Annotated in this window: 51 protein-coding genes (2 of these 51 running past the window's edge); 24 read left to right on the top strand and 27 right to left on the bottom strand. The window is 60.1% G+C overall.

The features are described 5' to 3' along the window. The 5 genes from bioD to bioB all read right to left on the bottom strand — a co-directional run. Nucleotides 1–291 carry the beginning of a dethiobiotin synthase gene (gene bioD, locus AC1D1M_RS22545; RefSeq protein ID WP_477777313.1) on the bottom strand. The gene continues 390 nt to the left of window position 1, outside the view, so the window shows 291 of its 681 coding nt (coding positions 1–291); it begins with the start codon at nt 289–291; the stop codon falls past the left edge of the window. Then, complete coding sequence (bioC, locus tag AC1D1M_RS22540; protein WP_477777312.1) at nt 288–1,100, bottom strand: malonyl-ACP O-methyltransferase BioC; 813 nt, start codon at nt 1,098–1,100, stop codon at nt 288–290. The genes bioD and bioC overlap by 4 nt, the downstream gene beginning before the upstream one ends. Further along, a complete protein-coding gene (locus tag AC1D1M_RS22535; protein ID WP_477777311.1) occupies nt 1,093–1,824 on the bottom strand; it encodes an alpha/beta fold hydrolase in 732 nt (243 codons plus the stop codon). Before AC1D1M_RS22535 ends, bioC begins: the two co-directional genes overlap by 8 nt. After that, nucleotides 1,817–2,995 (bottom strand): 8-amino-7-oxononanoate synthase, encoded by a 1,179-nt coding sequence (gene bioF, locus AC1D1M_RS22530; RefSeq protein WP_477777310.1) that lies wholly within the window; start codon nt 2,993–2,995, stop codon nt 1,817–1,819. The genes AC1D1M_RS22535 and bioF overlap by 8 nt, the downstream gene beginning before the upstream one ends. Before the next feature lie 174 nt (nt 2,996–3,169). Beyond that, on the bottom strand, nt 3,170–4,225 hold the full coding sequence (gene bioB / locus AC1D1M_RS22525) for a biotin synthase BioB (RefSeq protein WP_108231655.1): 1,056 nt from the start codon (nt 4,223–4,225) through the stop codon (nt 3,170–3,172). Nucleotides 4,226–4,318: 93 nt separating this feature from the next. On the opposite strand from bioB, the gene AC1D1M_RS22520 reads away from it, so the two are divergent. From AC1D1M_RS22520 to rarD, 5 genes are all read left to right on the top strand, one after another. Next, nucleotides 4,319–5,059: a phosphoribosyltransferase family protein gene (locus AC1D1M_RS22520; protein ID WP_477777309.1), complete on the top strand. Its 741-nt coding sequence runs from the start codon at nt 4,319–4,321 to the stop codon at nt 5,057–5,059. A gap of 63 nt (nt 5,060–5,122) precedes the next feature. Continuing rightward, on the top strand, nt 5,123–5,887 hold the full coding sequence (locus AC1D1M_RS22515; RefSeq protein WP_477777308.1) for a TOBE domain-containing protein: 765 nt from the start codon (nt 5,123–5,125) through the stop codon (nt 5,885–5,887). Between the two features lie 67 nt (nt 5,888–5,954). Further along, nucleotides 5,955–7,856 (top strand): PhoX family protein, encoded by a 1,902-nt coding sequence (locus AC1D1M_RS22510; RefSeq protein ID WP_477777307.1) that lies wholly within the window; start codon nt 5,955–5,957, stop codon nt 7,854–7,856. A gap of 208 nt (nt 7,857–8,064) precedes the next feature. Further along, the gene (locus tag AC1D1M_RS22505) at nt 8,065–9,039 is read left to right on the top strand and encodes a serine/threonine protein kinase (protein WP_008048240.1); all 975 of its coding nucleotides are present in this window, start codon (nt 8,065–8,067) and stop codon (nt 9,037–9,039) included. Nucleotides 9,040–9,158: 119 nt separating this feature from the next. Then, nucleotides 9,159–10,046, top strand: a complete 888-nt coding sequence (gene rarD, locus AC1D1M_RS22500; RefSeq protein ID WP_477753024.1) for an EamA family transporter RarD — start codon at nt 9,159–9,161, stop codon at nt 10,044–10,046. 215 nt (nt 10,047–10,261) lie between these two features. On the opposite strand, the gene AC1D1M_RS22495 is transcribed toward rarD, so the two are convergent. Further along, entirely contained in the window at nt 10,262–10,780 is a 519-nt protein-coding gene (locus AC1D1M_RS22495) for a glycine cleavage system transcriptional repressor (protein WP_150756155.1), read from the bottom strand. Between the two features lie 489 nt (nt 10,781–11,269). Here AC1D1M_RS22495 and AC1D1M_RS22490 point away from each other — a divergent pair, with 489 nt between their 5' ends. After that, nucleotides 11,270–13,447, top strand: a complete 2,178-nt coding sequence (locus tag AC1D1M_RS22490) for a malate synthase G (RefSeq protein WP_477777306.1) — start codon at nt 11,270–11,272, stop codon at nt 13,445–13,447. A 74-nt stretch (nt 13,448–13,521) separates the two neighbouring features. Here AC1D1M_RS22490 and AC1D1M_RS22485 read toward each other — a convergent pair whose 3' ends face one another. Together AC1D1M_RS22485 and AC1D1M_RS22480 are read right to left on the bottom strand one after the other, a co-directional pair. After that, nucleotides 13,522–14,421, bottom strand: a complete 900-nt coding sequence (locus AC1D1M_RS22485; RefSeq protein WP_477777305.1) for an EamA family transporter — start codon at nt 14,419–14,421, stop codon at nt 13,522–13,524. Nucleotides 14,422–14,797: 376 nt separating this feature from the next. Further along, on the bottom strand, nt 14,798–15,256 hold the full coding sequence (locus tag AC1D1M_RS22480) for a response regulator (protein ID WP_477777304.1): 459 nt from the start codon (nt 15,254–15,256) through the stop codon (nt 14,798–14,800). Between the two features lie 254 nt (nt 15,257–15,510). Here AC1D1M_RS22480 and AC1D1M_RS22475 point away from each other — a divergent pair, with 254 nt between their 5' ends. The 9 genes from AC1D1M_RS22475 (at nt 15,511) to AC1D1M_RS22435 (ending at nt 25,793) form a co-directional block, all read left to right on the top strand. Beyond that, nucleotides 15,511–17,451, top strand: coding sequence for a putative nucleotidyltransferase substrate binding domain-containing protein (locus AC1D1M_RS22475; protein ID WP_477777303.1), 1,941 nt, complete (start codon nt 15,511–15,513; stop codon nt 17,449–17,451). Continuing rightward, the gene (locus AC1D1M_RS22470; protein WP_477777302.1) at nt 17,448–18,155 is read left to right on the top strand and encodes a 3'-5' exonuclease; all 708 of its coding nucleotides are present in this window, start codon (nt 17,448–17,450) and stop codon (nt 18,153–18,155) included. Before AC1D1M_RS22475 ends, AC1D1M_RS22470 begins: the two co-directional genes overlap by 4 nt. Nucleotides 18,156–18,381: 226 nt before the next feature. Continuing rightward, complete coding sequence (locus tag AC1D1M_RS22465; protein ID WP_477777301.1) at nt 18,382–18,900, top strand: RNA polymerase sigma factor; 519 nt, start codon at nt 18,382–18,384, stop codon at nt 18,898–18,900. Continuing rightward, entirely contained in the window at nt 18,897–19,871 is a 975-nt protein-coding gene (locus AC1D1M_RS22460; RefSeq protein ID WP_477777300.1) for a FecR domain-containing protein, read from the top strand. The genes AC1D1M_RS22465 and AC1D1M_RS22460 overlap by 4 nt, the downstream gene beginning before the upstream one ends. A gap of 175 nt (nt 19,872–20,046) precedes the next feature. Beyond that, nucleotides 20,047–22,449, top strand: coding sequence for a TonB-dependent siderophore receptor (locus AC1D1M_RS22455; protein WP_477777299.1), 2,403 nt, complete (start codon nt 20,047–20,049; stop codon nt 22,447–22,449). Between the two features lie 72 nt (nt 22,450–22,521). Beyond that, nucleotides 22,522–23,652, top strand: coding sequence for a PepSY-associated TM helix domain-containing protein (locus tag AC1D1M_RS22450; RefSeq protein WP_477777298.1), 1,131 nt, complete (start codon nt 22,522–22,524; stop codon nt 23,650–23,652). Further along, nucleotides 23,649–23,828: a hypothetical protein gene (locus AC1D1M_RS22445; RefSeq protein WP_477777297.1), complete on the top strand. Its 180-nt coding sequence runs from the start codon at nt 23,649–23,651 to the stop codon at nt 23,826–23,828. The genes AC1D1M_RS22450 and AC1D1M_RS22445 overlap by 4 nt, the downstream gene beginning before the upstream one ends. A gap of 166 nt (nt 23,829–23,994) precedes the next feature. Further along, nucleotides 23,995–24,624 (top strand): glutathione S-transferase family protein, encoded by a 630-nt coding sequence (locus tag AC1D1M_RS22440; protein WP_477777296.1) that lies wholly within the window; start codon nt 23,995–23,997, stop codon nt 24,622–24,624. A gap of 92 nt (nt 24,625–24,716) precedes the next feature. Beyond that, entirely contained in the window at nt 24,717–25,793 is a 1,077-nt protein-coding gene (locus AC1D1M_RS22435) for an RHS repeat-associated core domain-containing protein (protein WP_477777295.1), read from the top strand. Nucleotides 25,794–25,852: 59 nt separating this feature from the next. Here AC1D1M_RS22435 and rloA2 read toward each other — a convergent pair whose 3' ends face one another. Beyond that, entirely contained in the window at nt 25,853–26,359 is a 507-nt protein-coding gene (gene rloA2, locus AC1D1M_RS22430; protein ID WP_477777294.1) for a retropepsin-like aspartic peptidase RloA2, read from the bottom strand. A gap of 164 nt (nt 26,360–26,523) precedes the next feature. Here rloA2 and AC1D1M_RS22425 point away from each other — a divergent pair, with 164 nt between their 5' ends. After that, nucleotides 26,524–27,411 (top strand): acyltransferase, encoded by an 888-nt coding sequence (locus AC1D1M_RS22425; protein WP_477777293.1) that lies wholly within the window; start codon nt 26,524–26,526, stop codon nt 27,409–27,411. 1 nt (nt 27,412) lies between these two features. Here AC1D1M_RS22425 and AC1D1M_RS22420 read toward each other — a convergent pair whose 3' ends face one another. Next, the gene (locus AC1D1M_RS22420; RefSeq protein WP_477777292.1) at nt 27,413–27,973 is read right to left on the bottom strand and encodes a DUF2780 domain-containing protein; all 561 of its coding nucleotides are present in this window, start codon (nt 27,971–27,973) and stop codon (nt 27,413–27,415) included. A gap of 225 nt (nt 27,974–28,198) precedes the next feature. Between AC1D1M_RS22420 and AC1D1M_RS22415 the strand changes: the two genes are divergently transcribed. Beyond that, nucleotides 28,199–29,218 (top strand): RHS repeat-associated core domain-containing protein, encoded by a 1,020-nt coding sequence (locus tag AC1D1M_RS22415; RefSeq protein WP_477777291.1) that lies wholly within the window; start codon nt 28,199–28,201, stop codon nt 29,216–29,218. Between the two features lie 28 nt (nt 29,219–29,246). Here the strand turns inward: AC1D1M_RS22415 and fdhA are convergent, their stop codons facing one another. From fdhA to AC1D1M_RS22375, 8 genes are all read right to left on the bottom strand, one after another. Then, nucleotides 29,247–30,446 carry a formaldehyde dehydrogenase, glutathione-independent gene (gene fdhA, locus AC1D1M_RS22410; protein ID WP_057713002.1) on the bottom strand — a complete coding sequence of 400 codons (1,200 nt, stop codon included), beginning with the start codon at nt 30,444–30,446 and terminating at the stop codon, nt 29,247–29,249. 201 nt (nt 30,447–30,647) lie between these two features. Next, the gene (purU, locus tag AC1D1M_RS22405) at nt 30,648–31,505 is read right to left on the bottom strand and encodes a formyltetrahydrofolate deformylase (protein WP_477777290.1); all 858 of its coding nucleotides are present in this window, start codon (nt 31,503–31,505) and stop codon (nt 30,648–30,650) included. Nucleotides 31,506–31,646: 141 nt separating this feature from the next. After that, a complete protein-coding gene (locus AC1D1M_RS22400) occupies nt 31,647–32,279 on the bottom strand; it encodes a sarcosine oxidase subunit gamma (RefSeq protein ID WP_477777289.1) in 633 nt (210 codons plus the stop codon). A 55-nt stretch (nt 32,280–32,334) separates the two neighbouring features. Then, nucleotides 32,335–35,352 (bottom strand): sarcosine oxidase subunit alpha, encoded by a 3,018-nt coding sequence (locus AC1D1M_RS22395; RefSeq protein ID WP_477777288.1) that lies wholly within the window; start codon nt 35,350–35,352, stop codon nt 32,335–32,337. After that, nucleotides 35,349–35,678, bottom strand: coding sequence for a sarcosine oxidase subunit delta (locus AC1D1M_RS22390; protein WP_046039383.1), 330 nt, complete (start codon nt 35,676–35,678; stop codon nt 35,349–35,351). The genes AC1D1M_RS22395 and AC1D1M_RS22390 overlap by 4 nt, the downstream gene beginning before the upstream one ends. Nucleotides 35,679–35,692: 14 nt before the next feature. Continuing rightward, a complete protein-coding gene (locus tag AC1D1M_RS22385; RefSeq protein WP_038981138.1) occupies nt 35,693–36,943 on the bottom strand; it encodes a sarcosine oxidase subunit beta in 1,251 nt (416 codons plus the stop codon). 23 nt (nt 36,944–36,966) lie between these two features. Beyond that, on the bottom strand, nt 36,967–38,220 hold the full coding sequence (glyA, locus tag AC1D1M_RS22380) for a serine hydroxymethyltransferase (RefSeq protein ID WP_477777287.1): 1,254 nt from the start codon (nt 38,218–38,220) through the stop codon (nt 36,967–36,969). Nucleotides 38,221–38,486: 266 nt separating this feature from the next. Then, nucleotides 38,487–39,203, bottom strand: coding sequence for a TraX family protein (locus AC1D1M_RS22375; RefSeq protein ID WP_477777286.1), 717 nt, complete (start codon nt 39,201–39,203; stop codon nt 38,487–38,489). 156 nt (nt 39,204–39,359) lie between these two features. Between AC1D1M_RS22375 and AC1D1M_RS22370 the strand changes: the two genes are divergently transcribed. Together AC1D1M_RS22370 and AC1D1M_RS22365 are read left to right on the top strand one after the other, a co-directional pair. Beyond that, nucleotides 39,360–40,400, top strand: coding sequence for a threonine aldolase family protein (locus AC1D1M_RS22370; protein WP_477777285.1), 1,041 nt, complete (start codon nt 39,360–39,362; stop codon nt 40,398–40,400). Nucleotides 40,401–40,634: 234 nt separating this feature from the next. After that, nucleotides 40,635–41,459 carry an SDR family oxidoreductase gene (locus AC1D1M_RS22365; RefSeq protein WP_477777284.1) on the top strand — a complete coding sequence of 275 codons (825 nt, stop codon included), beginning with the start codon at nt 40,635–40,637 and terminating at the stop codon, nt 41,457–41,459. 120 nt (nt 41,460–41,579) lie between these two features. Here the strand turns inward: AC1D1M_RS22365 and gbcB are convergent, their stop codons facing one another. Continuing rightward, nucleotides 41,580–42,680, bottom strand: a complete 1,101-nt coding sequence (gbcB, locus tag AC1D1M_RS22360; RefSeq protein WP_477777283.1) for a glycine-betaine demethylase subunit GbcB — start codon at nt 42,678–42,680, stop codon at nt 41,580–41,582. Between the two features lie 283 nt (nt 42,681–42,963). Between gbcB and gbcA the strand changes: the two genes are divergently transcribed. Then, nucleotides 42,964–44,259, top strand: a complete 1,296-nt coding sequence (gene gbcA / locus AC1D1M_RS22355) for a glycine-betaine demethylase subunit GbcA (RefSeq protein WP_477777282.1) — start codon at nt 42,964–42,966, stop codon at nt 44,257–44,259. A gap of 779 nt (nt 44,260–45,038) precedes the next feature. Here the strand turns inward: gbcA and AC1D1M_RS22350 are convergent. The 7 genes from AC1D1M_RS22350 to AC1D1M_RS22320 form a co-directional block, all read right to left on the bottom strand. After that, nucleotides 45,039–46,220, bottom strand: a complete 1,182-nt coding sequence (locus AC1D1M_RS22350; RefSeq protein WP_477777281.1) for a retropepsin-like aspartic protease — start codon at nt 46,218–46,220, stop codon at nt 45,039–45,041. A 277-nt stretch (nt 46,221–46,497) separates the two neighbouring features. Further along, entirely contained in the window at nt 46,498–47,268 is a 771-nt protein-coding gene (gene etfB / locus AC1D1M_RS22345; protein ID WP_477777280.1) for an electron transfer flavoprotein subunit beta, read from the bottom strand. Nucleotides 47,269–47,283: 15 nt separating this feature from the next. Continuing rightward, entirely contained in the window at nt 47,284–48,504 is a 1,221-nt protein-coding gene (etfA, locus tag AC1D1M_RS22340; RefSeq protein ID WP_477777279.1) for an electron transfer flavoprotein subunit alpha, read from the bottom strand. Then, on the bottom strand, nt 48,504–50,453 hold the full coding sequence (dgcB, locus tag AC1D1M_RS22335) for a dimethylglycine demethylation protein DgcB (protein ID WP_477777278.1): 1,950 nt from the start codon (nt 50,451–50,453) through the stop codon (nt 48,504–48,506). The genes etfA and dgcB overlap by 1 nt, the downstream gene beginning before the upstream one ends. Before the next feature lie 184 nt (nt 50,454–50,637). After that, on the bottom strand, nt 50,638–52,698 hold the full coding sequence (gene dgcA / locus AC1D1M_RS22330) for a dimethylglycine demethylation protein DgcA (RefSeq protein WP_477777277.1): 2,061 nt from the start codon (nt 52,696–52,698) through the stop codon (nt 50,638–50,640). Nucleotides 52,699–52,713: 15 nt separating this feature from the next. Further along, nucleotides 52,714–53,244: a DUF5943 domain-containing protein gene (locus AC1D1M_RS22325; protein WP_008048169.1), complete on the bottom strand. Its 531-nt coding sequence runs from the start codon at nt 53,242–53,244 to the stop codon at nt 52,714–52,716. Between the two features lie 78 nt (nt 53,245–53,322). Then, nucleotides 53,323–54,300, bottom strand: coding sequence for a dipeptidase (locus AC1D1M_RS22320; RefSeq protein WP_032829497.1), 978 nt, complete (start codon nt 54,298–54,300; stop codon nt 53,323–53,325). Nucleotides 54,301–54,535: 235 nt separating this feature from the next. On the opposite strand from AC1D1M_RS22320, the gene AC1D1M_RS22315 reads away from it, so the two are divergent. The 3 genes from AC1D1M_RS22315 to AC1D1M_RS22305 all read left to right on the top strand — a co-directional run bounded on the left by AC1D1M_RS22315 (nt 54,536) and on the right by AC1D1M_RS22305 (nt 55,927). Continuing rightward, nucleotides 54,536–54,937, top strand: coding sequence for a lysozyme inhibitor LprI family protein (locus AC1D1M_RS22315; RefSeq protein WP_477777276.1), 402 nt, complete (start codon nt 54,536–54,538; stop codon nt 54,935–54,937). A gap of 216 nt (nt 54,938–55,153) precedes the next feature. After that, nucleotides 55,154–55,477, top strand: coding sequence for a helix-turn-helix domain-containing protein (locus tag AC1D1M_RS22310; protein ID WP_056726566.1), 324 nt, complete (start codon nt 55,154–55,156; stop codon nt 55,475–55,477). 33 nt (nt 55,478–55,510) lie between these two features. After that, nucleotides 55,511–55,927: a DUF3010 family protein gene (locus tag AC1D1M_RS22305; RefSeq protein WP_477777275.1), complete on the top strand. Its 417-nt coding sequence runs from the start codon at nt 55,511–55,513 to the stop codon at nt 55,925–55,927. Nucleotides 55,928–56,056: 129 nt separating this feature from the next. Here the strand turns inward: AC1D1M_RS22305 and AC1D1M_RS22300 are convergent, their stop codons facing one another. Beyond that, a complete protein-coding gene (locus AC1D1M_RS22300) occupies nt 56,057–57,001 on the bottom strand; it encodes a GlxA family transcriptional regulator (RefSeq protein WP_223546977.1) in 945 nt (314 codons plus the stop codon). Nucleotides 57,002–57,225: 224 nt separating this feature from the next. Here AC1D1M_RS22300 and AC1D1M_RS22295 point away from each other — a divergent pair, with 224 nt between their 5' ends. Continuing rightward, nucleotides 57,226–57,393, top strand: the 5' end (the start) of a protein-coding gene (locus AC1D1M_RS22295) for a choline ABC transporter substrate-binding protein (RefSeq protein ID WP_477777274.1). The gene runs 777 nt beyond the window's last position; 168 of the gene's 945 nt are visible here — the first part of the coding sequence; it begins with the start codon at nt 57,226–57,228; its stop codon lies beyond the right edge, outside the window.

Below are 57,393 nucleotides of genomic sequence, written 5' to 3'. Positions count from 1 at the left end.
CTGCACCGTTAGCGCCACGCCCGCCTCTCGCGCCGCCAGATGCGGGGCAATGGCCGGCTCGAAGGCCACCGGATTGACCTGTGCATACGTCAGCGGCAGCGAACACTCCGCCAGCAAGGCCAGCGCATCGGCGTTGCGCAGGCCTTTGGGCGTCACATCGCAACCGGAAGCGACCGGTTTGCCCGCCGCTGTGCTCAATCCCGCTGAACGCGCCGCATGCAGCAGCCCGGCAGCGACCGTGGTTTTACCGACATCGGTATCCGTACCGGCGATGAAATAGGCTGCGCTCATAAGGGTTTCTCCAAAACGGCGTACACCACTTGATAAGTCGCCGGCAGGCCCTGGGCCTGACGAAACTGCTCGTAAGCCTCAATCAGACCCAAAATCCGCGCCCGGCCGGTCAAGCCACCGGGCCGCCCGGGATTAAGATTGTGCGCGCCCAGCGCCTTGAGTTCATGGGTCAGGCTGCGCACATCCAGGTAATGCAGCACGTGCGGTTCGTTTTGCAGACTGACGACACGTAACCCACTGGCTGCACACAACTGTTGATACAGACCAAACTCCCGAAAGCGGTTGACGTGCACCATGCCATCGACCTGCCGCCAGCTGTCGCGCAGTTCAAACAACGTCCCTGCACAAAGACTAGCAAACGCGAAAATGCCACCCGGTTTCAGCACCCGAAAGGCTTCACTGAGCACCGAGTCGAAGTCCGCGCACCACTGCACCGCCAGGCTGGAGAAGATCAGATCGCAGGTCGAATCCTGCAGTGGCAAACGCTCGGCATCGCCGGCCACGAAGTGCGCGGCACCGCCCAATGGCCGGGCGTGGTTGAGCATGCCTTCGGCGATGTCCAGCGCCACACCGTGACTGCCCGCAAATTGCTCCCCCAAGGCACGACTGAAATGCCCGGTGCCACAGCCCAGATCCAGCCAACGCTGCGGTACGAAGCTCTGCGGCAGGCGCCTGAGCAATTGGCTGCCGACATCACGCTGCAACTCGGCCACGCTGTCATAGCTTTCCGCCGCGCGGGAGAATGAGGCTGCTACCTGGCGCTTGTCGGGCAAGCCGCCGGGCAGGTTGGGAAGGGATAAATCAGTCATCGCCGGACTCATGCAAAAAGGCCTGGATCGCCCCCGCCACACCGTGGGGATCTTCCAGGAGAAACGCGTGGCCGGCCTGTTCAATCAGACCGATTTCGACATCCGGCAGCAATGCCAACAACTCGCCCGCCGCTTCCACCGGCACCAGCCCGTCGAGGCCGGCAAACAAATGCAGTTGCGGACCGCGGAACGATTGCAGTGCCTGCCGGGTATCCAGTTGCGCGAGCACTTGCAGACCACTGAGCAGCACCGGCGCGGCGGTATTCGGTGCGCCCCCGAGCAACAACCGCGACAAGCCACGCGGGTCTTCGGCGCCTTGGGCGCAGAGCAGTGAAAAGCGTTTCAACGTCGCGCGCGGATCGGTTTCACATCCCGCCAGAAACGCATCGAAGGTTTCCCCTGGCATGGCGCTAGACCATTGTTCATGGGCGACAAAAGAAGCGTTGCTGGCCAGGGTGAACAAACCACAACAGCGATCGCCACGCCGAGCCGCCAACTCGCAGGCGAGCATGCCGCCCAATGACCAGCCGCCCAGCCAGGTATCTTGCGGCAATGTCGAATCAAGCTCATCGAGCCACTCTTCAAGATCGCTCGACTCCAGCTCCGGCAACGGCTCGATCTCGACGTGCAGGTGCTCATCCAGCCCGCGCAAGGCCGCCGCCAAAGGCTCCAGCGGTGAAACGCCAAGGCCCCAGCCGGGCAGCAGAATCAGACGATCACGCATGGTTTGGCTCCGGCTTCAGTTGTTGAAAACAATCGGCCAGTCCGTTTAACAATAGCTGTACCTGGGCTTCGCTGTGGGCAGCCGTCAGCGTGACCCGCAGTCGAGCGCTGCCGGCGGGTACGGTCGGCGGGCGAATCGCGGTCACCATCAACCCGCGCTCGCGCAGCATTTGCGAAAAGCGCACCGCACGCCCGGCGTCGCCGACCATGATCGGCTGGATCGGCGTGAAGCTGTCCATGAGTTCCAGGCCAATCTGTTCGGCACCGAGGCGGAACTGGCGGATCAGCGTCTGCAAATGCTCGCGGCGCCAGTGTTCGCTGCGCAGCAGTTCCAGGCTTTTCAGGGTGGCGCAGGCCAGCGCCGGTGGCTGGCTGGTGGTGTAGATGTAGGGACGGGCGAACTGGATCAGACTTTCGATCAGTTCTTCGCTGCCGGCCACAAAGGCACCGGCCGTACCGAACGCTTTGCCGAGGGTACCGACCAGCACTGGAACGTCTTCCTGGCTCAAACCGAAATGTTCGACGATGCCACCACCGTTGGCACCCAGCGGACCAAAACCATGAGCGTCATCGACCATCAACCAGGCGCCTTTGGCCTTGGCCTCTCGGGCCAACGCTGGCAAGTCGGCAATATCGCCGTCCATGCTGAACACGCCGTCGGTGACCACCAGCGTATTGCCGGTGGCTTTTTCCAGGCGTTTGGCCAGGCTCACCGGGTCGTTGTGCAGATAACGGTTGAACCGCGCGCCGGACAACAGCCCCGCGTCGAGCAGCGACGCATGATTGAGCCGGTCTTCGAGCACCGTATCACCCTGCCCCACCAGCGCCGTGACCGCGCCGAGGTTGGCCATGTAACCGGTGGTGAACAGCAACGCGCGAGGGCGACCGGTCAGGTCGGCCAACGCTTCTTCCAGGGCATGGTGCGGGGCGCTATGGCCGATGACCAAATGTGACGCCCCTCCACCCACACCCCACTTCGAAGCGCCGGCACGCCAGGCTTCGATCACTTGCGGATGATTGGCCAGGCCCAGGTAGTCGTTGTTACAGAACGCCAGCAACGGCTGGCCATCGACCACCACTTGCGGCCCCTGCGGGCTTTCGAGCAGCGGGCGCTGGCGGTAGAGGTTTTCGGCACGACGGGCAGCAAGGCGTGCGGCGAGATCGAAAGACATGCAGGCCTCGACGTTCAGATCACAGAAATCAAAATGAATGCGATTCCTGTGGGAGCGAGCTTGCTCGCGATGACGGCGTCACATTCAACATTGATGTCGACGGACCTGACGCAATCGCGAGCAAGCTCGCTCCCACAGTGTTCTGCATTCCAACCCGAGAAGTCGGTGGAAGACTCAGACGGCTGCGTTATAGAACTGCTCGCTGCTCTTCTGCTCCACCAGCGCCTGCTCGATAGCGGCCTGATGCACTTCATCGGCGTGCTCTTCGCGGGCTTCCGGCAGGATGCCCAGACGCGAGAACAGTTGCATGTCCTTGTCGGCCTGCGGGTTGGCGGTGGTCAGCAGTTTTTCGCCGTAGAAAATCGAGTTGGCGCCGGCGAAGAACGCCAGGGCCTGCATCTGTTCGTTCATGGCTTCGCGGCCGGCGGACAGGCGCACGTGGGATTTTGGCATCAGGATCCGCGCGACGGCGAGCATGCGGATGAAGTCGAACGGATCGACGTCGTCGGCATTTTCCAGCGGCGTACCGGCGACTTTCACCAGCATGTTGATCGGCACCGACTCCGGATGCTCCGGCAGGTTGGCCAGCTGGATCAGCAGGTTAGCGCGGTCATCCAGCGACTCGCCCATGCCGAGAATGCCGCCGGAGCAGATCTTCATCCCCGAATCACGCACATACGCCAGGGTTTGCAGGCGCTCGCTGTAGGTGCGGGTGGTGATGATGCTGCCGTAGAACTCGGGCGAGGTGTCGAGGTTGTGGTTGTAGTAGTCGAGGCCGGCCTTGGCCAGCGCTTCGGTCTGCTCCTGATCCAGGCGACCGAGGGTCATGCAGGTTTCCAGGCCCAGGGCTTTCACGCCTTCGACCATCTTCAGTACATAAGGCATGTCCTTGGCCGACGGGTGCTTCCACGCCGCGCCCATGCAGAAGCGGGTCGAACCGATGGCCTTGGCGCGAGCGGCCTCTTCGAGGACCTTCTGCACTTCCATCAACTTTTCTTTTTCCAGGCCGGTGTTGTAGTGACCGGACTGCGGACAATATTTGCAATCTTCCGGGCAGGCGCCGGTTTTGATCGACAGCAGGGTCGATACCTGGACGCGGTTGGCGTCGAAATGCGCACGGTGCACCGTCTGCGCCTGGAACAACAGGTCATTGAATGGCTGAACGAAGAGTGCTTTGACTTCGGCCAAAGTCCAGTCATGACGCAGGGTTGCAGTGGTGCTGGCACTCATGGGCGTTTCCTTTGAATTATGCTTTGGCACGCGGCTGGGTAATGGAATGTCACAGCCGCCTCACAGATGTTTCGGCATATTTAAGGAAGAGCGATGCGCTGTCAACCACGATACGAAGGACCGGTTTACATCTGGTCAAAAAACAAACAGCCATGCCTTTTGTGCGATGAAACGGCCGACGGCATCTCCCCTGTCTGCACGGCCTGCGAAACCGAGCTGCCCTGGCTCGGCGATCATTGCATCACCTGCGCCCTGCCGCTCCCGGCCGCGGGCCTGACCTGCGGCCATTGCCTGAAGCAGCCACCGGCCTTCGAACAAGTGATTGTCCCCTGGACCTACAGTTTTCCGGTAGATAGCCTGATCACCCGCTTCAAACACAACGCAAAGTGGCCGTTTGGCCGCCTGCTCGCCGAACTTCTCGCTCAATACCTGCAACATCGCTTCGAAGACGATCTGCAGCGACCCGATGTGCTGATCCCGGTGCCGCTGGCCAACCGACGCCTGCGCCAGCGCGGGTTCAACCAGGCGGCGATGCTGGCTCACTGGTTGAGTGCAAGTCTTGATATCCCTAGCGACGAACGGTTGCTGCTACGAACCCAAGACACCGACGCCCAACAGGCCTTGAACGCCGAAGCCCGCCGAAAGAACCTGCGCAACGCTTTCGCCCTGGCACCCGGCGCCGTCGTCAAAGGCCAGCACCTGGCCCTGGTCGACGACGTCCTGACCACCGGTGCCACGGCCCAGGCCCTGGCTCGCCTGCTGATGGACGCCGGTGCGACGAGGGTCGACGTCTATTGCCTGGCCCGCACGCCAAAACCCGGCGAGACACCCTGACTTGACTCGCGCGGCCCAAGCGGCCAACGTCCCCACCATCGTCACCACCCAAAGCGACTTGCCATGTCTTTGCCAACCTTGTTGTCCCAGCACATTGTCCGCCGTCCGCAGCGCATCGCCCTGCTGCAGCACATTGCCGAACAAGGCTCGATCACCCGCGCGGCAAAAAGCGCGGGCCTGAGCTACAAGGCCGCCTGGGATGCAATCGATGAGCTGAACAACCTGGCGCAAAAGCCGCTGGTGGAGCGGATAGTCGGTGGCAAGGGCGGCGGCGGTGCCCGCCTGTCCATCGAAGGTGAGCGGGTGTTGCGGCTGTACCAGAAGCTGCAAGCCTTGCAGGCTCAAGTGCTGGAAGCCGCTGAAGACGCGAGCGACCTCGACCTGCTCGGGCGTTTGATGCTGCGCACCAGTGCACGCAATCAGTTGCACGGCAAGGTGATAGCGATCGAACCTCAGGGGCGCAACGACCTGATTCGCCTCCAGGTCGCCGAAGACGTGATCGTCGACGCGCAAATCACCCACGACAGCACCGAGCGCCTGGAACTGCAAATCGGCACCGAAGTCGTGGCATTGATCAAGGCCGGCTGGCTCGATGTGCTGGCAATCGATTCAGCCGAAACGCCTGGAAACAATTGCCTCAGCGGCATCATCGAAAAAATCCTCGACGCCGACGATGGTCCCAGCGAAGTGCGCATCACCCTGCCCAACGGCTTGACGCTATGCGCCCTGGCCGAGCCGAAGTATCTGCAAGCATTGGCGCTGACGTGCGGCAAACCGGTGCGCGTGGAGTTTTCGCCGTCCAGGGTTCTGCTGGGCACACCGCTATAAGCAAAACTGCAACAAAAGGTTCATTACTCACCATTAAGGTGTTTGCAAAATCCGCAGGGAGCCTGAAATGAGCCTATTAGAAGAAAACCAGTCCACCGACCTCGAAAACATGGTCGGCCTCAGCCGTCGCGGCTTCATCAGCGCAGGTGCCCTGTGCGGCGCTGCGATGTTCCTCGGCGGCAACCTGCTGAGCCGCAGCGTGATGGCCGCCAGTGTCAGCGCCGGTAACAGCCAGTTGTTGGGCTTCGACAGCATTGCCGCCGCCACCAGCGACTCCATCACCCTGCCAGCGGGCTACAAGTCCTCGGTGCTGATCAGCTGGGGCCAGCCTCTGCACAAGGACGGTCCGGCGTTCGACCCGAGCGGCAACGGCAGCGCCGAACATCAGGAAGTCCAGTTCGGCGACAACAACGACGGCATGAGCCTGTTCGAATTTCCGGGCGAAAAAGACCGGGTGCTGATGGCGATCAACAACGAATACACCAACTACCGCTACCTCTACGCCCACGGCGGCATGCCGCAATCGGCGGAAGAAGTGCGCAAGGCGCTGGCCTGCGAAGGTGTGTCGGTGATTGAAGTGCAGCGCAAGAACGGCCAATGGCAATTCGTCCAGGGCTCGCGCTACAACCGCCGGATTCACGGCAACGCACCGATCAGCCTGAGCGGCCCGGCCGCCGGACATGCCCTGCTGAAAACCAGCGCCGATCCGCACGGCAAGAACGTCCTCGGTACGTTCCAGAACTGCGCCAATGGCAAGACGCCGTGGGGCACCTATCTGACCTGTGAAGAGAACTTCACTGACTGCTTCGGCAGCAGCAACGCCGAGCAGAAATTCGACCCGGCACAAAAACGCTACGGCGCAGTGGTGACCAGCAAAGAAATCAACTGGCATCAGCACGACGAGCGCTTCGACCTGGCCAAGAACCCCAACGAACTCAACCGTCACGGCTGGGTGGTGGAGATCGATCCGTTCGATCCGAAATCGACGCCAGTCAAACGCACGGCCCTGGGACGTTTCAAACACGAAAACGCAGCCCTGGCCGAAACCGCCGACGGTCACGCCGTGGTGTACATGGGCGACGATGAGCGCGGTGAGTTCATCTACAAATTCGTCAGCCGCGACAAGATCGACCACAAGAACCCCAAGGCCAACCGCGACATTCTCGACCACGGCACCCTGTACGTGGCGCGTTTCGATGCGGGCGACGGCAATGCCGATCACCCGAAAGGCCAAGGTGAATGGATCGAACTGACCCACGGCAAAAACGGCATCGACGCCAGCAGCGGCTTTGCCGATCAGGCCGAAGTGCTGATCCATGCCCGTCTCGCCGCCAGTGTGGTGAAAGCCACGCGCATGGACCGGCCGGAATGGATCGTGGTCAGCCCCAAGGATGGCCAGGTCTACTGCACGCTGACCAACAACGCCAAGCGTGGCGAAGACGGGCAACCGGTGGGCGGGCCGAACCCACGCGAGAAGAACGTCTACGGGCAGATCCTGCGCTGGCGCACCGAGCGTGACGATCACGGCTCGAAAACCTTTGCCTGGGACCTGTTCGTCGTCGCCGGTAATCCGGGTGTTCACGCTGGCACACCAAAAGGCGGATCGTCGAACATCACGCCGCAGAACATGTTCAACAGTCCGGACGGTCTGGGCTTCGACAAGACCGGGCGCTTGTGGATTCTCACCGATGGCGATTCGAGCAACGCTGGAGACTTTGCCGGCATGGGTAACAACCAGATGCTCTGTGCCGACCCGGTAACCGGCGAAATTCGCCGCTTCATGGTTGGGCCGATAGGTTGTGAAGTGACGGGGATCAGCTTCTCGCCGGACCAGAAGACCCTGTTTGTCGGGATCCAGCATCCGGGTGAAAACGGTGGTTCGACCTTTCCCGAGCATCTGCCCAATGGCAAGCCGCGGTCATCGGTGATGGCGATTTCGCGGGAAGATGGCGGGATCGTCGGCGCCTGACAGGGCCTCTTCGCGGGCAAGCTCGCTCCCACTTTGGATTGTCGGTGTGCATGCGATCGGCGGCACACCAGAGATCTCCTGTGGGAGCGAGCTTGCTCGCGATGGCGTCAGCCCAGACACCACACATCTCAGTCCAACCACTAAAACCGCGCCGTCTGCGCTACCATGCCTGGCCGGACGCAGCAGCCTGCTGCGCGCAGGAGTCAGCATGGCCCACCCGTTTGAAACCCTCACACCAGACCTCGTGCTCGATGCCGTCGAAAGCATCGGCTTTCTCAGCGACGCGCGCATCCTGGCCCTCAACAGCTACGAGAACCGCGTCTATCAAGTCGGTATCGAAGACGCCGAGCCGCTGATCGCCAAGTTCTACCGGCCGCAACGCTGGAGCAACGAAGCGATTCTGGAAGAGCACCAGTTCACCGCCGAACTCGCCGACTGCGAGGTGCCAGTCGTGGCGCCGTTGATCCACAACGGTGAAACCCTGCACGAACACAACGGTTTCCGTTTCACCCTGTTCCCCCGCCGTGGCGGCCGCGCACCGGAGCCGGGCAACCTCGACCAGCTGTATCGCCTGGGCCAGTTGCTCGGGCGCCTGCATGCGGTCGGCTCGACCCGACCGTTCGAGCACCGTGAAGCACTGGCGGTGAAAAACTTCGGCCATGACTCGCTGGCCACCTTGCTCGACGGCAACTTCATCCCCCGCAGCCTGCTGCCGGCCTACGAATCGGTGGCCCGCGATCTGCTCAAGCGTGTGGAAGATGCCTACAGCAACACGCCGCACCAAAACATCCGCATGCACGGTGACTGCCACCCCGGCAACATGATGTGCCGCGACGAGATGTTCCACATCGTCGATCTCGACGACTGCCGCATGGGGCCGGCGGTGCAGGACATCTGGATGATGCTCGCCGGTGATCGTCAGGATTGCCTGAGCCAGTTGTCGGAACTGATGGACGGCTACAACGAGTTCCACGACTTCGACCCGCGTGAACTGGCGCTGATCGAACCGTTGCGCGCCTTGCGCCTGATGCACTACAGCGCCTGGCTCGCCCGCCGCTGGGACGATCCTGCATTCCCCCGTAGTTTCCCGTGGTTCGGTACCGAGCGTTATTGGGGGGATCAGGTGTTGGCGTTGCGTGAACAACTGGCGGCGCTCAATGAAGAGCCACTGAAGTTGTTCTGACCCACCCTGAATCCCACAGTTGTTCGTGTTCACAAATACCCTACCTATTCAGTCAGGACATCCGCTGACAAATCTCCTTACAATCCCCTCTTTGTTAGCTGCCTAAGCAAGGATTCTGCATGCAAGCCGCCAACCCGCGTCGCGGGTACATTCTAGGCCTGAGTGCCTACATCATCTGGGGACTTTTCCCCCTCTACTTCAAAGCCATCGCCAGCGTGCCCGCCGTGGAAATCATCATCCACCGGGTGCTGTGGTCGGCGCTGTTCGGCGCCTTGTTGCTGATGGTCTGGAAGCATCCCGGCTGGTGGCGCGAGCTGCGGGAAAACCCGCGAAGGATGGCGACCCTGGCCCTGAGTGGTGCGCTGATCGCGGCCAACTGGCTGACCTACGTCTGGTCGGTGAACAACGGCCGCATGCTGGAGGCCAGCCTCGGTTACTACATCAACCCGTTGGTGAACGTGTTACTGGGCATGCTGATTCTTGGTGAACGGCTGCGGCGCATGCAATGGATTGCCGTCGGTCTGGCGGCTGTTGGGGTGGCGCAGCAGGTCTGGCAAGTGGGCAGCCTGCCGTGGGTGTCGCTGGTGCTGGCACTGACCTTCGGTTTCTATGGCCTGATTCGCAAGCAGGCGCCGGTCAAGGCGCTGCCGGGGCTGGTGGTGGAAACCTGGATGCTGGTGCCGATTGCCCTCGGCTGGTTGCTGCTCAATCCGACGGCCAGCAGCGCCCAGGCGGAATTCTGGACCACCTCCCAGGCCTGGTGGCTGGTCGCCGCCGGCCCGATCACGCTGGTGCCGCTGGTCTGTTTCAACGCGGCTGCACGGCATTTGCCCTACACGACATTGGGGTTTCTCCAGTATCTGGCACCGACACTGGTGCTGCTGCAAGCGGTCCTGCTGTTTGGCGAGCACCTGTCGTCCAGCACCCTGGTAGCGTTCATGTTTATCTGGGCCGGTCTGGCGGTTTACAGCGTCGATGCGTGGATAAGTTTGCGCCGCCGCAGCTGATCAAAAAACGCACAGAACCCTACAGGCCACGTCTCCCGTGGCCTGCATCATTCCTTCCCAAGGTTATCCACAGCGTGATCCCCACCGTTTGTGCGCAAGTGGCTGAAACTGCTGGTTTTTTGATCAGATCCTGGAGAACCCCGGTCGGCGTGGCCTGGCGGGGTGTCTCTACAGGTTATCCACAGGCGGGTGCACGTTTAACTTGGATAACCTGATCAGGGTTCACTGCGCAGCACCAATTCGACCATCAGATCGTCAGCCAGGGTTTCCAGGCGCGATTGCAATACGTCCAGCGACAGGGTCAGCGGGACCGCAAGAATCGCCTCGGCATGGAACAACGGCTCGCTGCTCATCGGTGCCGGGCGCACTTCGGTGACCAGCCGCTCCAGATTCACCCCCTGCTCGCTAAGCAAGCGCGTGATGTCACGCACGATCCCCGGGCGATCATTGCCCACCAGTTCCATGGCGATCGGTTTCCAGGTGCAGGATTGTTCGATACCGCTTTCAGCGATCAATACGCGAATGCCCTGGACGGACAAGCCCTGCAGGGCATCGACCAATTCGTCGTAGGCCTCGGCCGGCACCCCCACTCGAAGAATCCCGGCGAATTGTCCCGCCATGCGCGACATGCGGCTTTCCAGCCAATTGCCGCCGTGCTCGGCAATGCATTGGGCAATGCGCTCGACTTGCCCGGGCTTGTCCGGAGCAAAAACAGTGAGTACGAGGTGGTCCATGGCGCAGCCCTCCAGTCATGACTTTTGTTATAGAGAACCAAGTATAGGCAAGGGGAACCATTCAGCGTGGCACTACTCCCTCGCCATAGAAAAGCGTCGCCCCATAGCAGAGCACCAAAGATAATGTGTACAACTTTCGATATTTAGCTGGAACAATCCACTGGTTTTTTGAGAACATCACGCTCCGCGCCGTGACCGCAATGCGTCATGGGGTCGCAGAACGACGTAATTAGTCTAATTTTCACAACCGCAATTCATCATGTAGTATGCCGCAGCGTGCACTACATGACGTTGGATCGATGTCTGCCGCAGGCACGTTCGCAACCCTGAAAGCCCTGTCAGCAAGGCCCCAAGCCGTTGATCGGTCCCAACCCAGCCGCCTGTCATGGGCATGTACTGGTAGAGGGGTTTGTGGTTTAAATGGCCAATGGCTTCATTGTTAAATTGAAGAGCTGAAAAGCGAAATAGCTGAGCAGAGTGAGGCAAGCAATGACTGAACACGTTCAAGTCGGTGGCCTGCAGGTCGCCAAAGTCCTGTTCGACTTCGTGAACAACGAAGCCATTCCCGGTACCGGCCTCACCGCCGATAAGTTCTGGGCCGGTGCCGACAAGGTCATCCATGACCTGGCGCCGAAGAACAAAGCCCTACTCGCCAAACGCGATGATTTCCAGGCTCGTATCGACGGCTGGCACCAACAGCGTGCCGGTCAGGCGCACGACGCCGTGGCCTATAAAGCCTTTCTGCAAGACATCGGTTATCTGCTGCCAGAAGCAGCCGATTTCCAGGCAACGACGCAAAACGTCGATGACGAAATCGCCCGCATGGCCGGCCCACAGCTCGTGGTGCCGGTGATGAACGCCCGCTTCGCGCTCAATGCCTCGAACGCCCGCTGGGGCTCGCTGTACGATGCGCTCTACGGCACCGACGCCATCAGCGAAGCCGACGGCGCGGAAAAAGGCAAAGGCTACAACAAGGTGCGCGGTGACAAGGTTATCGCCTTCGCTCGTGCCTTCCTCGACGAATCGGCGCCATTGGCAGCCGGCTCCCACGTTGACTCCACCGGCTACAAGATCGTCGATGGCAAACTGGTGGTCGCCCTTAAAGGCGGCAGCAACACCGGCCTGCGCAACGACGCGCAACTGATCGGCTTCCAGGGCGATGCCGCTGCACCGACCGCGATCCTGCTGAAAAACAATGGCCTGCATTTCGAAATCCAGGTCGACGCCAACACCCCGGTCGGCCAGACCGACGCGGCCGGCGTCAAAGACATCCTGATGGAAGCCGCGTTGACCACCATCATGGACTGCGAAGACTCCGTCGCTGCTGTCGATGCCGATGACAAAGTGGTGATCTACCGCAACTGGCTCGGCCTGATGAAGGGCGATCTGTCGGAAAGCGTCGCCAAGGGCGGTCAGACCTTTACCCGTACCATGAACGCCGACCGTACCTACACCGCTGTCGATGGCAGTGAACTGAGCCTGCACGGTCGTTCGTTGCTGTTCGTGCGTAACGTCGGTCACCTGATGACCATCGACGCGATCCTCGACAAAGATGGCAATGAAGTGCCGGAAGGCATTCTCGATGGCCTGGTGACTTGCCTGTCGGCGATCCACAACCTGAACGGCAACAGCTCGCGCAAGAACAGCCGCACCGGCTCGGTCTACATCGTGAAGCCGAAGATGCACGGCCCTGAAGAAGCGGCGTTCACCAACGAGCTGTTCGGTCGCATCGAAGACGTGCTGGGCCTGCCGCGCAACACCCTCAAAGTCGGGATCATGGACGAGGAGCGTCGTACCACGATCAACCTCAAGGCCTGCATCAAGGCAGCGAGCGAGCGTGTGGTGTTCATCAACACCGGTTTCCTCGACCGCACCGGCGATGAAATCCACACCTCCATGGAAGCCGGCCCGATGGTGCGCAAGGCGGACATGAAGGCGGAAAAATGGATCGGCGCCTACGAGAACTCCAACGTCGATATCGGTCTGAGCACCGGCCTGCAAGGTCGCGCGCAGATCGGTAAAGGCATGTGGGCCATGCCTGATCTGATGGCGGCGATGCTCGAACAGAAAATCGCTCACCCGCTGGCCGGTGCCAACACCGCCTGGGTACCATCGCCGACCGCTGCTGCCCTGCACGCGCTGCACTACCACAAGGTTGATGTGTTCGCCCGTCAGGCCGAACTGGCCAAGCGTGCCCATGCCTCTGTCGACGACATCCTGACCATTCCGCTGGCGGTGAACCCGCAGTGGACCGCCGAACAGATCAAGAACGAACTGGACAACAACAGCCAGGGCATTCTCGGTTACGTGGTCCGTTGGATCGACCAGGGCGTCGGCTGTTCGAAAGTGCCTGATATCAACGATGTCGGCCTGATGGAAGACCGTGCAACGCTGCGTATTTCCAGCCAGCACATCGCCAACTGGCTGCGCCACGGCATCGTTACCGAAGAGCAGGTCATGGAAAGCCTCAAGCGCATGGCACCGGTGGTTGACCGCCAGAACGCCGGTGATGCGCTGTACCGTCCGCTGGCCCCGAACTTCGACAGCAACATCGCCTTCCAGGCGGCGGTCGAGTTGGTGGTCGAAGGCACCAAGCAACCGAACGGCTACACCGAGCCGGTCCTGCACCGTCGTCGTCGCGAGTTCAAGGCGAAGAACGCGTTTTAAACCTGCTCTCTGGACAGCAATCCCCCGGTTGAAAAACCGGGGGATTTTTGTTTCTGCTTCCTGCAAATGCAGGACTATCTCCTGTAACGCAACGCGTTTTCAGCGATGTGACGGCCTATTCTCGATGCATTCATGAACAAGGCGATTCCAAGGACCGTAATTATGAGAGCAAACAGTTTTTCGCCACCAATGGGTTCGTCGAGTACATACCAGGAGGTCAAGATCCCCGATATCGGAACAATCACTGACAACGGTGCAACCTGACTCGCCGGATACTTCTCAATCATTCGATTCCACACCCAATACCCGAACACTGTCGCCACATAGGCCTGGAACAGGACAGATACCAGCACCGGAGCAGTTATGTCCGTTAGCAACGTCTGGAAAGGGGCTGCTCCCTTGACCCAATAAGTCATCAGATATAGAGGAGGTGTTGCATACAGACTCGACCAAACGACAAAGGAAAATATATCAACCACTTTGCTTCTCTTGACCAGCACATTGCAAAGACTCCAGAACAATGCGCCGAGCAGTACCAGAAAAAGTCCAAAGCTTTCGGCATCACCGTGCGTTACATGAATAATAAACATCAGCCCCACCAACGCCATGAGAATGCCGGCCACTTGTATTGCCGTCATTTTCTCGCCAAACAGCAGTACTCCCCAGATGACCGTGAAAAAAGCACTGAATTGCAAGAGCAAAGATGTCACGCCGGCACTGACGCCAAGAAACATGCCATAGTTCATCAGCCAGCACATTCCGATACCAAACAACAGACCGTAGACGATAGTTACAAAAGTACTGACACCCTTCGGTTTCGGGATGAAGAACACCAGTGGCAATGCGCAGAAAGTAAAGCGCAACGCTGTCAATATGAACGGATCGATACCGTCAAGACTGATATCAATTACCGTAAAATTGCTGCCCCACATGATTGTCACACCGACAATAAGTACAAGATCGCGAAATTCCATTCTCTTTATCATATCGTCCTCATTGCGATACACATCCACACAATCCAGGAAGAGTAATGACCTGACCCTTGTCAGTATTTCGCCCGCAGGAGCTAGCCGCAGACTGAACACACGACAACCATCAACATGCTCAAGCAACTAAAATCGGAGAGCCAAACTGGTAACCCGGATAGTGCTACGACAGATTTTATCAAACCAAGTACGACATCAAACAAACGCCGACATCGGTTTCAAGAGCTGAACAATAACTGAATCATCGAAAGAAAAAACGAACTATTTGTGAGTGGTTTTTTCGCAGATAAATTGGACAAACTTGATTACAAGTTAAATTCAGAAAAACAACTAAAACCTGTAATTAACAATTACAGGAGATCAGTTATTTAATGCCCAATTCGCGTTTTACCATTGTCAGCAGATGACTGGCGTCGATCGGCTTGAGCAGAAAGTCCACCACGCTCAAATGCATCGCGGCGATAGCGTCCTTCACGTCGGCGTCACCCGAGACAATGATGATTGGCAATGCCGCCCTTTCCGATTCGCGTACCTGACGGATCAGGTCCAAACCATCAACGTGACCCATCCGCAGGTCGGTGATCAGTAAACCGATCGAGGGCTTTTTGATTTCTGCCTCGGTCGCCAGGATCTTGAGTGCCGCTTCGCCACTGGCTGCCGTCATGCAGCAAATGCCCTCCAACGCGAGGATCTCTGACAACAGCTCGCGGGCGTCTTTATCGTCGTCGACGATCAGCACCCGTTGCAGCGGCAGGTCAGGTTCCAGCATGACGGCACTCAGCGCTTCGCGCTCGGCGTCACTCAAAATATCGTGGTCGGGCATGGCTTTCCCTATATGTTCAATACAATTCCCTGGCACAGCAGTGAGACATCGCTAAGCAGACCATCAATGTGCACCTCGTCGGAGAATAGTCCAATAGGGCAGCAGAGAGGTTTTTCGCACAGTTGCGTAGGACTCTTCCGACATTTCAGCGCGCCAACCGCCTACCTAGACTTACGTCCAATGGGCACTCCGGCCACAGGGGTCGACCATGTCTGGGTCATCCGACTACAACAATTCAAAAAAAGACTGCGGTAATGGTTATGAGTAAAGCGGACGCCTTCACACAGGCAGGGAAAACCGCGGTGTTGCAGAACATCCAGGGCACGTTGCAATTCCTTCAGCGCTTCCCGCCCTTCAACCAGATGGAACACGCTCACCTGGCGTATCTGGTCGAGCAATGTCAGCTGCGTTTTTACGCCCCCGGCGAGAGCATCATCAAACCCGCCGACGGCCCGGTTGAGCACTTCTATATCGTCAAGCAAGGCCGGGTCGTGGGCGAGCGCCCACATACGGCCAGAGGTGGCACCGAAACGGTCTTCGAAATCACCACTGGCGAGTGTTTCCCCCTCGCGGCGTTGCTGGGTGAACGGGCGACCCGCACCGAGCACCTGGCCGGCGAAGACACTTTCTGCCTGCAACTGAACAAGCCGGCGTTCATCCGTCTGTTTTCGCTATCGGACACCTTCCGCAACTTCGCCCTGCGCTGCGTCAGCAGCCTGCTGGATCAGGTCAACCAGCAAGTGCAGCAAAAAGCCGTGGAAACCCTCGGCACCCAATATTCGCTCAATACACGACTGGGCGAATTGGCCATGCGTCACCCCGTAACGTGCGCCCCGCAGACGCCATTGCGCGAAGCCGTGACGTTGATGCACGAACAACAGGTCGGCAGCATCGTGGTGGTCGATGAACTCAAGGCGCCACTGGGGATTTTCACCCTGCGCGACCTGCGCCAGACCGTGGCCAACGGCAGCAGTGACTTCAACGAAGCGATCGAGGGGCACATGACCCGGGCGCCGTTCTTCCTGTCGCCGGATCACAGTGCTTTCGACGCGGCGATTGCCATGACCGAGCGGCACATCGCCCATGTCTGCCTGGTCAAGGACCAACGCTTGTGCGGCGTGGTTTCCGAGCGCGATCTGTTTTCCCTGCAACGGGTCGACCTGGTGCACCTGGCCCGCACTATCCGCAATGCCCAGAAGGTGGAAAACCTGGTGGCGCTGCGGGGCGAAATCGGTCAACTGGTCGAGCGCATGCTGGCCCACGGTGCGTCCTCGACGCAGATCACCCACATCATCACCTTGCTCAACGACCACACCGTGTGCCGGGTGATCGAACTGACCCTCGCCGAAAAAGGCGACCCCGGCGTGCCGTTCAGCTGGCTGTGTTTCGGCAGTGAAGGCCGTCGCGAGCAGACCCTGCACACCGATCAGGACAACGGCATTCTGTTCGAAGCCAGGGATGCGGCCCATGCCGCCGAGATTCGCGGCAAGCTGCTGCCCATTGCCCAGCAGATCAACCAGAGCCTGGCGCTGTGCGGCTTCACCTTGTGCAAGGGCAATATCATGGCCGGCAACCCCGAGCTGTGCCTGTCCCGGGCCGAATGGGCGCGGCGCTTTGCGGCGTTTATCCGCGAGGCAACCCCGGAGAACCTGCTGGGTTCGAGCATCTATTTCGATTTGCGCGTGGTCTGGGGCAGCGAGCAAGGCTGTGAGCAGTTGCGTCGGGGCATTCTCGATCAGGTCGGCGACAACCGTTTGTTCCAACGCATGATGGCCGAGAATGCGCTGCGCAATCGCCCGCCCGTAGGGCGTTTCCGCGAATTCGTGCTGGCGCGCAAAAATGGCGAGAAGGCCACCCTGGACCTGAAGATTCAGGGCCTGGCACCGTTTGTTGACGGCGCCCGGTTGCTGGCCCTGGTCCACGGTATCGAAGCGAACAACACGCTGGAGCGTTTTCGCCAGTTGGTCGCCAAGGAGGTCATCGACCCCCTGGACGGCGCCGCGTACGAAGAGGCCTATCACTTCATCCAGCAAACCCGCATGCAGCAACATCAACTACAGACCCGGGAGAATTTTCCTTACTCAAACCGGGTCGATCCCGACAGCCTCAATCATCTGGACCGACGCATTCTGCGTGAGTCCCTGCGCCAGGCGCAACGCCTGCAAAGCAGCCTGACTTTGCGGTATCAGTTATGAGCCTGTTTTCATGGCTGCGTCCGCCGAGCCCCACCCTGCCCGCCCACCTGCAACATCGGCTGGAGCAATTACCGACAGCTGCCGACCTGGCGGAGTGCAGCCTGCGCGAGCAACGCTGGGTGGTGCTCGATCTGGAAACCACCGGGTTGAACCTGAACAAGGACCACGTGCTGTCCATCGGCGCGGTGGTGATCGAGGACGGGGCCATCGACTTTCGCCAGCAGTTCGAACGCACCCTGCAATATCCGCAAGTGAAACTCGGTCCCAGCGTGCTGATCCATGGCATTGGCCCCAGCGCCATTGCGGCGGGCAGCGACCCGGCAGAAGCACTGCTCGACCTGATGGAGTACATCGGGGACAGTCCGGTGCTGGCCTTCCACGCGCCGTTTGACCAGCACATGCTCGGCCGTGCGCTGAAAGATCATCTGGGTTTCAAATTGCAGCACCCGTTTCTGGACGTGGCGGACATTGCGCCGCTGCTATGCCCGCAAGCGCACATTCGCGAGGCAGGGCTGGACGACTGGATCGACTGGTTCAAGCTCGAAGTCTTCGAGCGCCACCACGCCAGCGCCGACGCCCTGGCCACCGCCGAACTGATGCTGATCCTGTTCAGCCGTGCGCGGCAGCACCAGATACATAGCCCGTTGAATTTGCAACAGCGCTTGAATCAGTGGAAGCGCCGACAGCAGGCGCCGTCGTTCTGACCTATACGCAATCCCTGTAGGAGCGAGCCTGCTCGCGAAAATCGTCAACGGTGACACGTTTTTCTGGCAAGACCGAGGTGCCAGATAATTTTTCGCGAGCAGGCTCGCTCCTACAGGGGCCGTCGCCTAATTCCCACCCGACCAACGCCAATTGCTTACCTCCCTCGCCTCTGACACAATCGCGAACAATTCTCGTTAGTTAATATTTCCCAATCGGTGATGCGGAGTGTCGTCAGTCCCAAGCCCTCAAAGTGAGTTCGTCGGTGCGTTATATCGCGACCATCGCGGTTGGCTATTGGCCTGGCTTCGACGCAATGTCGCCTGCCCGCAGCGGGCCGAAGACTTGAGCCAGGACACTTTCGTACGCTTGCTGGGCCGTGAGGAACTGAAGGTCCCGCGCGAGCCCCGGGCGTTCCTGGTGGCGATCGCCAAGGGCCTGCTGTTCGATTATTTCCGGCGCGCCGCGCTGGAGCAGGCTTACCTCACCGAGTTGATGCTGGTTCCCGAAGCCGAACAACCATCGGCGCAAGAGCAGCAAATAATCCTCGAAGACCTGAAAAACATCGACCGCTTGCTCGGCAAGCTTTCCAGCAAGGCCCGGGCGGCGTTCCTCTACAACCGTCTCGACGGCCTCGGCCACGCAGAAATCGCCGAGCGCCTGGGGGTGTCGGTGCCGCGGGTGCGCCAGTACCTGGCCCAAGGCATTCGTCAGTGCTACATCGCACTCTATGGGGAGCCGACGTGAACCCGCTCAGTTCCAAACCGGTATCGGCCGACATACTGGATGCGGCGATTGCCTGGCAGTTGTCCATGGACTCCGCCAACCCGATAGAGCGCGAAGAGTTCGCCAAGTGGCACGCGGCCCACGAAGAGCACGCCCGCGCGTGGCGCCAGTTGGGCATGCTCGACCAGCGTTTCAGCGTGGCCAGCGGCCCGGCCCGCACCGCCCTGCTGCATTCGCGCGAAGGCATCCGCCGGCGGGTGCGCAAGCTCGGCAACGGTGTAGCCAGTGTCGTTGCCGTGATCGGCCTGGCGCTGTTCGCCGGGGAACGTTACCTGCCGATCGACTATTGGCTGGCAGACCAGCGCACCGCCGTTGGCGAGCAGCGCACCCTGCGCCTGGCCGATGGCACGCTGATCAATCTCAACACCCACAGCGCCCTGGATGTGCGCTTTGATGAAAAGCAGCGGCGCATCGTGCTTCAGGAAGGCGAAATCCTGGTTGAAACCGGCCATGGCGATCCCCGGCCGTTCATCGTCGAAACCCGTGAAGGCAGCATGCGCGCGCTGGGTACGCGGTTTCTGGTCAAGCGCGAGGAACAAGGCACACGCCTGAGCGTGTTGCAGTCGGCAGTGGCGGTTCACCCCGAGTCCAACCCTGACGAACAGATTCTGCGTGAAGGCCAGCAGGTGTTGATCCGCAACAACGGCCTGGGTCCGGTTCTGGCCGTCAACCTCGGCGCGGATGCCTGGACCCGCGGCATGCTGGTGGTGGACAACACGCGGCTGGAAGACCTGGTGCATGAAATCGGCCGCTATCGACCCGGTTACGTCGGCGTCGCGCCGGAAGTGGCCGACCTGCGCATCACTGGCAGCTTCCCGCTGCGCGACACCGACCTGGCGCTCAATGCCCTACTGCCGACCCTGCCGGTGCAGATCGAACAGCACACACAGTGGTGGGTGAAGGTCGTGGCCAAGGCTGATACCAAGCCCTGAAAAACTTTGTGTCTGCTCGCGATGGCGGCGTTCGACTCCTTGCAAAAACCGTTTTGACCCAGTACCAGCCGCAACCGACTTCTGAATCGAAATTATTTTCATCCAACCCTATCACTTTTTGATTTTCGTTCGGCACACAGGCAATTGAGAAATATTTCCATTCAGGAACCGCTGTATGCCTCGTTCGCTAGACTCCCTGTTGCGCCGCAGTTTGCTGGCGGTCGCCATTACCTTTTGCACCCCTTTGGCCAGCAGCCAACTGTTCGCCGCTGAACAGGTGTCCAGCGTCCACGCCTACAACCTGCCGGCCGCACCATTGGCCAACACCCTGAACCAGATTGCCAGCCAGGCCGGTTTGGCCCTGTCGTTGAATCCGTCCCTGGCGGCGGGCAAGACCTCGGCGCCGGTCAAAGGCCAGTTCGATGCAACCGGCGCCCTGCGCGAAGCCTTGCGTGGCACCGGCCTGCAATTGGAGCAGAGTAGTGCGGGCACCTACACCCTGATGGCCGTGCCCGAGGGTGTGATGGATCTGCCGGCCACCAGCGTGATCGGCGTGCAAGACACTGAAAGCGCCTGGGGCCCGGTACAGGGCTACCTGGCCAAACGCACCGCCGCCGGCACCAAGACCGACACCGCGCTGGTCGAGGCGCCGCGTTCGATTTCGGTCGTCACTCGTGAGCAGATGGACGACCGCAACGCGCACACCCTCGATGATGCCGTGCGCTACTTGCCGGGCATCACCGCCGGCAGCTTCGGCAGCGACACCCGCTCCGACTGGTTGCGCGTGCGGGGGTTCGAACCGACTCAATTCCTCGACGGCCTGCCGCTGCCAAAAGGTGTGTACGCCAACCCGAAACAGGAAACCTGGAACCTCGACCGCCTGGCGCTGCTGCGCGGCCCGGCCTCGTCCGTGTATGGCCAGACCCCGCCAGGCGGCCTGCTGGACATGGTCAGCCGTCGCCCAAGCGCCGAAGCCAGCAGCGAAGTCCAACTGCAGTACGGCAGCGACAACCATCGCCAGATCAACTTCGCCAGCACCGGCAAGATCGACGACGAAGGCCAGTTCCTGTACAGCCTCAGCGGCGTGCTGCGCGACGGCGGCACGCCCATCGACCACATCGATGACAAGCGCTACAACATTGCGCCAAGCCTGACCTGGAACATAGACGAAGACACCAGGTTCACCCTGCTCACGCAGTTCACCCGTGACGATACCGGTATCACCAGTCAGTTCTATCCGATCCAGGGCACCAAGATCGACATGCCATTCGGCGAGATCTCCCACCACAAGAACCTGGGTGACCCGAACTACGACTTTTACGACCGCACCTACTACGCACTGGGTTATGCCTTCGAACACCGCCTGAACGATGTCTGGCAGTTCCGGCAGAACCTGCGCTACACCAAGTCGGAGCTGTCGTTCCAGGCCGTGACCGTCAACAGCTACAACCCTGATTTTGCCGAGTTCGGGTTTGTCGTCGACGATCAAGGCAACACCGGCCGAGGCACCACCAATGTCGACGAAGACATCGCCCAATTCGCCGTGGACAACAACTTCCAGGGCGACTTCGTCACCGGCGACGTCAGCCACACCTTGCTGATCGGCCTGGACCACCAGCGCAACACCACCAACTACCTGTCGATCTTCGGTAGCGCGCCGGGCATCAACGTCAACGACCCGATCTATGGTTTGCCGATCACCCGTCCGGCACGCTCCACTGCCTTCTATGACTATGAACAGAAGACCCAGCAGACCGGCCTGTACCTCCAGGACCAGATGGCCCTCGACCAATGGCGCCTGACCCTCGGTGGTCGTGAAGACTGGGTCCACACCGGTACCACGTTCTTCAACAAGGGCAATGCCACCAACACCGAGCGCGACAAGAACTTCAGCGGCAACGCGGCGATCAGCTACGTGTTCGACTCGGGCTTCGTGCCCTACCTGTCCTACGCCGAGTCGTTCAAGCCGACCGAAGGCAAGCAATGGGAACTGGGGATCAAGTACCAGCCACCGGGCAGCAACACGCTGCTGACGGCGGCTGTGTATGACCTGACCCAGAAAAACGTTTCCGTCACCAACAACGTGGGCAACGTGACGGTCACCAGCCAGACCGGCGAAGTGAAAGTCAAAGGCCTGGAGCTGGAAGCTGTTTCCGACGTGACCGAAAACCTCAAGGTTACCGCTGCCTACACTCTGGCCAAATCCGAAGTGCAAGATGGCATTTACAAGGGCAATCGCCTGCAACTGATGCCAAACCAGCAAGCGTCGGTGTGGGGCGACTACACCTGGCACAACGGCGTGCTGGATGGCTTCGGCATCGGCGCTGGCGCGCGCTATACCGGCAATACCTATGGCGACCAGGCCAACACTTGGCTGGGCAAGGCCGGCGCCTACACGGTGTTCGACGCGGTGGTTCACTACGACCTCGGTCGCCTGGACAACAGCCTCAAAGGCGCTTCGCTGGCCGTTAACGCGACCAACCTGTTCGACAAGGACTACATCTCGACTTGCGACAGCTTCTACTGCTACTACGGCGACCAGCGCAGTGTCGTCGCGAGTGCAACGTACAAGTGGTAACGCTTTGAGCTGACACGCCCAATGACCAGGCCGTCCTTCGTGGACGGCTTTGGTTTTTCTGAAGGCTATGAAATGAAAAGTAAAACAATTCGCCACTGGTCCGCGATTCACACCTGGACCAGCCTGATATGTACGGTGTTCCTGTTGCTGCTGGCACTGACCGGCCTGCCATTGATCTTTCACCACGAGATCGACCACTTGCTGGGCAATGTGCCTGACGTGAAGGAAATGCCGGCGGACACCCCGCACCTGAATTTGCAGCAGTTGGTGCAGGCCGCCGAGCAACATCGCCCCGGCGAAGTCATGCAGTATTTCGGCTTCGAGGACGATGAGCCCAACGCGGTGCTGACCATCATGGCGGCGACCGCCGGCACCGAGCCGAACTCGTCCCACACCTTCATGCTCGACGCCCGTACCGGCGAAGCGCTGGAGACGCCATCGGCTAACGGCGGTTTCATGCTGACCATGCTGCGCCTGCATGTGGACATGTTCGCCGGCTTGCCGGGCAAATTGCTGCTGGCGTTCATGGGGATTATGTTCGTGGTGGCGATCGTTTCCGGCACGGTGCTGTACCTGCCGTTCATGCGCCGCTTGAAATTCGCCACCGTGCGCCAGAACAAATCCACGCGCCTGCGCTGGCTCGACCTGCATAACCTGATCGGTGTGGTGACGTTGACCTGGGCCCTGGTAGTCGGCGTGACCGGCGTGATCAGTGCTTGTGCCGACCTGATCATTGCCGCCTGGCGTAACGACAGCCTGAACGCGATGGTCGCGCCGTACCGCGATGCGCCGCCGCTCACGCAACTGGCACCGGCTACCCGTCTGCTCGACATCGCCAGGGACGTCGCGCCGGGCATGCAGCCGGACTTCATCGCCTTCCCCGGCACGCGGTTTTCCAGCGAATACCATTACGCGGTGTTCATGAAAGGCAGCACGCACCTGACCTCGCACCTGCTGACACCTGTGTTGATCGATGCCAGCACCCTGCAAGTCACCGCCGTGGCCGAACGACCGTGGTACATGGACGCCATGGGCATGTCGCAGCCATTGCACTTCGGTGACTACGGCGGCATGCCGATGAAGATCCTCTGGGCAACCCTGGATGTGCTGACCATCATCGTGCTCGGCAGCGGGGTCTACCTGTGGGTGGTAAGGCGCAAGGCGGCCAGGCCTGTGCTGGAAAAAGCGGAGAATTTGGCATGAAGCCCCGGCAATCAAACTTCTGGAAAGTGTTTGCCATTCCGACCGTCATCGCAGTGCTCAGCGCGACAGGGTTGTTTGCTGCTTTGCTCGGGGATGGTGTTTGGGATTCGTTGAGCTGGTTGGGGCTAGGCATCCCAGCTGTGCTAGCTCTACGCGGCCTCCTGCAACGCCGCTGATCCCTGTGGGAGCGAGCTTGCTCTCGATGGCGATAGATCAGTCAACATTGATAGCGACTGGCATACCGTCATCGCGAGCAAGCTCGCTCCCACAGGAAAGTGTGATCTTGAGGTCTCGGTTCAACGCGCTATGCTGCCCGACACTGCCACCGACCGAGACGCTGCCATGTCCGCCCCGAGCATGACCCTGTACCACAACCCGCTCTCCCCCTTCGTCCGTAAAGTCATGGTGCTGCTGCACGAAACCGGCCAGCAGAACCGCGTGGCGTTGCAGACCAGCGTGCTCACCCCGGTCAACCCGGACCTGACCCTGATCGACGACAACCCTTTGAGCAAAATCCCGGCGCTGCGCCTGGCCGATGGCAATGTCATCCATGACAGCCGGGTCATCCTCGATTACCTCGATCAGCAGCACGTCGGCAACCCGCTGATCCCCCGCGAAGGCTCGGCCCGCTGGCGGCGCCTGACCCTCGCTTCGCTGGCCGATGGGATCATGGACGCAGCCGTGCTGGTGCGCTATGAAGTCGCCCTGCGTGCCCCGGAGAAACACTGGGACGAATGGCTCGACGGCCAGCGCGACAAAATCCGCCGTGCCCTGGCATTGCTGGAAAAGGACGCGATTGCCGAGTTGACCTGCCACTTCGACGTGGCCGCAATCAGCGTGGCCTGCGCACTGGGTTACCTGGACCTGCGCCATCCGGATCTGGACTGGCGCGAAGCCAATCCGCAACTCGCGGCGTGGTATTTCGAGGTGAGTCAGCGGCCTTCGATGATTGCGACGATGCCGAAGGTTTGAAGCGGCCACTATCAGTTCTGCTAGTAGGCAGTTTTTGAAAAAACTCCGATGCTCAAGGTCCTGCCATCCGGACCTTGAACGGAGTTCAGTCGATGCCCAATTCAATTCGTGAAACCGTACTGTGCCGCTACCATTACGATCCGCTGGATCGCCAGAATGGCCGCACGGTGCTGCAGCAGTCCGCTATCCAGCGTTTTCATTGCAAAAGTCGACTGGCCACTGAAATTCAGGGCTCCGCTCGGTGGAGCATCTTTCAGCAAGATGACCAACTGCTGGCACAACACAATCACCTCGACGCCAAGGTGACCGCCACGCTGCTGGCAACTGACCAACAACGATCCGTGCTCAACGCACTAGACGCGACTCAACCTAATCCCCTCGCCTACACGCCCTACGGCCATCGCCCGGCGGAGAACAGTTTGCTCAGCCTGCTCGGGTTCAACGGCGAACGGCCGGACCCGGTGACCGGGCATTATCATTTGGGGAATGGATATCGACAGTTCAATCCGGTGTTGATGCGGTTTAACAGTCCGGATAGTTGGAGTCCGTTTGGGGAGGGTGGGGTTAATGCTTATGCGTACTGTGGGGGAGAACCGGTAAATCGCACAGATCCAACGGGCCACACCTGGCGTCCGCTTAAAATTTTTCTAAGAAGAATCGGCGTGATGAAAAAAGCAGCCAAACCCGAAACCGTTGTACAAATTGGTGCATGGCAACAAGTTCGTGGCAATCCAGGGCGCGTACAGATCCCCTCCAAAATCCCCTCAAAACAAAAGCAGGCAAAACTGACAAAAAAGGAGGAGAAACAGTTCCGAAAAGAGCTCGACCAAGCATTTGTCGACGGTAAGAGCATGGATCAGAAGCTTCGTTTGAATAATGCAAACAGTACAAGCGGTAATTCAGCAACCTCACCTAACAGGGCGCCGAACATCGGCACCCTCACTTCAAGTCATACTGCTGTTTCAGATTCTGTTGAACACATGTCAACACAAGAGCTTGCTCAATTTAGGAATACTGTAAGTGCATGGCAAAATGTCGGCACCGAAAGGAACAACATTTTAAAAACCATAGACAGTGAAACAACAATCAGAGAGCTGAACTTCTTCGGAGAACCACCCATTAGTAATAGGGATATACGTCGGGGTGAGCCGGGTTATTTTTCAAGCTGAACCAAACACGGATCATATCTAGCTTGGCACCTTCCTACGAAGGTGCCCCTTTCATATCATCAACAATCCGGCTTATCCGCCGTAAACCGACGAGCCGGATTCACCGCCGCCCCAAACTCCCGCAACGCCTTCGCACCAATCAATAACGGATAGTTGAAGCTGCTGCGGTCAGTCAGGTTGACCTCGACCGTGCGCTTGACGTTGCCCAGGCACAACTCCAGGTCGACCACCGGGCGCTTGGTAGGTGCGATCACTTCGTCGTCACCCTCTTCCTCTTCTGAACGGGTCTTGATCTTGCTGATCCGCGCAACCTTGTGCTCGTAGACCTGATTGCCAGCATCCTTAGTGCCGAGGCGGAAACGCACCCAGTCTTCGCCGTCGCGCTTGAAGGTTTCAATGTCCTTGGCCGACAGCGACGCGGTCAGGGCGCCGGTGTCCATTTTGGCCTTGAGGACCTGACCGCCGATTTCCGGCAGAGCGATGTATTCGTAGCGCCCATAGAGGGTCGGCTCGGCGGCCATGACCGGCAGGGCGATAAGGGAGAGCACTGCAAGGAGGGATTTCACGTAATGGGTTTCCATGAGAGTGAACAGCCGGATTTTAGACCGCTGTTCGCTTGATCGTTCCCACAAGGTTACCGCCCCATAAGTGAAACATTCGTCAGCCCCGATTTGGCCTGTTACCCGAAGCTGCTTATCATGGCGCGCCCAACCGCTTCCACGAGTGACTTATGCGCCGCCTGCTCACCGGCTGTTTCGTGACCCTGCTGCTTCTGCTCAACACCCTGGTCCTGATCGGGCCGTTGATGGTGTTTGCCCTGCTCAAACTGGTCCTACCCGGCCGTTTTCGCGATTACGCCTCCTGGTCGGTGATGTGGATTGCCGAGACCTGGTCCGAGATCGACAAGCTGATCTTCCGCCTGTGTATCCCCACCCAATGGGACATCCGCGGCGGTGACGATCTGCGTCGTGATACCTCGTATCTGGTGATCAGTAACCATCAATCCTGGGTCGACATCCCGGCGCTGATCCAGACGCTGAACCGGCGTACGCCATTCTTCAAATTCTTTCTCAAGAAAGAGCTGATCTGGGTGCCTTTCCTGGGCCTGGCGTGGTGGGCGCTGGATTACCCGTTCATGAAGCGCTACAGCAAGGCGTTCCTGGCCAGGCACCCGGAACTGGCGGGCAAGGATCTGGAGATCACCAAACAGGCCTGCGAACTGTTCAAGCGCCAGCCGGTGAGCGTGGTCAATTATCTGGAAGGCACACGTTTCACGGCGACTAAACGAGCCCAGCAACAGTCACCGTTCAATCACCTGCTAAAGCCCAAGGCCGGCGGGGTGGCCTTTGTGCTGGCGGCAATGGGTGAACAGCTGGACGCGATCCTTGATGTGACGGTGGTTTACCCGCAGCAGAAGATTCCGGGGTTCTGGGACTTGATCAGCGGCAACGTGCCAAGGGTCATCATCGATATCAAGACCCGCGAACTCGACCCGGCGCTGTGGCAGGGCGATTACGAAAACGATCCGCTGTTTCGTGAAAAAACCCAGAACTGGGTCAACCAGCTCTGGATCGAGAAGGATCAGCGTATCGACGCCTTGCGCGCCGGGCGCCGCTGAATCAGCTTCCGGTGCCGGTGCCGGTGCCCCAGATGCTGCCCAGGCTGCTCAGCAGCGTACCGCCGACGCCCTGCTGACCGAGGTACTGCAGGAGCACCGGGGTAAACAGGCCGATCATGCCACTGTCCATGCCCAGGGCGCTGAAGGCGTTGTTCAGATCGTTGGTGTCCTTGACGTTACCCAGGGCATTGTCCAGTCCTGCAGCTTTGCCGCTGGAGCCGAGCAGACCGGCCAATGCCCCCAACTCACCGCCGCCCGAGAGCATGTCGATGCCTGGCACGCTTTTGGCCAGTTCCGAGTAGTCGGTCGAACTCAACTGGTTCTTCGCCAGCCCCAGCATCGCCCCGGCGCCGCCGATGGCTTGCTGTGGGGTGATGTCCAATTCACTGAGGGTGCTCAGCAGGTCGGCTGTCTGCGGCGTTGGTGCGGCGGTCGCGGCCGCGTCACCGCCCTTCATGCCGGCAATGGCATTGGCCGCATCACCCAGACTGAACTGTGCGAAGACCGGGCTGGCCGCCAGGGTCAGGAGTGATGCCAGGGCAAAACCGCGTGAAATCTTCATTCAGACATCCTCTTGCGTCATGAAAAACGCCCGGCTTACAGGCGCAAAGCTGCCGATTTGACCGGGCAAACGCGGGCATGTTCCTCAGGTTTCCACCCATTTCCCACCCGCTCGTCACAAAGCAGCCCAGAAGCCTGCGGCACTATCAGATCTGCTAGTGGGCGGCTCTGTTCGAATTCGCCACAGTAAAACCCTGAATCGACAAACTCCTTCAGGAACCCGGCCATGCTCCCCAATCGAGAATTCCTGCTCTGCCGCTACCACTACGACCCGCTGGATCGTCTGGTTGATTGCACTCCCTCTACGCAGGCCCCCACCCGACGCTTTTACCTGAAAGATCGTCTGGCCACCGAGATTCAAGACGCTGTGCAGCGTTCGATCATGCAGCATGAGGATCAACTGCTGGCTCAGCAGCAGCGTCAGAGTGGGGCCATGGAAGCGCACTTGCTTGCCACTGATCAACAGCGTTCGGTATTGAACGTATTCGACGCAACTCGCCCCCATCCCTTCGCCTACTCACCCTACGGCCACCGGCCTTCCGAAAACGGCTTACTGAGCCTGCTCGGCTTCAACGGCGAACGGCCGGATCCGGTGACGGGATGCTATTTGTTGGGTAATGGCTACCGGGCGTTTAATTCGGTGTTGATGCGGTTTAATAGCCCGGACAGTTGGAGTCCGTTTGGGAAGGGTGGGTTGAATGGGTATGCGTATTGTGTGGGGGATCCGGTAAATAGAAGCGATCCGAGCGGGCATGCATTTAACTTACTTAAGATTAAGAAACTTAAGCTCTGGAAGTCAGCTCAGACATTCAAAAAATCCAGAAGTACACCTGCAACGGCAGACTCGCTTGTAGGGACGTATAAAAAAACCGAACCAATCACAGCCGTTCGAAGGAACCCAGCCCATCTGCGAGCCGATGAACAACACACATCAAAAAGCATCGACGATTTCCTCGATGATACAAGTTCAACAACCCTTCGCACCTCTTCAGCAACCGATCAGGCAGATGCCGCCTCCAAATCGGCCGTTCAAGAACTAATAGCAAGTGATCAAAGAACAATTAAACGGCTGATCAGCTCGGATGCAGAGTCAAAAAGCGCTAATCAATCAGAACTTAACCGCATTGCGGTCGACGTAATAAACCAAAGAATACTTAAACTAGAAAGCACTTTAAGGCCCACCCCCAGACCCCAGACATCCGCCCAATCAAGAGATATTATTCGCAACGAAAAAGGGCGACATTAAGTCACCCTTTTCCTTTTCTTAAAAGCCCTTACGCCGCACTAAACATCTTATGCGGATCAATCACAAACTTCTTCGGCACACCCGCATCGAACTCGCCATAACCCTGCGGCGCCTGATCCAGGCTGATCACCTGAACGCCCACCACTTCAGCAATGTTGATCCGATCCCACATGATCGCTTGCATGAGCGCGCGGTTGTACTTCATCACCGGGGTCTGGCCGGTGTGGAAGCTGTGGGATTTAGCCCAGCCCAGACCGAAGCGGATGCTCAGGCTGCCCATTTTCGCGGCAGCGTCGACAGCGCCCGGGTCTTCGGTCACGTAGAGGCCGGGGATGCCGATCTTGCCTGCCACACGCACCACGCCCATCAGCGAGTTGAGCACGGTAGCCGGGGCTTCGTGTTTCACGCCGTCATGGCCGTGGCCACGGGCTTCGAAGCCGACGGCGTCGATGGCGCAATCCACTTCCGGTTCGCCCAGCAGTGCAGCGATCTGTTCGTGCAGCGGGGTATCGAGTGACAGGTCGGCGATTTCGAAACCCTGGGCCTTGGCGTGGGCCAGACGAACGGTGTTGACGTCACCGATGATCACCACCGCCGCGCCCAGCAGGCGAGCGGATGCGGCCGCCGCCAGACCGACCGGACCGGCACCGGCGATGTACACGGTACTGCCCGGGCCAACGCCGGCAGTCACGGCGCCGTGATAGCCGGTCGGCAGGATGTCGGAGAGGCAAGTCAGGTCACGGATTTTTTCCATCGCCCGGTCGCGATCCGGCAGTTTCAGCAGGTTGAAGTCGGCGTACGGCACCATGGCGTATTCGGCCTGGCCGCCAGTCCAGTCGCCCATGTCGACATAACCATAGGCACCGCCCGGACGCGCCGGGTTGACGCTCAGGCACACGCCGGTATGCATCTCTTTGCAGGAACGGCAGCGCCCGCAAGCGACGTTGAACGGTACGGACACCAGGTCGCCGATTTGCAGGTTCTCGACGTCGCTGCCCTTCTCGATCACTTCGCCGGTGATTTCGTGGCCCAGCACCAGGCCGGTTTGAGCGGTGGTACGACCGCGCACCATGTGCTGGTCGGAACCACAGATGTTGGTGGAAACCACACGCAGGATGACGGCGTGGTTAATCTTCCTGCCACGCGGGTCCTGCATTTTCGGATAGTCGATTTTCTGTACTTCGACCTTGCCAGCGCCGAGATACACCACACCACGATTGCCAGACATGCTTTCACCTCGCTGTTGTTTTTATGGAACCGCGTTGCCCAGGCAGGCAGCGCGTTAAGTGCTCTGGTTATTGCCTGTTGTCTTGTGTTGTCTGTTATGGCCCCATCGCGAGCAAGCTCGCTCCCACAGTGGACCGGGGTGGACACAAGATTTGTGAACGACACAAAACCCTGTGGGAGCGAGCTTGCTCGCGATGGCGATTTAAAGAACGACCGTACGATTGGCGTTCAAAAACACTCTTCTCTCAATGTGATACCCAACGGCCCGGGCCAGGGTCAGCCCTTCGATATCCCGCCCCTTGGCGATCAGGTCTTCCGGGTAATGGCTGTGATCCACTGCCTCCACACCCTGGGCAATGATCGGCCCTTCGTCGAGATCGTTGTTGATGTAATGCGCTGTGGCGCCCACCAGTTTCACGCCCTTGTTGTAGGCCTGGTGATAGGGCTTGGCGCCCTTGAAACCGGGTAGCAGGGAGTGATGGATGTTGATCGCCTTGCCATCGAGCTTGCGGCACAACTCTGGCGACAGCACTTGCATGTAGCGCGCAAGGATCACCAGCTCCGCACCGGACTCTTCAATGACCTGCCATACCTGACGTTCCTGGGATGGCTTGTCGTTCGGATCCAGCGGGAAATGGTAGTACGGAATCTGGTGCCAGTCGGCCAGTGGCTTGAGGTCCGGATGGTTGGAGACCACCGCGGCCACGTCCATCGACAATTGGCCGATGCGCTGGCGATAGAGCAAGTCGTTGAGGCAGTGATCGGCCTTGGAAACCATGATGACGACTTTCGGCCGATAGTTCGGCGCGGTCAGTTCGAAGATCATGCCAAAGGCGTCGCCACGCTCGGCCATGCCCGCGCGGAACGACTGCTCGTCGAAACCATCGGGTTGGCGGAATTCCACACGAATGAAGAAACGGCCCGAGAGCCGATCATCGAAGGAGTGGTGCTCGGTGACGTAGCAGCCCTGCTCGAACAAAAAGCGGGTCACCACATCCACCGTGCCGAGCAGGCTTGGGCAGTCGGCGGTCAGAATCCATGTGTCTGGGGCGCGGCTCATGGTGCGGTGACTCCTAAGACATCGGTAGTGTAGGAGCGAGCTCGCACGCGATGGGCGTCAACGAAAACGCGTACTTCCTGGATTAACGCGTCGCTCTCAAGTCCATCGCGAGCAAGCTCGCCCCTACAGGGTCGGTTGTGATCAGGCCTGTACGCTCAGGCCGTACTCGGCAGAAGCATCCTGCAACCACAGCCACCAGTAATCCGAGAAGCTGCGACGAATCAACAGTTCCCAGGTGTCTTCGGCGGTGTGACGGATCATCAGTTGCGACTTGGCGAACACCGTGCCGACGGCTTTGCCCACCGGGAAGTTGTTCGGGTGCACGTCGTAGCTGGTGGACTTCATCAGCACCTGGCGCACGTTCGGGCCGCTCAGTTCGAGGACTTGCTGGCCACCGCTGACGTTGACGATTGCAATGTGCAGATCGCCCAGCGCTTTGCGCAGTTTCTGCTCGGCGGCTAACTCTTCACCGGTCGGCACGATCAGCAGCCACTCATCCGGCCCCATCCATTGCAGGCTGGTTTCGCCTTTGACGATGACAGTCAGCGCACCCGGCAATTCGATGCCGAGGGCCTTGTGCACGCCGGCGGCAAACGCGGCATCGTGGCCATCGCCACGGATGGTCAGGTGGCCGAGGAGTTTCTTCTCACGCACGGTCACGCCGGCGTTCTTGCGACCCTTGCCCACCAGGCTGGTGAGGTCGGCGTGATGCAGCGACGACTCGGCCTTGGCCCCGGAGGTTGGGCGTTGTTGGTAAACATTGGCTGCGGTCATAAAGCACCTGTCCTGAATTCTGTGCCGCTCCCGCGCAAGGCGCGGGAGCGATCGATTACACGTTCTGGCGATCGCCTTTCGGATCGAAGAACACCGAAGAAACGATTTCCGCCTCGATCACGCTGCCGTCGGCCAGCGGTGCGAACACCCGCTCGCCCATCCGCTGCAACCCGCCTTTGACCACGCCCATGGCGAACGAATAGCCCAGGGAGTTGTGCAGGTAACTGGAAGTCACGTGACCAACCATGGTCATCGGGATCGCCTGCTTGGTGTTGAACACCAGTTGCGCGCCTTCCGGCAGCCATTTGTTCGGATCGATCGGCTTCAGGCCAACCAGTTGCTTGCGCTGATCACGCACGCAATCTTCACGGTTCATGCCGCGCCAGCCGATCCACGAGAACGGTTTGGTGCGACCGACGCACCAGCCCATGTTCAGGTCGTCCGGGGTCATCGAGCTGTCAGTGTCCTGACCGACGATGATGAAGCCCTTCTCGGCCCGCAGCACGTGCATGGTTTCGGTGCCGTACGGCGTCAGGTTGTATTTCTTGCCGGCGTCGACGATTTTTTCCAGCACGCCCATGGCGTAGTCGGCTTGCACGTTGACTTCGTACGACAGCTCGCCGGTAAACGAAATCCGGAACACCCGCGCCGGCACACCGCCGACCAGACCTTCTTTCCAGGTCATGAACGGGAAGGCTTCGTTGCTCAGGTCGATGTCGGTGACTTCGCTGAGCAGCTTGCGGCTGTTCGGCCCGGACAGGGTCATGGTTGCCCAGTGGTCGGTGACGGAGGTGAAGTACACCTTCATGTCCGGCCATTCGGTCTGGTGGTACAGCTCCAGCCACTGCAGTACACGAGCTGCGCCGCCGGTGGTGGTGGTCATGACGAAATGGTTGTCAGCCAGGCAAGCCGTCACGCCGTCGTCGAAGACCATGCCGTCTTCTTTGCACATCAGGCCATAACGCGCCTTGCCCACATCGAGCTTGGTCCAGGCGTTGGTGTAGACGCGGTTGAGGAACTCACGCGCATCCGGGCCCTGGATGTCGACCTTGCCCAGGGTCGAAGCGTCCAGCAGGCCGACGCTGTCGCGCACGGCTTTGCATTCGCGCTTCACTGCCGCGTGCAGGTCTTCACCGGATTTCGGGAAGTACCACGGACGTTTCCACTGGCCAACGTCTTCGAACTCGGCACCGTTTTTCAGGTGCCATTGATGCAGTGCGGTGTAGCGCACCGGCTCGAAGATGTGCCCACAGTGACGACCGGCCACAGCGCCAAAGGTCACCGGCGTGTAGTTCGGACGGAACATGGTGGTGCCCATCTGCGGGATGGTCACGTTCAGCGAACGGGCAGCAATGGCCAGGCCGTTGACGTTGCCGAGCTTGCCCTGATCGGTGCCGAAGCCCAGCGCGGTGTAGCGCTTGACGTGTTCGACCGACTCGAAGCCCTCGCGGGTCGCCAGTTCGATGGCGGCAGCGGTGACGTCGTTTTGCAGGTCGACGAATTGCTTCGGTGCCCGTGCGGTGTTCTTTTCATGGGGCACCTGGAACAGCGCCAGGGTCGGCTCTTCGAGACGGCTCAGGGCTTTTGGCAACACGCCTTCAACCGACTGGAAGCCGGCTTCGGCAGCAGCGCGAACGCCACCTTCAAAACCGTCGGCCAGAGAATCGCCGAGACCGTAGACGCCGTTGATGCCGCCGACACACACGCGTTTCTGCGGTGCTTCGCCCGGTACGAAACCGAGGATGTCTTCGCGCCAGATCGGCTTGCCACCCAGGTGCGAAGCCAGGTGAACCACCGGGCTGTAGCCACCGGAGCTGGCCACCACGTCGCATTCGAGCCATTCGCCAGGGCTGGTCACGGTGTGGGCCTTGACATCGATGGCGGCCACACGGGCAGCGGTCACGCGCTTGCTGCCGCGGGCCTCGATCACGGCGCTGCCGGTGAGGATACGAATGCCTTTGGCGCGTGCTTCTTCCACCAGCGCACCACGCGGGTTGCTGCGGGCGTCGGCGATGGCCACCACTTGCAGGCTGGCATCGAGCCAATCCAGGGCAACGCGGTAGGCGTGGTCGTTGTTGGTCGACAGCACCAGCTTCTTGCCCGGTGCCACACCGTAACGGCGCACGTAGGTCGAGATGGCGCCGGCAAGCATGTTGCCCGGCACATCGTTGTTGCCGTAGACCAGTGGACGCTCGTGAGCGCCGGTCGCCAGCACCACACGCTTGGCGCGAACCCGGTGGATGCGCTGACGCACCTGGCCGATAGGTGCGCGGTCGCCGAGGTGATCGGTCAGGCGCTCGTGAATGGTCAGGAAGTTATGGTCGTGGTAGCCGTTGACCGTGGCGCGCGGCAACAGCAGCACGTCCGGGGTGTTCTTCAGTTCGTCGATGACGCTGGCGACCCACTCGGTCGCAGGCTTGCCGTCGAGGCTTTCGCGGGAATCGAGCAGGCTGCCGCCAAACTCTTCCTGCTCATCGGCGAGGATCACGCGGGCACCGCTGCGCGCAGCCGCCAGTGCTGCCGCCAGGCCAGCAGGGCCAGCGCCAACGATCAGCACGTCGCAGTGCTGGTTCATGTAGTCGTAGGTGTCCGGATCGTTCTCGGTCGGCGAGCGGCCCAGGCCGGCAGCCTTGCGGATGTACTTCTCGTAAGTCATCCAGAACGATTGCGGGTACATGAAGGTTTTGTAGTAGAAGCCCGGTGGCATCAGCTTGCCGCCGACCTTGCCGAGAATCCCCATCATGTCGTTGTTCACGCTCGGCCAGCCGTTGGTGCTGGTGGCGACCAGGCCCTGATACAGCGCCTGTTGCGTAGCACGCACGTTCGGGATCTGCGTGGCTTCGGTGGCGCCGATCTGCAGCACCGCGTTCGGCTCTTCGGCACCGGCGGCGAAAATGCCGCGCGGACGGGAATACTTGAAGCTGCGACCGATGATGTCGACGCCGTTGGCCAGCAGTGCAGCGGCCAGGGAATCGCCTTCGAAGCCTTTGTAGTTCTGGCCGTTGAAGGTGAAGGTCAAGACTTTGTTGCGGTCGATCCGTCCGCCGTTGGACAGGCGATTGATCTGGCTCATACCTTCTCTCCCAGAGCCGTGCTGGCCGCTTTCGGGCTATCGGTCTTGTCGGTGAATTGTGGCTTGGTGCCGATCTTGTAGGTTTCGAGAATCTCGTAGGTCACGGTGTCGCGGGTGACGTTGAAGTACTGACGGCAACCGGCGACGTGATCCCACAGCTCGTGGTGCAGACCGCGCGGGTTATCGCGGAAGAACATGTAGTCGCCCCACTCCTCGTCGGTGCAGGTGTTCGGATCCAGTGGACGCGGGATGTGCGCCTGGCCGGATGCATGGAATTCCTCTTCGGAGCGCAGTTCGCCGCAGTGAGGACAGAAGATATGCAACATGGGGATTTCTCCTGTTAGTGGGCAACCGCAGCAGCGCCGTGTTCATCGATCAACGCACCGTTGTGGAAACGGTCGATGGAGAAAGGTGCGGCCAATGGGTGCATTTCACCCTTGGCCAGGCTCGCGGCAAACACGTTGCCCGAGCCAGGTGTGGCCTTGAAGCCGCCGGTGCCCCAACCGCAGTTGAAGAACATGTTCGGTACCGGGGTTTTCGAAATGATCGGGCAGGCATCCGGCGTGGTGTCGACGATGCCGCCCCACTGACGGTTCATGCGTACGCGCGACAGCACCGGGAACATCTCGACGATGGCCTGGACGGTGTGCTCGATCACCGGGTACGAACCACGCTGGCCGTAGCCGTTGTAGCCGTCGATACCGGCGCCGATCACCAGGTCGCCCTTGTCGGACTGGCTGATATAGCCGTGCACGGCGTTGGACATGATCACGCTGTCGATAATCGGCTTGATCGGCTCGGACACCAGCGCTTGCAGCGGGTGGGATTCGATCGGCAGGCGGAAACCGGCGAGCTTGGCCATGTGCCCGGAGTTACCGGCGGTCACTACGCCGACGCGCTTGGCGCCGATGAAGCCCTTGTTGGTTTCAACGCCGATGCACACGCCGTTTTCCTTGCGGAAACCGATCACTTCGGTCTGCTGGATCAGGTCCACGCCGAGGGCGTCGGCAGCCCGGGCAAAGCCCCAGGCCACGGCATCGTGACGGGCCACGCCGCCGCGACGCTGGACGGTGGCGCCCATCACCGGGTAGCGAGTGTTCTTGGAGCAGTCGAGGTACGGAATCTCGTCGGCAACCTGTTTGGCATCGAGCAGTTCACCGTCGACGCCGTTGAGGCGGTTGGCGCTGACCCGACGCTCGGAATCACGGATGTCCTGCAGGGTGTGGCACAGGTTGTAGACGCCGCGCTGGGAGAACATCACGTTGTAGTTCAGGTCCTGGGACAGGCCTTCCCACAGTTTCATCGCGTGTTCGTACAGGTGCGCCGACTCATCCCACAGGTAGTTGGAGCGAACGATGGTGGTGTTGCGCGCGGTGTTACCGCCGCCCAGCCAGCCTTTCTCGACCACGGCCACGTTGGTGATGCCGTGTTCCTTGGCCAGGTAGTAAGCCGTGGCGAGACCATGCCCGCCACCGCCGACGATGACCACGTCGTAGACCTTTTTAGGGGTCGGCGTGCGCCACATTTTCTGCCAGTTTTCATGATGGCTGAGGGAGTGTTTGAAGAGGCCGAAGCCCGAGTAGCGTTGCATAGTCATTTACTCCAAAACCGCACTCAGCGATAAACCGGGAAGTCCGCGCACAGGGCCGCCACTTGCTCGGCGACATTGGCCTCGACATCGGCGTCGCCGAGGTTGTCGAGGATGTCGCAGATCCAGCCGGCCAGCGTGACGCACTGGGTCACCTTGAAGCCGCGCGTGGTGACCGCCGGGGTGCCGATGCGCAGGCCGGAGGTTACGAACGGCGACTGTGGATCGTTCGGGACAGCGTTCTTGTTCACAGTGATGTGGGCGCGACCGAGTGCTGCATCCGCCTCTTTGCCAGTCAGGCCCTGACGGATCAGGCTGACCAGGAACAGGTGGTTGTCGGTACCGCCGGACACTACATCGTAGCCGCGTTTGATAAATACGCCGGCCATGGCCTGGGCGTTGTCGATCACTTGCTGCTGATAAGCCTTGAAGCCTGGTTCCAGCGCTTCCTTGAAGCACACCGCCTTACCGGCGATCACGTGCATCAGCGGGCCGCCTTGGGCACCCGGGAAAACTGCCGCGTTGAGCTTCTTCTCGATTTCTTCGTTGGCCTTGGCCAGGATCAGGCCGCCACGCGGACCGCGCAGGGTCTTGTGGGTAGTGGTGGTGACCACATCGGCGTAAGGCAGCGGGTTCGGGTACAGGCCGGCAGCGACCAGACCGGCAACGTGGGCCATGTCGACGAACAGCAGCGCACCGACCTTGTCGGCGATCTGGCGGAAGCGCGGGAAGTCGAGGGTCTTGGAGTAAGCCGAGAAGCCGGCAACGATCATCTTCGGCTTGCACTCGACGGCCAGGCGCTCGACTTCGTCGTAATCGATCAGACCGGTTTTGGTGTCGATGCCGTACTGCACGGCGTTGTACAGTTTGCCCGAAGACGACACTTTGGCGCCGTGGGTCAGGTGACCGCCGTGGGCCAGGCTCATGCCGAGGATGGTGTCGCCGGCTTGCAGCAGGGCCAGGTACACGGCGCTGTTGGCCGAGGAACCGGAGTGCGGCTGGACGTTGGCGTAATCGGCACCGAACAGTTGCTTGGCGCGCTCGATGGCCAGGGCTTCAACCTTGTCCACGTGCTCGCAACCGCCGTAGTAACGCTTGCCCGGATAACCTTCGGCGTATTTGTTGGTCAGGCCGCTGCCTTGCGCTTCCATCACGCGCTTGCTGGTGTAGTTCTCCGACGCGATCAGCTCGATGTGATCTTCCTGACGTTGCTCCTCGGCATTCATCGCCGCCAGCAGTGCATCGTCGTAACCCTGGATCTGGTCTTGCTTGCTGAACATCGCGTCTCTCCCAGCGGCGGCGGTGCGCCATTCGTCTCGGTGAGGCACTGGCTTTTCGGCAGTGCCCTTTGGTAGCGATGGTATGACTGGCTTGGAGTCGTCAAATGCCTACGGGCGCCACGCAAAGGTGCGTTTACGACATGGACTGCCATACGGTGTTACGCATGCCTCTGTAGGAGCTGCCGCAGGCTGCGATCTTTTGGCGTCAACGCCGGCGCTAGAAGGTCAATATCAAAAGATCGCAGCCTGCGGCAGCTCCTACAGGGTCAGGCGATGGCCTGCCGTATTGCCAGCAACAGCAGGAAATGCACGGGATACAGCGCATACGCCCAGCGCCGCATCGGTGGTGGTTTTACGCCCCCGGCATGTCGCAACAAGAACAGCCCGAGCCATGGCGCAATCAGACACGTGACGATGGCCGGAATCGCCGCAGCATTGCCCAGGCGAGCAGCGTGATACAGCACCTGCCACTGATTGGCCGCCAGGCATACCAACCCCGCCAACAGTGCGAAGTACCAGGGTCGTTGCAGTACCAGCAATATCGCCAGCGGTAACAGCACGCCAAAGAACCCGAACATCAATCTCTGGGAGAAAAACCCTGCCAGCAGCACCGCGCCCACCGCCAGCAAGCGCGACGCAAGCACCGGCTGCTGCCAGCCACGAATCACCAGCAAGCCCAGGGCAAGGGTGGGCAGCACGTTCAAGGTGTCGGGATTGGGAATGTACATCCGGTAAGGAATTTCACTCACCGCGCTAAACAGCAACAACCACCCTAGATAGCGCCACTGACCACCGGTCGTCGTAGTCCGCACGCGCGCCAGATTGGCCGCCATTGCCAGACAGAACCACGGAAACGCCAGGCGTCCCGGCACATACAACAGATCGGCGGAATAACCGACATATCGCAGGTGATCGAGCACCATGCTCAATAGCGCCAGCCACTTGAGCAGATCCAGTGCCCCGTCGCGCTGCTTTAAGTGCATGGTCTTGTGCATTGTCACGTGCATAATTGCCCTTCGACACTGTATTTTCCCGACAGCGACATCCTGTGCGCTCCACCTGACGATCTTGGGTACAGCGCGCACCCTTATTGACCACGGGACGCTTCACCATAGGCATCTCGACCACGGAAGCAGGCCATGACCGACAAGAGCCAACAATTTGCCAGCGACAACTATTCCGGCATCTGCCCTGAAGCCTGGGCCGCCATGGAACAGGCCAACCACGGCCACCAGCGTGCATACGGCGACGACGAGTGGACCGCCCGCGCGTCCGACGATTTCCGCAAACTGTTCGAAACCGACTGCGAGGTGTTTTTCGCCTTCAACGGCACCGCCGCCAACTCGCTGGCCCTGTCGTCGTTGTGCCAGAGTTACCACAGCGTGATCTGCTCGGAAACCGCCCACGTCGAAACCGACGAATGCGGCGCCCCGGAATTCTTCTCCAACGGCTCCAAACTGCTGATCGCCCGCACTGAAAACGGCAAGCTGACCCCGGAATCGATCCGCGAGGTCGCGCTCAAGCGCCAGGACATCCACTACCCGAAACCTCGCGTCGTGACCCTGACCCAGGCCACCGAAGTCGGCAGCGTCTACACCCCGGACGAAATCCGCGCCATCAGCGCCACCTGCAAGGAACTGGGCCTGAACCTGCACATGGACGGCGCGCGCTTCTCCAACGCCTGCGCATTCCTCGGCTGCACCCCGGCCGACCTGACCTGGAAGGCCGGCGTCGACGTGTTGTGCTTTGGCGGCACGAAAAACGGCATGGCGGTGGGCGAGGCGATTCTGTTCTTCAACCACAAGCTGGCCGAAGACTTCGACTACCGCTGCAAACAGGCCGGACAACTGGCGTCGAAAATGCGCTTCCTGTCGGCGCCGTGGGTCGGGATCCTGGAAAACGACGCCTGGCTCAAATACGCCAACCACGCCAACAACTGCGCGCAATTGCTCGCAGAGCTGGTCAGCGACATTCCCGGCGTGGAGCTGATGTTCCCGGTACAGGCCAACGGCGTGTTCCTGCAACTGTCGGAGCCGGCCATCGCTGCGCTGACCGCCAAGGGCTGGCGCTTCTACACCTTCATCGGCAACGGCGGCGCACGCTTCATGTGCTCGTGGGACACCGAGGAAGAGCGCGTGCGTGAACTGGCGCGGGATATCCGTGAAGTCATGTCCCACTAGAACTCTGGTTTACACCGCTCCCCTGTGGGAGCGAGCTTGCTCGCGATGAAGCCAGCGCGTCCAGCATGGATGTCAGCTGACGCTCCGCCATCGCGAGCACGCTCATTCGCCACCGAATCGCTCATCCCTTTCCTCCTACATTCCGTCACATCTCTCGCCACAGCTCCTGAACGACTTCGTCTACATTGTCTGTCGAGCCGATCCGCTCACATAACAATAATCAGGAGCGTCCGCATGTCCCTACAAGGCAAAACCCTGTTCATCACCGGCGCCAGCCGCGGCATCGGCCGCGAGATCGCGCTGCGGGCCGCACGCGATGGGGCCAACATTGTGATCGCCGCCAAAAGTGCCGAACCCCACCCCAAGCTGCCGGGCACGATTTTCAGCGTGGCCCGGGAAGTGGAAGCCGCAGGCGGCAAGGCGCTGGCCTTGCAGGTGGATGTACGTGAAGAGGCTGCCGTACGTGAGGCGCTGGCCCAGGCCAACGAACATTTTGGCAGCATCGATGCACTGATCAACAACGCCGGGGCAATCAAGCTGACCGGGGTCCAGCACCTCGAACTCAAGCGCTTCGACCTGATGCACCAGATCAACACCCGCGCCGTATTGCTGTGCAGTCAGGCTGCGTTGCCATACCTGAAGAAGTCCAGCGGCCACATCCTCAACCTGTCCCCGCCGCTGAACCTGGCCACCAAGTGGTTCGCCCAGTACAGCCCCTACACCGTCACCAAGTACGGCATGAGCATGCTGACCCTGGGCATGAGCGAGGAGTTCAGGAATTACGGGATCAGCGTCAACTCACTGTGGCCACAGACCATGATCGCCACCGCCGCCATTGAGTTTCAGTTGGGGTCGAGGGAATCGTTCAAGCATGCGCGCCTGCCTGCGATCATGGCGGATGCCGCCCATGTGATCCTCAGCAGCAGCGGACGCAGCATCACCGGGCGTTTGTTGATTGATGAGGAAATTTTGCGGGAGAACGGTGCGACCGAGTTCGAACACTATCGGTTTGCACCGGACAGCAGCGATACGCTGATGCCTGATCTTTTCGTCGACTGAAAAACACCGTACCTGTGGGAGCGAGCTTGCTCGCGATTGCGGTCTGACATTCAGAATTGATGTCGACTGACACTCCGCTATCGCGAGCAAGCTCGCTCCCACAGGGAGAGATGGTGTTTATCAGAACTCGATCCGCACATCCCCCTTCGGCACGCTGCAGCACGACAGGATGAACCCATCCGCTTCGTCTTCCTCGGTGATCCCGCCGTTGTGCTCCATCTCCACTTCACCACCCAGCTTCAACACCTTGCACGTCCCGCAAATCCCCATGCCGCAAGCTTTCGGAATCATCAGACCGACCTTGGCCGCCGCCGCATGCACGGTCTCGCCCGGGGCCACGCGGATGCTCTTGCCGGAGGTGGTGAATTCCACTTGATGCAAGTCAGCGGCGTCGACTTCCGGTGCCTCGGCCGCTTGTTCGGCGTGTTCCACGGCGTCAGCGCGCGCCTCTGGCGGGGTCGCACCGAAGGATTCTTCGTGATAACGCGACATGTCGAAGCCAGCAGCTTCCAGCAAGCGCTTGACCGCATTCATATACGGTGTCGGGCCGCAGCAGAATACTTCGCGCTCAAGGAAGTCAGGCGCCATCAATTCAAGCATTCTGTGGTTCAGGTAACCGCGATAACCGGCCCAGGGCTCACCCATACCGTGCTTCTCGCAGATCAGGTGCAGGTTGAAGTTGTCGATCCGCGACGCCATGTGTTCCAGCTCACGGTGGTAAATGATGTCTTTAGGCGAGCGGGCGCTGTGGATAAACACCATGTCGACATTGCCGTTGGTGTCGTAGAACCAGCGCGCCATGGACATGACCGGCGTGATACCAACGCCGCCGCTTAGGTAGAGTACCTTCGGCGCGGTGAAGTCCATGGCATTGAACAACCCGACCGGCCCGTGCACCGCCAGCTCCTGGCCTTCGTGCAGGGTGTCGTGCAACCAGTTGGACACCTTGCCGCCCGGCACCCGCTTGATGGTTACCGAAAAGCTGTACGGCACCGATGGCGAACTGGAAATGGTGTACGAACGCATGATCGGCTGGCCTTCAATCTCCAGCTCCAGGGTGACAAACTGCCCCGGCTTGAAGAAGAACAGGATCGGCTGGTCGGCCATGAAGCAAAAGGTGCGCACATCCCAGGTTTCCTGGATGACTTTGACGCAACGGACGATGTGTCGACCATTGGCCCAGGTCTGGGTGGTTACCGGATTCAGGAAACTATTGGACATGCTGATCTCCACGGCCGACTGTCGGCCTTCATGTTGGCGATTCTGCGTATAGCGCGAACCACCCATTTACCTATCTGCGACATTGACATGCTTATCGCGACCAGCCCCCAACGACCGGGGCTTGCGCGTCGGGAACAGATTGCACCATGTCGCCCATGGATAAGGTTCTGGCCAGCGCCGGCCCCACACTCGCCCCATACCAAGACACAACCATTACACCTTGCGTAGCAACCCTGATCAGCCACTTTCGCCGGCCACACAGAATGGCCTTGAGGATTAAACGATGGACGTCACTACTACCCTGAGCCTGGGCGATCCGCTGGAACCCGCACGCAAGGCCACCGCACAGATGCTGCAAGAGCGCGAGCGCACCTTCTCGCTGCCGCAGCCGTTTTACTCCGACGAGCGCCTGTTTGATATCGACATGCAGGAAATCTTTCAGAAAGAGTGGTTGATCGCCGGCATGACCTGCGAGATCCCTGCCAAGGGCAACTACCTGACCCTGCAAATCGGCAAGAACCCGATCATCGTGATCCGCGGCGCCGAAGGCGTGGTGCACGCGTTCCACAACGTCTGCCGCCACCGTGGCTCGCGCCTGTGCACCAGCGACAAGGGCAAGGTTGCCAAGCTGGTTTGCCACTACCACCAGTGGACCTACGAACTCGACGGCCGCCTGCTATTCGCCGGCACCGAAATGGGCGCCGACTTCGACATGAACCAGTACGGCCTCAAACCGGTAAACGTGAAGACCGCCGGCGGCTACATTTTCATCAGCCTGGCGGAGAACCCGCCGGCCATCGATGACTTCCTGTCGACGCTCAACCACTACATGGAACCGTACGACATGGAGAACACCAAGGTGGCGGTGCAAACCACCTTGATGGAAAAGGCCAACTGGAAACTGGTGCTGGAAAACAACCGCGAGTGCTACCACTGCAACGCGTCGCACCCGGAACTGCTGAAAACCCTGCTGGAATGGGACGACGTCACCGATCCGCGCGCCGACCAGGCGTTCAAGGACCACGTGGCCGCCTCCGCCGCTGCCTGGGAAGCCGAGAAGATCCCTTACGCCCACGCCAGCTTCGGCCTGCGTAACCGCATCGTGCGCATGCCGCTGCTCAAGGGCACCGTGTCGATGACCATGGACGGCAAACAGGGCTGCGCCAAGCTGATGGGCCGCATCAAGAACCCGGACCTGGGCTCGATGCGCATCCTGCATCTGCCCCACTCCTGGAACCACTGCATGGGCGATCACATCATCGTGTTCACCGTGTGGCCGATCAGCGCCCAGGAAACCATGGTCACCACCAAGTGGATCGTGCACAAGGACGCGGTCGAAGGTGTGGACTACGACGTGGAGCGCATGCGCCAGGTCTGGGACGCCACCAACGACCAGGACCGTCGCCTGGCCGAAGAGAACCAGCGCGGCATCAACTCCAGCGCGTACCAGCCTGGCCCGTACTCCAAGACCTATGAGTTCGGCGTGGTGAACTTCGTGGACTGGTACAGCGAGCGTCTGCTGAACAACCTGGGGGCCGAGCCTGCGCCGTACCTCAAAGGGGTTCCGGTTAGCGGCTAAACATCAAAAGCATCGCGAGCAAGCTCGCTCCCACACTCGATCTGTGTCGTTCACAAATCCACTGTGGGAGCGAGCTTGCTCGCGATGGCGCCCTCTGTATCAACACACTCCTCCCGGTAATTCCTCTCCTCATTAGAACTGTACGAAATATGATCTATCTCGTTCAGACCTATGCCCGCTGCACCTCCCAGCCTTCCACAAACAAGTTATCCACATCTCCACCCACAGCTATTGGGGACAACTGTGGAAAGACTGCAAAATTTCTCCACAAAAACCAAAGAAAAATCGTGACTTATCCAGAAGCATGCTTCCATGGGCGGACTGGTCATTTTTTGATCAGAAGCCTAAAAGGTACGGCCTGCATAGCTTTCAGAGGATGGCGAACACCTTATCCACAGAAGCGCCAACAGACTTTGGGGTTAACTTCGAAGGTTCTGTGGAAAACCGCTACAACCCGCAAGAAACCGGTGTTTGCGTGGAATTCCATGGCTCAGATATACCAATTGATCACTTTTTGATCGCAACCATGAAAGCCGCTGTTTATAAGGCCTACAGCCGATAGCAAACATCTTATCCACAGAAGCGCCAACAGAGATTGGGGGCAAGTCTGCATCCACAGCAGCACTTATCCCCTTGAAAAAGCTTGGAAAAACCACGAGCAAGGCTGGTTGTTTTTTGAACGACACCTTGCAGGGCTTGATTTGTATGGGGTGTAGCGAGGGGCGAACATGTTATCCACAGAACCACCAACAGGGATTGTGGGTAAACACCGAAGTTGTTCAGACTTTATTGAGACATGAGCGACCTGAATCCAGGTCCAGGTTCAATTCAAAGTCTTTGAACGCGCGCCATCCGAGCAATATCGACGGGACGTATTGCCCACCAATCAGCGACGGCGGGATGGTAAAGCCCAGGTAGTATTTGTAGGTGACCGCCATGGTGTTGCCTTGCAGGGCCAATATGCCGACGAAGCGTTGGAAGCGCTTGGTGTTGGTGTTGGTGTTGGTGTTGGTGTAACCGTTCGAGCTGCCCGGTGTCAGCGCCTGCACAACGCTGACTTGCCTGCCGGGCGACGAGGCCGTCAGGTAGTCGACATTTCCGGTATCGATGATGGCCTGCGTTGCCCGGCGATCCAGCTGTGCGGCCATCACCAACCGTTGATTGAGATCCAGGCGGCTAATGACAATCGACGCATCACAGCGTGTGGCGGGCGGCGGATTCAGCTCCAGTGTTCTGCTGGTGATCTTCAAGCGCCCCAGCTTGCTGATCAGATCCAGCCCCAACAGATTATCCCGGTCGCTGACAAAGACCAGGACGTTCCTGAACTCGCGGGTGCCGACTTTCAGCGACCGGAGAATTCCCAGTCTCGCGGCCAAGTCCTTTTCGCCATAAAACGTGCTGTAGCGATAAAAAGCATCGGGCAACAACCTGATGCCCATCTGTTTCGCAGTGTCGATGTTAACCCGGGTTTGCGGTGCGCCCGTGTCCAGTACAAAACGCGCCGAGACACCATTGGCCGCGCCGACCTCGATAAATGGGAGCACTTGCTCAGCGATGTAAAAGTCGCCGGCATACGGATGGAGCGGCAGCACCTCATGCCGCGCCGAACCGTTGACCGTGAAATCACCGGTCGCCGCCAGGATAGCCAGTGATTTGCTGCCGAACGTGGAGAACAGAGGCTTCAGATCGGCGCTGGCCGCAATCGCCCCAGCATGCTTGGTCTTGATCGCCAGATAGTATTCGGGGATTTGGTTGGCGGCTTTGGCTTCGAGCAATCTGGCGAAGACCGTCACCGAGCAGCTGAGGTGTCTATCGGCATCCAGCACCTTGTCGCACTGTTGCCGCAGTTGCGCCAGGGACGCGCTACGACCCTGTTCGGAGTCTATCCAGCGGTAAAAATCCTGATCAGCCTCGGACGCTTGTGTCTGGGCGGCAGAGATCAAGCCTGTGGATAACCACATGGCCAATGCAAAGAGCAACAGAAGAGCGAAAGTCCTCATATTCAGACCAGTCATAAAAACAGGGTTTTATGAGTCAGCGCTGAATGTCTGAAAACTCCCGAAAGCATGCCGCACCCTTGATCAGCGCATAGAAAACTGTAGCTCACCGGGCTGACGAGTGTGGTGCGGGACGAAGAGATCCTGTGGGAGCGAGCTTGCTCGCGATGACGGAGTATCAGTCGACATCAATGCCGCCTGATACGACGCTTTCGCGAACAAGCCGCCCCCACAGTGTTTGCTAGCGAACTACACCTTCTTCAATCAGCAGTTTGAGAATCGCCTCGGCGCCGGCCTGAGCCGTCACACCCTTGAGCACCTGCCCGCCTCCACCACTGGCCTTGGCCGTCGCGGCCTTCATGCGGTCGGCACCGCTCTTGGCCTTGATCACCTTCAGGCGCTTGGGCCGTGGCTTGGCCGGTTGCAGGGTGGCGACCGCGAGCAGTTCATCGTCGATGACCTCGACGTCCTGCGCTTGCAGCACGCCGCGTCGGGCCGGGCCGTAAGCGCTCTGGCGAGGCTTGGGCGCGGCGTTATCCACAGTCGCCAGGAACGGCAGGCGCACCTTCAGACGACGACGTTGACCGCGCGGCAAGGCTTGCAGCACCAACGCCGAACCGCCATCGATGGACTCGACCTGCGCCAGCCCCACCACCAGCGGCCAGCCCAGGCTTTCGGCCAGCAAGAAGGGCAACATGCCCGAGCCTTCGCCGGTTTCCGCCTGGCTGCCGGTCAACACCACCTGAGCACCGGCATCGCGCAGATACTCGGTCAGTGCCGGTATCGCGTCGGCGCCTTGCGGTTGCTCCAGCACATGCAGTTGCTCAAGACCCATGCCCAGGTAAGCGCGCAATGCAGGCTCGGCGATGTCACCGGCATGCAGCACCTGCAAGTTATCCCCAGCCAGTTGCAGGCCCAGTTCTACCGCCCGCGCATCCTGTTCCGCGCGGCGGGGCCGACCGGACGTCGGGTGGGCGCCGATAGACACCAGGCTGATGATTTTCGTGCTCATAACCCTTTCCTTCCCTTAAGCCGCATCGCGCTTGGCGTCGTTGCGGTAAGCCTCTACCGCCTCGATCAAGGCTTGAAGAATCTCCGCGCTCTCGCCGATCACCGAGAGGTCGGCACGCTTGATCATGTCGCAGCCGGGGTCGAGGTTGATCGCCACCACCTTGTCGCAGGCACCGATGCCTTGCAGGTGCTGGATCGCCCCGGAAATCCCCACCGCCACATAGACCCGTGCAGTAACCCAGGTACCGGATGCCCCGACCTGACGATCGCGGGCCATGAAGCCGTCGTCCACCGCCACCCGCGATGCGCCTTCCGTCGCGCCGAGAGCTTCGGCGGTCTGGTGGAAAAGCCCCCAGTCCTTGACCCCGTTGCCGCCGGAGAAAATGAACTCGGCTTCGGCCATGGGGATTGCCGCCGGATCGACTGCCACCGCGCCCAGATCTTCGATCCGTGACAGGCTGCGCGCCACGGTTGTGGATAACTCCACGGGCAGCGCTTCGTGACGGGTTTCGCTGACCGGTTCGGCGCACTCGACAGCCGCCAGAATCAATCGCGCCAGCGGACGGGCAAGGTCTTGCAGACCCGCGCCGGCGCGGCCGATGCACTCCTGATCCTTGACCTGCCAAACCCGCGTGGCCGGGCGCTCGCCCAGTGCCGCGGCAAAACGTCGACCGAGTTCGCCGCCGCCACTGCGGCTGTCCGGCAGCAACCAGTGGCGCGGGCTGAACTGGTTATCCACAGCCCGCAGGCCCTGGACCCGTTGTTCCGGTGCATAACCGTTGAATTCTTCGCCATCCAGCACCAGCAGGCGGTCGACGCCCGTCGTGGCGAAAGCGTTTTCCTTGTGCTCGCCGAAGACCACGGCCAGCACCGCACCGTCCTTGCCGGCCAGTTGATGGGCCAGGCCCAACAAGTCGCGGTCGTGGCTGCTCAAGCGACCACCGACCATGTCCGGCACCACGCTGATGTAAAACGCCGGCGCGGGCACCTGATGCAGCGGCAATTGCACTTCGACGGCAGCCGTGCGCTTGGTCGCGCCACCCTGCTGAGCGCCGCTACGGTCGATACGCTTGATGCCGTTGGGGCCAATGAAACCGATGCCATGGGGATTCTTGCGGATGACGCCGTTAGGCCCCATCCAGCTGTGTTGCGCCGGCTGCATGGCCGCGTGCAGCGGGTGCAGACGGTTGCGGGCAATCCATTCGGCCCGAGGGTCGCGGCGGATAATGTCGCTCATCAGTGCACCTCCGCAGGTTCACGTTTGGCCGGTGCCGAAGGCTTTCCCGGCGCGGCGTCTTCGAGCAGCGCATCAGCCACCAGTTCGGCAATGTCCTTGATCATCGGCCGGGGTTCGACCACGCCTTCAAGCATCGCGGTGCATTGTGGACAACCCACGGCCACCAGTTCGGCGCCGGTTTCGCGGATGTCATCCATGCGCATGTCGGGAATCCGCTGCTTGCCGGGAATGTCGGTGATCGGCGCGCCGCCACCACCGCCGCAGCAGCGCGAACGGAAGCCGGAACGTTGCATCTCTTTCACTTCGATCCCGAGGGCGCGCAACACCTGGCGCGGTGCCTCGTATTCGCCGTTGTAGCGGCCGAGGTAGCACGGGTCGTGGTAGGTCACGCTGTCGCCTTTGTGCTGACCGAGATTGAGCGCGCCAGCATCGATGATTTCCGCCATGTAGGTGCTGTGGTGCTGCACCAGGTAGTTGCCATCAAACGCGCCGTACTCGTTTTTCAGCACGTGGAAGCTGTGTGGATCGCAGGTGACGATGCGGTTGAAGCTGTACTTGGCCAGGGTCTGGATGTTGCGTTTGGCCAACAGCTGGAAGGTCGCTTCGTCGCCCAGGCGCCGGGCCACGTCACCGCTGTCGCGTTCTTCGAGGCCGAGCACGGCGAAGTCGATTTTCGCCGCCTTGAGCACTTTGACGAAGGCGCGCAGGGTGCGCTGGTTGCGCATGTCGAAGGCGCCGTCGCCGACCCAGAACAGCACGTCGGTGGATTTCTTTTCGCTCAGCAGATTGAGGTTCAAGTCTGCTGCCCAGTTCATCCGCCCGCCCGGCGCGAAGCCGCCCGGGTTGTCGGTGGCGATGAGGTTTTCCAGGACTTCCGCGCCCTTGTTCGGGGTGGCGCCTTTTTCCAGGGTCAGATGGCGGCGCATGTCGACGATGGCATCGACGTGCTCGATCATCATCGGGCATTCCTCGACGCAGGCGCGGCAGGTGGTGCACGACCACAGGGTCTCGGCATCCACCAGACCATTGACGATCGGTTGATGTGGGTTCCCTGAATGCTCGCCAATAGCCTTGCCCGGATATGGGCTGCCAGCGAATTTTGCATCGGTGCCACCGGCAAGGCCGACGACCATGTCCTGAATCAGTTTTTTCGGGTTCAGCGGCTGGCCGGCAGCGAACGCCGGGCACGCCGCTTCGCATTTACCGCACTGCACGCAGGCGTCGAAGCCGAGCAACTGGTTCCAGGTGAAATCCTTGGGTTTTTCCACGCCCAGTGGCGCGGTCGGGTCGTTCAAGTCCAGAGGCTTGAGGCCCGTGGAACGACCGCCACCGAAGCGTTCGGCGCGACGGTGCCAGGCCAGGTGCAGCGCACCGGCAAAGGCGTGCTTCATCGGCCCGCCCCAGGTCATGCCGAAGAACAGTTCCGACACGCCCCACAACACGCCAACCCCGAGAATCGCCGCCAACAGCCAGCCACCGAAGTTTTCCGGCAGGATCCCGGCCACCGGCAGGGTCAACAGGAAGAACGAGACCGAGAACGCCAGCAGGCTTTTCGGCAGGCGCATCCACGGGCCTTTCGACAGGCGCGACGGCGGATTGCGCCGACGCAGGTAAACAAAGATCGCGCCGACGAACATCACCGCTGTCATCAACAGCAGTGCGTAGCCGAGGAAGCGGTTATGCAGGCCGAAACCATGCACCAGAATCGCCAGCACGATGGACGCCACCGCACCGCCGGCCGTGGCGACGTGGGTGTTGGCAATGTATTTGTCCCGCGCGACCACATGGTGCAAGTCGACCATATAGCGCTTGGGCATGGCGAACAGGCCGCCGATCAGGTCGACTTTCGAAGCCCGGCCCCGGCGCCACATGGCCACCCGCCGCAACGCGCCCAAGACACCAAGGCCGATGGCTGCGAACAACAGGATTGGAAGAAGGGTGTTCAACATAGGTGAAGCTCCCAAAGACCGCAGGGTCTTGCAGGCCAAACTACCTGGATGCCTTGCCCGATTCCTTGTAGGAGCGAGCTTGCTCGCGAAAAACCTGAGAACGCCGCGCTAAGTCAGACTTCCCGCGTCATCGTTCATGTCCATCGCGAGCAAGCTCGCTCCTACAAGGGTTATCCACAAGCTCTTAGAAATCCTTGCACAACCGCAGCGCGTCATAGATCGCAGCGTGTGTATTACGCTGAGCCACGCAGTCGCCGATGCGGAACAGCAAGTAGCCGTCGCCCGTGGTGCTCAGCGAAGGTTGCGGCTTGATCGCGAACAAGGCTTCGATGTCCATCTGGCCTTTGTTGCGCGAGCCTTCCTTCAGCGAGTAGTAGATTTCTTCGTCCGGACGCACGCCGTTTTCCACCACCACCTGGTCCACCACCCGCTCCTCTTTGGCGCCGGTGTATTCGTTTTCCAGCACCGCCACCAGCTTGTCGCCTTCGCGGTAGACCTTCTCCAGCATCATGTCGCCGGTCATGATCACTTCTTTGGGGTACATGCTGCGGTAGTAAGTCGGGAACGACGTACCGCCAATGGCCACACCCGGCTTGATGTCGTCGGTGACGATCTCGACCTGGCTGCCCTTGTCGGCCAGGTAGTCGGCGACCGACATCCCGGTGAACTCGCAAATGGTGTCGTAGACCAGCACGTTCTTGCCCGGCGCCACCTTGCCGTCGAGCACGTCCCAGCTGCTGACCACCAGGCCTTCAGCCGCGCCCCAGTGTTCGTTCTGCTCCAGGAACGGATGACCGCCCACCGCCAATACGACCACATCCGGACGCAGGTCCAGGATGGTCGCCGCATCCGCCGCGGTACCCAGGCGCAGGTCGACTTTCAACCGTGCCAGCTCCAGCTGGAACCAGCGGGTGATGCCGGCGATCTGGTCGCGCTGCGGGGCTTTCGAGGCGGTGGTGATCTGCCCGCCGATGAATTCTTTCTTCTCGAACAGGGTCACGTCGTGGCCACGTTCGGCCGACACACGAGCGGCTTCCATCCCGGCTGGGCCGGCACCGACCACCACCACCTTGCGTTTGACGCCGGTGGTTTTCTCGATGATGTGCGGCACGCCCATGTATTCACGGGAGGTCGCGGCATTCTGGATGCACAGCACGTCCAGGCCCTGGTACTGGCGGTCGATGCAGTAGTTGGCGCCGACGCACTGTTTGATCTGGTCGACCTGGCCCATCTTGATCTTGGCGATCAGGTGCGGGTCGGCGATGTGGGCGCGGGTCATGCCGACCATGTCGACGTAGCCGCCCTCCAGAATGCGGGTCGCCTGGTTCGGGTCCTTGATGTTCTGCGCGTGCAGTACAGGCGCCTTGACCACTTCCTTGATACCGGCCGCCAAGTGCAGGAATGGCTCCGGTGGATAACTCATGTTGGGGATAACGTTGGCCAGGGTGTTGTGGGTGTCGCAACCCGAGCCCACGACGCCGATGAAGTCGATCATGCCGGTGTCGTCGTAGTACTTGGCGATCTGCTTCATGTCCTCATGGCTCAGGCCATCAGGGTGGAATTCATCACCGCACAGACGGATGCCGACGCAGAAATCCGGACCGACTTCCTTGCGCACAGCCTTGATCACTTCCAGGCCGAAACGCATGCGGTTCTCGAAGCTGCCGCCCCATTCGTCAGTACGCTTGTTGACCCGCGGGCTCCAGAACTGGTCGATCATGTGCTGGTGCACGGCTGACAATTCGACGCCGTCCAGGCCACCGGCCTTGGCCCGCGCCGCAGCACTGGCGTAGTTGCCGATCACCCGCCAGATTTCTTCCGGCTCGATGGTCTTGCAGGTCGCACGGTGCACCGGTTCACGGATGCCCGACGGCGACAGCAGGGTTGGCCAGTGCTCGCCATCCCAACGGGAACGACGGCCCATGTGGGTAATCTGGATCATGATCTTGGCGCCATGCTTGTGCATGGCATCGGCCAGGTTCTGGAAGTGCGGAATGATCCGGTCATCCGCCAGGTTCACCGACTTCCACCAGCCTTGCGGGCTGTCGATGGCCACGCTGGAGGAGCCGCCGCAAATCGCCAGGCCGATCCCGCCCTTGGCTTTCTCTTCGTAATACTTGACGTACCGGTCGGTGGTCATGCCGCCGTCGGTGGCATAGACCTCGGCGTGCGCGGTGCTGAGCACGCGGTTGCGGATGGTCAGTTTGCCGATCTGGATCGGCTGGAACATTGCTTCGAAAGCCATGGCGGGTTCCTCGACTTACAACGGCTTGACGGTGAACAAGCCGTCTTCGTGGCCCTCTTCGGAGCCACCGTAGACTTGTTCGGCCACGGTGCGGATCTTGCTGCCGCGAGCGGCGAGGATCTGGTCCATGGCCCCTGCAAACCAGCCAGTGAACATGTAGTCGACCTTGCGCCCGACCTTGCCGTACACATAGACGAATGCCGAGTGTTCGAGCTTGACGCTGGCGGTGCCTTTGTCGAGGTCGATGTCCTGGATCTTGAACAGGCCCCAGCCGCGCTGCGACAGGCGCTTCATGTAGTGCTCGAACACCGCGACGCCTTCCAGGCCGTGGCATTCGGCTTCTTTTTCACACCAGTGCCAAGCGGACTTGTAGCCGGCCTTGTAGAGGATTTCGGCGTAGGCTTCAGCGCCCAGCACTTCCTCGATGCCCATGTGGTTGTTGACGAAGAAATGGCGCGGCACGTACAGCATCGGCAGGGCGTCGGAGGTCCAGACACCGGTTTCGCTGTCGACTTCGATTGGCAATTGCGGGGCGATCTTGGCCATGGAAACTTAACTCCAGAAAATTCGTTGTGTTGCCCGCTGCACGGACGGCAGCGGGAAAGGATTCAGAAGTGCGGCGGTTTATTCGCCCCAGACATCTTTCAAGACGTTGACCCAGTTCTCGCCCATGATCTTGCGCACCACGCGCTCGGAGTGGCCGCGCTTGAGCAGGGTCTCGGTCAGGTTCGGGAACTCGCCCACGGTGCGGATGCCCAGCGGGTTGATGATCTTGCCGAAGCTGGTCAGGCGGCGGGCGTAGCCCTTGTCGTGGGTCAGGTATTCGAAGAAGTCCTGGCCGTGTCCCTGGGTGAAGTCGGTACCGATACCGATGGCGTCTTCGCCGACGATATTCATCACGTACTCGATGGCTTCGGCGTAGTCGTCGATGGTCGAATCGATACCCTTGGCCAGGAACGGCGCGAACATGGTCACGCCGACAAAACCACCGTGGTCGGCAATGAACTTGAGTTCTTCATCGGACTTGTTGCGCGGGTGCTCCTTGAGCCCCGACGGCAGGCAGTGGGAGTAGCAGACCGGCTTCTTCGATTCGAGGATGACTTCTTCGGAAGTCTTGGAACCGACGTGGGACAGGTCGCACATCACGCCAACCCGGTTCATCTCGGCGACGATTTCGCGACCGAAGCCCGACAGGCCGCCGTCACGCTCGTAGCAACCGGTGCCCACCAGGTTCTGGGTGTTGTAGCACATCTGCACGATACCGACGCCAAGCTGCTTGAAGACTTCGACATAGCCGATCTGGTCTTCAAAGGCGTGGGCATTCTGGAAGCCGAAAAGGATGCCGGTCTTGCCCTGCTCCTTGGCTTTACGGATGTCGGCGGTGGTGCGGACCGGAATCACCAGGTCGCTGTTCTCGCGGATCAGCTTCTGGCTCGCGGCGATGTTGTTGACGGTGGCCTGAAAGCCCTCCCACACCGACACGGTGCAGTTGGCCGCGGTCAAACCGCCCTTGCGCATGTCTTCGAACAGTTCACGGTTCCACTTGGCAATAATCAGCCCGTCGATAACGATGCTGTCGGCGTGCAATTCGGCTGGGCTCATCAGGCTGTCCCCTATTAGCGATTCATGCGCCGAATCGTCTGCCGGCGCTTTGGGGCCAGCATATGCCTCGGTGCAGGGGCGACCGGGTGCAAAAACGACAGGGGGTTTGCCGAAAGCGTCAATCCGCGACAAAGGGTCGTCGCCAGGCACAATCTCCGACCTGTTCAAGGCCCTCGGCTTGGGCCAGAATTCGCCGCATCACTGGATGCTTCACTGGACAAGAGCGGCGACGATAATGAAATCGATCATTCTGGCAATGGCACTGATTGCGACCGGCGTACACGCAGCGGAGGTGTCCGACGACAACCCGTGCGACAAAGTCGAAAACGACGTCCAGACACTGGAATGCTCGGCCTTCAGCAAAACCACCGCCGAAGACCTGCTCAAGGAGAACCTCCAGGGCCTGACCGAGCGCATGCAGTCGCAGTACGGCAAAAACCCGTCGCAACTGGCCGACATCACCGCCAAGATCAAAGCCGCCCAACAGCAATGGCTGAAGACCCGCGACGCAGATTGCGCCGTCGAAGCCTTCCCGGCCACCGCTGGCAGCAAGGCGTTCACCATTGCGCAGAATGATTGCGTGGCGCGAATGAGTGATGAACGGTCGGAGTTTTTGGAGTCGATTGGGCAGGAATAGTCCTGAATGTCCTGCTGAAAGCTGGCACCACCACCAGCTTTCAATCGCCAAAAAACCCTTTTCCCACAAAGCACTCTGATCTGACCTACAGCTTCTGTCCAAAGCCCCTGCTCTGCGGGCTTTTCACGCAACATGCCGACAAATGTTGTTGGTAGTCGCCCGATAAAATATAAGCAAATATTCTCGAATCTTATAAAAGACTTATATTTTTCCGCGATGAACGCACCTACTGACATCCAAATCATCAACGACGCCGAAGGCAATCCAGCCTTCGTGGTCATTCCCTATGCACAATACGTGGCGCAGAAAATCGAGCCCGACTTGATCCCCCATGAGGTGGTGAGCCGTATCGTCGATGGCGCTACCCCTATCCGCGCCTGGCGCGAACATTTGAACCTTACCCAGGATGAAGTAGCCAAACGCATGGGCATAACCCAGCCTGCCTTTGCCCAACAGGAAACAGTCGCCAAGCCCCGTAAAGCCACTCGCGAAAAAATCGCTTTGGCGTTTGGTATCACTGCCAGCCAGCTTGAGCTGTAAGCTGCACACCCTCTGTCACTAATGGGATTGAACATGAAAGTCTGCGGCATCGAAATCAAAGGCAGCGAAGCGATCATCGCCGTGGCCACGCTGGACGGTCAGGCGCTGAGCCATATCGCGCTCGCCACCAAGAAAATTGCCCTGAACGATGACGACGAAGCCGCCAACGTCAAAGTGTTCGCCGCTCAGGTCGCTTCGTTTGTGCGTGAGAATTCCATCGACCGCATCGCGATCAAGAAGCGCAGCAAGAAAGGCGAATTCGCCGGTGGGCCGACGACGTTCAAGATCGAAGGGATTTTCCAGTTGCTGGAGAATTGCGAGGTGACCTTGCTTTCGCCGCAGACCATCAATGCCCAGGCCAAAAAGCACAACTTCGAACTGCCGGGAACGCTGAACAAGTATCAGCATGAAGCGTATAAGGCGGCGTGCTCGGCGTTGATGAAGAAGTAAATCAACTACCGGAACACCAAGAACCTGTGGGAGCGAGCTTGCTCGCGATGGCGGTAGAGCAGTCGACATCAATGTTGAATGTGCCGACCTCATCGCGAGCAAGCTCGTTCCCACAGGGTTATCAGGTGTTCAGGCTTTGGCGGTACGCCGGTCTTCCCTCGGACAGCGCTCATATTTCGCCCGATAACTGCGGGTGAAATACGACGGGGATTCAAACCCGCAGGCAATACTCACTTCCAGCACGCTCATGTCCGTCTGTCGCAGCAACTGCCGCGCTTTTTCCAATCGTAACCGCAGATAGAAATTACTCGGCGTGTCGTTCAGATGCAGGCGAAACAGGCGCTCCAGTTGCCGCCGCGTCACCTTGATCGATTCCGCCAGTTCCAGCGTGCTCAGCGGCGGTTCGCTGTGCTGTTCCATCTCACCGATCACATGCACCAGTTTCTTGTTGCTGATGCCATAACGGGTGGCAACTTCCATGCGCTGGTGGTCTTTGCGCGGGCGGATGCGGCCGAGCACGAATTGCTCGCTGACCTGGATCGCCAGATCGGGGCCGTGGGCCTGGGCGATCAGATCCAGCATCAGATCAATGGAAGCGGTGCCGCCGGCGGAGGTGATGCGGCGGCGGTCAATCTCGAACAGTTCCTGGGTGACGCTGAGCTGTGGATAGGACTCCTTGAAGGCATCGATGGCTTCCCAGTGCAGGGTCAGGCGATGGCCATCGAGCAGGCCGGCTTCGGCGAGGATGAAGCTGCCGGTGTCGATGGCACCGAGGGTCACGCCTTCGTTGTCCAGGCGGCGCAACCAGTGTTCCAGCGCCGGGGTGGTGAACTTCAGGGGTTCGAACCCGGCGACCACCAGCAGCGTCGCGCCTTTTTTCAACGGTTCCAGCGCCGCATCGGCGTTGACCGACATGCCGTTGCTGGCCAGCACCGCCCCGCCATCGGCGCTCAGCACATGCCAGCGATAGAGCTCGCCGCGAAAGCGATTGGCGACCCGCAACGGCTCGATGGCCGAGATAAATCCAATGGCCGAGAAACCCGGCATCAACAAGAAGTAGAAATCCTGGGACATGGAGCGCACTCGCTTAGCAGGTAACAGGAGGCCAGGTAACGAGAGGGCGGGCAGCGTAGGGATGTTGATACGCCACTTGCCAGCGGCATTCAAGAGCACAGGTCGCTGCAGTGCAAGAGCTGGTCGCCGCAGTGCGCTTTCATCGGTGCTTTGCTGCGTAACTTGGCATCACCGGCGCATCAGACACCGGAACTCACAATAAACGACCTGCCGAGGAACCTGAGATGAAACGACTGATCAGCAGCTGTGTTCTTGCACTCAGTGGTACCGCTTTGCTGAGCGCCAGTGTCATGGCCGCCGAACCCGCCGCGTGCCAGAACGTGCGCATGGGTGTAGTGAACTGGACCGACGTGATCGCGACCAGTGCCATGACCCAGGTATTGCTCGATGGC

The organism is Pseudomonas sp. P1_F7 (assembly GCF_056405655.1).
This window is presented reverse-complemented; position numbering and strand designations above follow the sequence as displayed.

What these genes read in the sequence shown, in the direction of transcription:
- bioC (WP_477777312.1), bottom strand. Translation starts at nt 1,100, where the DNA reads ATGACTGATTTATCCCTTCCCAACCTGCCCGGCGGCTTGCCCGACAAG.
- AC1D1M_RS22535 (WP_477777311.1), bottom strand. Translation starts at nt 1,824, where the DNA reads ATGCGTGATCGTCTGATTCTGCTGCCCGGCTGGGGCCTTGGCGTTTCA.
- bioF (WP_477777310.1), bottom strand. Translation starts at nt 2,995, where the DNA reads ATGTCTTTCGATCTCGCCGCACGCCTTGCTGCCCGTCGTGCCGAAAAC.
- bioB (WP_108231655.1), bottom strand. Translation starts at nt 4,225, where the DNA reads ATGAGTGCCAGCACCACTGCAACCCTGCGTCATGACTGGACTTTGGCC.
- AC1D1M_RS22520 (WP_477777309.1), top strand. Translation starts at nt 4,319, where the DNA reads ATGCGCTGTCAACCACGATACGAAGGACCGGTTTACATCTGGTCAAAA.
- AC1D1M_RS22515 (WP_477777308.1), top strand. Translation starts at nt 5,123, where the DNA reads ATGTCTTTGCCAACCTTGTTGTCCCAGCACATTGTCCGCCGTCCGCAG.
- AC1D1M_RS22510 (WP_477777307.1), top strand. Translation starts at nt 5,955, where the DNA reads ATGAGCCTATTAGAAGAAAACCAGTCCACCGACCTCGAAAACATGGTC.
- AC1D1M_RS22505 (WP_008048240.1), top strand. Translation starts at nt 8,065, where the DNA reads ATGGCCCACCCGTTTGAAACCCTCACACCAGACCTCGTGCTCGATGCC.
- rarD (WP_477753024.1), top strand. Translation starts at nt 9,159, where the DNA reads ATGCAAGCCGCCAACCCGCGTCGCGGGTACATTCTAGGCCTGAGTGCC.
- AC1D1M_RS22495 (WP_150756155.1), bottom strand. Translation starts at nt 10,780, where the DNA reads ATGGACCACCTCGTACTCACTGTTTTTGCTCCGGACAAGCCCGGGCAA.
- AC1D1M_RS22490 (WP_477777306.1), top strand. Translation starts at nt 11,270, where the DNA reads ATGACTGAACACGTTCAAGTCGGTGGCCTGCAGGTCGCCAAAGTCCTG.
- AC1D1M_RS22485 (WP_477777305.1), bottom strand. Translation starts at nt 14,421, where the DNA reads ATGGAATTTCGCGATCTTGTACTTATTGTCGGTGTGACAATCATGTGG.
- AC1D1M_RS22480 (WP_477777304.1), bottom strand. Translation starts at nt 15,256, where the DNA reads ATGCCCGACCACGATATTTTGAGTGACGCCGAGCGCGAAGCGCTGAGT.
- AC1D1M_RS22475 (WP_477777303.1), top strand. Translation starts at nt 15,511, where the DNA reads ATGGTTATGAGTAAAGCGGACGCCTTCACACAGGCAGGGAAAACCGCG.
- AC1D1M_RS22470 (WP_477777302.1), top strand. Translation starts at nt 17,448, where the DNA reads ATGAGCCTGTTTTCATGGCTGCGTCCGCCGAGCCCCACCCTGCCCGCC.
- AC1D1M_RS22455 (WP_477777299.1), top strand. Translation starts at nt 20,047, where the DNA reads ATGCCTCGTTCGCTAGACTCCCTGTTGCGCCGCAGTTTGCTGGCGGTC.
- AC1D1M_RS22450 (WP_477777298.1), top strand. Translation starts at nt 22,522, where the DNA reads ATGAAAAGTAAAACAATTCGCCACTGGTCCGCGATTCACACCTGGACC.
- AC1D1M_RS22445 (WP_477777297.1), top strand. Translation starts at nt 23,649, where the DNA reads ATGAAGCCCCGGCAATCAAACTTCTGGAAAGTGTTTGCCATTCCGACC.
- AC1D1M_RS22440 (WP_477777296.1), top strand. Translation starts at nt 23,995, where the DNA reads ATGTCCGCCCCGAGCATGACCCTGTACCACAACCCGCTCTCCCCCTTC.
- AC1D1M_RS22435 (WP_477777295.1), top strand. Translation starts at nt 24,717, where the DNA reads ATGCCCAATTCAATTCGTGAAACCGTACTGTGCCGCTACCATTACGAT.
- AC1D1M_RS22425 (WP_477777293.1), top strand. Translation starts at nt 26,524, where the DNA reads ATGCGCCGCCTGCTCACCGGCTGTTTCGTGACCCTGCTGCTTCTGCTC.
- AC1D1M_RS22420 (WP_477777292.1), bottom strand. Translation starts at nt 27,973, where the DNA reads ATGAAGATTTCACGCGGTTTTGCCCTGGCATCACTCCTGACCCTGGCG.
- AC1D1M_RS22415 (WP_477777291.1), top strand. Translation starts at nt 28,199, where the DNA reads ATGCTCCCCAATCGAGAATTCCTGCTCTGCCGCTACCACTACGACCCG.
- fdhA (WP_057713002.1), bottom strand. Translation starts at nt 30,446, where the DNA reads ATGTCTGGCAATCGTGGTGTGGTGTATCTCGGCGCTGGCAAGGTCGAA.
- purU (WP_477777290.1), bottom strand. Translation starts at nt 31,505, where the DNA reads ATGAGCCGCGCCCCAGACACATGGATTCTGACCGCCGACTGCCCAAGC.
- AC1D1M_RS22400 (WP_477777289.1), bottom strand. Translation starts at nt 32,279, where the DNA reads ATGACCGCAGCCAATGTTTACCAACAACGCCCAACCTCCGGGGCCAAG.
- AC1D1M_RS22395 (WP_477777288.1), bottom strand. Translation starts at nt 35,352, where the DNA reads ATGAGCCAGATCAATCGCCTGTCCAACGGCGGACGGATCGACCGCAAC.
- AC1D1M_RS22390 (WP_046039383.1), bottom strand. Translation starts at nt 35,678, where the DNA reads ATGTTGCATATCTTCTGTCCTCACTGCGGCGAACTGCGCTCCGAAGAG.
- AC1D1M_RS22385 (WP_038981138.1), bottom strand. Translation starts at nt 36,943, where the DNA reads ATGCAACGCTACTCGGGCTTCGGCCTCTTCAAACACTCCCTCAGCCAT.
- glyA (WP_477777287.1), bottom strand. Translation starts at nt 38,220, where the DNA reads ATGTTCAGCAAGCAAGACCAGATCCAGGGTTACGACGATGCACTGCTG.
- AC1D1M_RS22375 (WP_477777286.1), bottom strand. Translation starts at nt 39,203, where the DNA reads ATGCACTTAAAGCAGCGCGACGGGGCACTGGATCTGCTCAAGTGGCTG.
- AC1D1M_RS22370 (WP_477777285.1), top strand. Translation starts at nt 39,360, where the DNA reads ATGACCGACAAGAGCCAACAATTTGCCAGCGACAACTATTCCGGCATC.
- AC1D1M_RS22365 (WP_477777284.1), top strand. Translation starts at nt 40,635, where the DNA reads ATGTCCCTACAAGGCAAAACCCTGTTCATCACCGGCGCCAGCCGCGGC.
- gbcB (WP_477777283.1), bottom strand. Translation starts at nt 42,680, where the DNA reads ATGTCCAATAGTTTCCTGAATCCGGTAACCACCCAGACCTGGGCCAAT.
- gbcA (WP_477777282.1), top strand. Translation starts at nt 42,964, where the DNA reads ATGGACGTCACTACTACCCTGAGCCTGGGCGATCCGCTGGAACCCGCA.
- AC1D1M_RS22350 (WP_477777281.1), bottom strand. Translation starts at nt 46,220, where the DNA reads ATGTGGTTATCCACAGGCTTGATCTCTGCCGCCCAGACACAAGCGTCC.
- etfB (WP_477777280.1), bottom strand. Translation starts at nt 47,268, where the DNA reads ATGAGCACGAAAATCATCAGCCTGGTGTCTATCGGCGCCCACCCGACG.
- etfA (WP_477777279.1), bottom strand. Translation starts at nt 48,504, where the DNA reads ATGAGCGACATTATCCGCCGCGACCCTCGGGCCGAATGGATTGCCCGC.
- dgcB (WP_477777278.1), bottom strand. Translation starts at nt 50,453, where the DNA reads ATGTTGAACACCCTTCTTCCAATCCTGTTGTTCGCAGCCATCGGCCTT.
- dgcA (WP_477777277.1), bottom strand. Translation starts at nt 52,698, where the DNA reads ATGGCTTTCGAAGCAATGTTCCAGCCGATCCAGATCGGCAAACTGACC.
- AC1D1M_RS22325 (WP_008048169.1), bottom strand. Translation starts at nt 53,244, where the DNA reads ATGGCCAAGATCGCCCCGCAATTGCCAATCGAAGTCGACAGCGAAACC.
- AC1D1M_RS22320 (WP_032829497.1), bottom strand. Translation starts at nt 54,300, where the DNA reads ATGAGCCCAGCCGAATTGCACGCCGACAGCATCGTTATCGACGGGCTG.
- AC1D1M_RS22315 (WP_477777276.1), top strand. Translation starts at nt 54,536, where the DNA reads ATGAAATCGATCATTCTGGCAATGGCACTGATTGCGACCGGCGTACAC.
- AC1D1M_RS22310 (WP_056726566.1), top strand. Translation starts at nt 55,154, where the DNA reads ATGAACGCACCTACTGACATCCAAATCATCAACGACGCCGAAGGCAAT.
- AC1D1M_RS22305 (WP_477777275.1), top strand. Translation starts at nt 55,511, where the DNA reads ATGAAAGTCTGCGGCATCGAAATCAAAGGCAGCGAAGCGATCATCGCC.
- AC1D1M_RS22300 (WP_223546977.1), bottom strand. Translation starts at nt 57,001, where the DNA reads ATGTCCCAGGATTTCTACTTCTTGTTGATGCCGGGTTTCTCGGCCATT.